The organism is Ferrimicrobium sp., assembly GCF_027364955.1.
Classification (GTDB): Bacteria; Actinomycetota; Acidimicrobiia; order Acidimicrobiales; family Acidimicrobiaceae; genus Ferrimicrobium.
This window is the reverse complement of sequence record NZ_DAHXOI010000018.1, coordinates 1-47387: the sequence shown is the minus strand read 5'-3', so window position 1 is coordinate 47387 and position 47387 is coordinate 1. Positions and strand designations below refer to the sequence as shown.

Annotated in this window: 45 protein-coding genes, 1 tRNA gene and 1 pseudogene; 13 read left to right on the top strand and 34 right to left on the bottom strand. The window is 58.8% G+C overall.

Annotated elements, in window-relative coordinates; translation table 11 throughout:
* Positions 1-96 precede the first annotated feature (96 nt).
* The 4 genes from M7Q83_RS10825 to M7Q83_RS10810 all read right to left on the bottom strand — a co-directional run bounded on the left by M7Q83_RS10825 (position 97) and on the right by M7Q83_RS10810 (position 6011).
* Entirely contained in the window at positions 97-1662 is a 1566-nt protein-coding gene (locus M7Q83_RS10825) for a phage tail sheath subtilisin-like domain-containing protein (RefSeq protein WP_298338436.1), read from the bottom strand.
* Positions 1663-2322: 660 nt separating this feature from the next.
* Positions 2323-3111, bottom strand: a complete 789-nt coding sequence (locus M7Q83_RS10820) for a GGDEF domain-containing protein (protein WP_298338433.1) — start codon at positions 3109-3111, stop codon at positions 2323-2325.
* 42 nt (positions 3112-3153) lie between these two features.
* Positions 3154-5139: a methylmalonyl-CoA mutase family protein gene (locus M7Q83_RS10815; protein ID WP_298338430.1), complete on the bottom strand. Its 1986-nt coding sequence runs from the start codon at positions 5137-5139 to the stop codon at positions 3154-3156.
* A gap of 11 nt (positions 5140-5150) precedes the next feature.
* The gene (locus M7Q83_RS10810) at positions 5151-6011 is read right to left on the bottom strand and encodes a 3-hydroxybutyryl-CoA dehydrogenase (protein WP_298338427.1); all 861 of its coding nucleotides are present in this window, start codon (positions 6009-6011) and stop codon (positions 5151-5153) included.
* 79 nt (positions 6012-6090) lie between these two features.
* Between M7Q83_RS10810 and M7Q83_RS10805 the strand changes: the two genes are divergently transcribed.
* Positions 6091-6798, top strand: coding sequence for a Type 1 glutamine amidotransferase-like domain-containing protein (locus M7Q83_RS10805; protein ID WP_298338425.1), 708 nt, complete (start codon positions 6091-6093; stop codon positions 6796-6798).
* Here the strand turns inward: M7Q83_RS10805 and M7Q83_RS10800 are convergent.
* From M7Q83_RS10800 to M7Q83_RS10760, 9 genes are all read right to left on the bottom strand, one after another.
* Positions 6769-8802, bottom strand: coding sequence for a glycosyltransferase family 2 protein (locus M7Q83_RS10800; RefSeq protein ID WP_298338422.1), 2034 nt, complete (start codon positions 8800-8802; stop codon positions 6769-6771). The two genes, M7Q83_RS10805 and M7Q83_RS10800, sit on opposite strands and share 30 nt — an antisense overlap.
* Before the next feature lie 111 nt (positions 8803-8913).
* Positions 8914-9444, bottom strand: a complete 531-nt coding sequence (locus M7Q83_RS10795) for a hypothetical protein (protein ID WP_298338420.1) — start codon at positions 9442-9444, stop codon at positions 8914-8916.
* Positions 9441-9905, bottom strand: coding sequence for a chemotaxis protein CheX (locus M7Q83_RS10790; RefSeq protein WP_298338438.1), 465 nt, complete (start codon positions 9903-9905; stop codon positions 9441-9443). The genes M7Q83_RS10795 and M7Q83_RS10790 overlap by 4 nt, the downstream gene beginning before the upstream one ends.
* A 2-nt stretch (positions 9906-9907) precedes the next feature.
* Positions 9908-10273 (bottom strand): response regulator, encoded by a 366-nt coding sequence (locus M7Q83_RS10785; protein WP_298338418.1) that lies wholly within the window; start codon positions 10271-10273, stop codon positions 9908-9910.
* 57 nt (positions 10274-10330) lie between these two features.
* Positions 10331-11083 (bottom strand): GntR family transcriptional regulator, encoded by a 753-nt coding sequence (locus M7Q83_RS10780; protein ID WP_298338415.1) that lies wholly within the window; start codon positions 11081-11083, stop codon positions 10331-10333.
* A gap of 117 nt (positions 11084-11200) precedes the next feature.
* On the bottom strand, positions 11201-12016 hold the full coding sequence (locus M7Q83_RS10775) for a CheR family methyltransferase (RefSeq protein WP_298338412.1): 816 nt from the start codon (positions 12014-12016) through the stop codon (positions 11201-11203).
* On the bottom strand, positions 12016-13068 hold the full coding sequence (gene cheB, locus M7Q83_RS10770) for a chemotaxis-specific protein-glutamate methyltransferase CheB (RefSeq protein ID WP_298338409.1): 1053 nt from the start codon (positions 13066-13068) through the stop codon (positions 12016-12018). The genes M7Q83_RS10775 and cheB overlap by 1 nt, the downstream gene beginning before the upstream one ends.
* On the bottom strand, positions 13068-13505 hold the full coding sequence (locus tag M7Q83_RS10765; RefSeq protein WP_298338407.1) for a chemotaxis protein CheW: 438 nt from the start codon (positions 13503-13505) through the stop codon (positions 13068-13070). The genes cheB and M7Q83_RS10765 overlap by 1 nt, the downstream gene beginning before the upstream one ends.
* Positions 13498-15651 carry a chemotaxis protein CheA gene (locus M7Q83_RS10760; protein WP_298338405.1) on the bottom strand — a complete coding sequence of 718 codons (2154 nt, stop codon included), beginning with the start codon at positions 15649-15651 and terminating at the stop codon, positions 13498-13500. The genes M7Q83_RS10765 and M7Q83_RS10760 overlap by 8 nt, the downstream gene beginning before the upstream one ends.
* A 272-nt stretch (positions 15652-15923) precedes the next feature.
* Between M7Q83_RS10760 and csrA the strand changes: the two genes are divergently transcribed.
* Entirely contained in the window at positions 15924-16142 is a 219-nt protein-coding gene (gene csrA, locus M7Q83_RS10755) for a carbon storage regulator CsrA (RefSeq protein WP_298338403.1), read from the top strand.
* Positions 16143-16165: 23 nt separating this feature from the next.
* On the opposite strand, the gene M7Q83_RS10750 is transcribed toward csrA, so the two are convergent.
* From M7Q83_RS10750 to M7Q83_RS10710, 9 genes are all read right to left on the bottom strand, one after another.
* Positions 16166-16639 (bottom strand): flagellar assembly protein FliW, encoded by a 474-nt coding sequence (locus M7Q83_RS10750; RefSeq protein ID WP_298338400.1) that lies wholly within the window; start codon positions 16637-16639, stop codon positions 16166-16168.
* A 111-nt stretch (positions 16640-16750) separates the two neighbouring features.
* Positions 16751-17650 (bottom strand): hypothetical protein, encoded by a 900-nt coding sequence (locus M7Q83_RS10745; protein WP_298338397.1) that lies wholly within the window; start codon positions 17648-17650, stop codon positions 16751-16753.
* 21 nt (positions 17651-17671) lie between these two features.
* Positions 17672-19075: a flagellar hook-associated protein FlgK gene (flgK, locus tag M7Q83_RS10740; protein WP_298338394.1), complete on the bottom strand. Its 1404-nt coding sequence runs from the start codon at positions 19073-19075 to the stop codon at positions 17672-17674.
* Entirely contained in the window at positions 19072-19440 is a 369-nt protein-coding gene (locus M7Q83_RS10735; protein ID WP_298338393.1) for a hypothetical protein, read from the bottom strand. Before M7Q83_RS10735 ends, flgK begins: the two co-directional genes overlap by 4 nt.
* A gap of 30 nt (positions 19441-19470) precedes the next feature.
* Positions 19471-20718 (bottom strand): type IV secretory system conjugative DNA transfer family protein, encoded by a 1248-nt coding sequence (locus tag M7Q83_RS10730; protein ID WP_298338392.1) that lies wholly within the window; start codon positions 20716-20718, stop codon positions 19471-19473.
* A 1-nt stretch (position 20719) separates the two neighbouring features.
* Positions 20720-21874: a DUF87 domain-containing protein gene (locus M7Q83_RS10725; protein WP_298338391.1), complete on the bottom strand. Its 1155-nt coding sequence runs from the start codon at positions 21872-21874 to the stop codon at positions 20720-20722.
* Complete coding sequence (locus M7Q83_RS10720) at positions 21865-23112, bottom strand: SCO6880 family protein (protein ID WP_298338390.1); 1248 nt, start codon at positions 23110-23112, stop codon at positions 21865-21867. Before M7Q83_RS10720 ends, M7Q83_RS10725 begins: the two co-directional genes overlap by 10 nt.
* Positions 23109-24182: a hypothetical protein gene (locus M7Q83_RS10715; RefSeq protein ID WP_298338389.1), complete on the bottom strand. Its 1074-nt coding sequence runs from the start codon at positions 24180-24182 to the stop codon at positions 23109-23111. The genes M7Q83_RS10720 and M7Q83_RS10715 overlap by 4 nt, the downstream gene beginning before the upstream one ends.
* Before the next feature lie 2 nt (positions 24183-24184).
* Positions 24185-24472, bottom strand: a complete 288-nt coding sequence (locus M7Q83_RS10710) for a DUF6112 family protein (RefSeq protein WP_298338388.1) — start codon at positions 24470-24472, stop codon at positions 24185-24187.
* A gap of 156 nt (positions 24473-24628) precedes the next feature.
* Here M7Q83_RS10710 and M7Q83_RS10705 point away from each other — a divergent pair, with 156 nt between their 5' ends.
* From M7Q83_RS10705 to M7Q83_RS10695, 3 genes and pseudogenes are all read left to right on the top strand, one after another.
* Positions 24629-25651 (top strand): ATP-binding protein, encoded by a 1023-nt coding sequence (locus M7Q83_RS10705; protein WP_298338387.1) that lies wholly within the window; start codon positions 24629-24631, stop codon positions 25649-25651.
* Positions 25648-26358 (top strand): response regulator transcription factor, encoded by a 711-nt coding sequence (locus M7Q83_RS10700; RefSeq protein ID WP_298338386.1) that lies wholly within the window; start codon positions 25648-25650, stop codon positions 26356-26358. Before M7Q83_RS10705 ends, M7Q83_RS10700 begins: the two co-directional genes overlap by 4 nt.
* Before the next feature lie 76 nt (positions 26359-26434).
* Positions 26435-26665 (top strand): annotated as a pseudogene (locus tag M7Q83_RS10695) (transcriptional repressor); the annotation flags it as partial.
* Positions 26666-26712: 47 nt separating this feature from the next.
* On the opposite strand, the gene M7Q83_RS10690 reads toward M7Q83_RS10695, so the two are convergent.
* On the bottom strand, positions 26713-28008 hold the full coding sequence (locus M7Q83_RS10690) for an FAD-dependent oxidoreductase (protein ID WP_298338385.1): 1296 nt from the start codon (positions 28006-28008) through the stop codon (positions 26713-26715).
* A gap of 105 nt (positions 28009-28113) precedes the next feature.
* Here M7Q83_RS10690 and M7Q83_RS10685 point away from each other — a divergent pair, with 105 nt between their 5' ends.
* Positions 28114-29070, top strand: a complete 957-nt coding sequence (locus M7Q83_RS10685) for a quinone oxidoreductase (RefSeq protein ID WP_298338384.1) — start codon at positions 28114-28116, stop codon at positions 29068-29070.
* A gap of 117 nt (positions 29071-29187) precedes the next feature.
* On the opposite strand, the gene M7Q83_RS10680 is transcribed toward M7Q83_RS10685, so the two are convergent.
* From M7Q83_RS10680 to M7Q83_RS10660, 5 genes are all read right to left on the bottom strand, one after another.
* Entirely contained in the window at positions 29188-29628 is a 441-nt protein-coding gene (locus M7Q83_RS10680) for a hypothetical protein (protein WP_298338383.1), read from the bottom strand.
* Positions 29625-29912 carry an ATP-dependent Clp protease adapter ClpS gene (clpS, locus tag M7Q83_RS10675; protein ID WP_298338382.1) on the bottom strand — a complete coding sequence of 96 codons (288 nt, stop codon included), beginning with the start codon at positions 29910-29912 and terminating at the stop codon, positions 29625-29627. The genes M7Q83_RS10680 and clpS overlap by 4 nt, the downstream gene beginning before the upstream one ends.
* Positions 29913-29950: 38 nt before the next feature.
* Positions 29951-30922, bottom strand: coding sequence for a COX15/CtaA family protein (locus tag M7Q83_RS10670; RefSeq protein WP_298338380.1), 972 nt, complete (start codon positions 30920-30922; stop codon positions 29951-29953).
* Between the two features lie 61 nt (positions 30923-30983).
* Positions 30984-31715: an ABC transporter permease gene (locus M7Q83_RS10665; RefSeq protein ID WP_298338378.1), complete on the bottom strand. Its 732-nt coding sequence runs from the start codon at positions 31713-31715 to the stop codon at positions 30984-30986.
* The gene (locus M7Q83_RS10660) at positions 31708-32727 is read right to left on the bottom strand and encodes an ABC transporter ATP-binding protein (RefSeq protein WP_298338376.1); all 1020 of its coding nucleotides are present in this window, start codon (positions 32725-32727) and stop codon (positions 31708-31710) included. Before M7Q83_RS10660 ends, M7Q83_RS10665 begins: the two co-directional genes overlap by 8 nt.
* A gap of 23 nt (positions 32728-32750) precedes the next feature.
* Between M7Q83_RS10660 and serS the strand changes: the two genes are divergently transcribed.
* From serS to M7Q83_RS10635, 5 genes are read left to right on the top strand one after another with little or no spacing between them, the layout of a single operon-like run.
* Entirely contained in the window at positions 32751-34094 is a 1344-nt protein-coding gene (serS, locus tag M7Q83_RS10655; RefSeq protein ID WP_298338374.1) for a serine--tRNA ligase, read from the top strand.
* A gap of 21 nt (positions 34095-34115) precedes the next feature.
* Positions 34116-34241, top strand: a complete 126-nt coding sequence (locus M7Q83_RS10650; RefSeq protein ID WP_298338372.1) for a hypothetical protein — start codon at positions 34116-34118, stop codon at positions 34239-34241.
* Complete coding sequence (sdhC, locus tag M7Q83_RS10645; RefSeq protein WP_298212195.1) at positions 34238-34612, top strand: succinate dehydrogenase, cytochrome b556 subunit; 375 nt, start codon at positions 34238-34240, stop codon at positions 34610-34612. Before M7Q83_RS10650 ends, sdhC begins: the two co-directional genes overlap by 4 nt.
* A complete protein-coding gene (sdhD, locus tag M7Q83_RS10640; RefSeq protein ID WP_298338370.1) occupies positions 34612-34998 on the top strand; it encodes a succinate dehydrogenase, hydrophobic membrane anchor protein in 387 nt (128 codons plus the stop codon). Before sdhC ends, sdhD begins: the two co-directional genes overlap by 1 nt.
* 7 nt (positions 34999-35005) lie before the next feature.
* Positions 35006-35506: a GNAT family N-acetyltransferase gene (locus M7Q83_RS10635; protein ID WP_298338368.1), complete on the top strand. Its 501-nt coding sequence runs from the start codon at positions 35006-35008 to the stop codon at positions 35504-35506.
* Here the strand turns inward: M7Q83_RS10635 and M7Q83_RS10630 are convergent.
* The 3 genes from M7Q83_RS10630 to M7Q83_RS10620 form a co-directional block, all read right to left on the bottom strand.
* Positions 35490-38117, bottom strand: a complete 2628-nt coding sequence (locus M7Q83_RS10630; RefSeq protein WP_298338366.1) for an AAA family ATPase — start codon at positions 38115-38117, stop codon at positions 35490-35492. The genes M7Q83_RS10635 and M7Q83_RS10630 overlap by 17 nt on opposite strands.
* On the bottom strand, positions 38118-39218 hold the full coding sequence (locus M7Q83_RS10625; RefSeq protein ID WP_298338363.1) for a DNA repair exonuclease: 1101 nt from the start codon (positions 39216-39218) through the stop codon (positions 38118-38120).
* A gap of 247 nt (positions 39219-39465) precedes the next feature.
* Complete coding sequence (locus M7Q83_RS10620) at positions 39466-39936, bottom strand: MarR family winged helix-turn-helix transcriptional regulator (protein WP_298338361.1); 471 nt, start codon at positions 39934-39936, stop codon at positions 39466-39468.
* A 45-nt stretch (positions 39937-39981) separates the two neighbouring features.
* Between M7Q83_RS10620 and M7Q83_RS10615 the strand changes: the two genes are divergently transcribed.
* Together M7Q83_RS10615 and M7Q83_RS10610 are read left to right on the top strand one after the other, a co-directional pair.
* The gene (locus M7Q83_RS10615; RefSeq protein WP_298338358.1) at positions 39982-42126 is read left to right on the top strand and encodes an MMPL family transporter; all 2145 of its coding nucleotides are present in this window, start codon (positions 39982-39984) and stop codon (positions 42124-42126) included.
* A 561-nt stretch (positions 42127-42687) separates the two neighbouring features.
* On the top strand, positions 42688-44553 hold the full coding sequence (locus tag M7Q83_RS10610; RefSeq protein ID WP_298338356.1) for a hypothetical protein: 1866 nt from the start codon (positions 42688-42690) through the stop codon (positions 44551-44553).
* A gap of 56 nt (positions 44554-44609) precedes the next feature.
* On the opposite strand, the gene M7Q83_RS10605 is transcribed toward M7Q83_RS10610, so the two are convergent.
* From M7Q83_RS10605 to M7Q83_RS10595, 3 genes are all read right to left on the bottom strand, one after another.
* Positions 44610-45707 carry a TIGR04053 family radical SAM/SPASM domain-containing protein gene (locus M7Q83_RS10605; protein ID WP_298338354.1) on the bottom strand — a complete coding sequence of 366 codons (1098 nt, stop codon included), beginning with the start codon at positions 45705-45707 and terminating at the stop codon, positions 44610-44612.
* 283 nt (positions 45708-45990) lie between these two features.
* A tRNA-Glu gene (locus M7Q83_RS10600) sits at positions 45991-46063 on the bottom strand.
* Between the two features lie 16 nt (positions 46064-46079).
* Positions 46080-47237, bottom strand: a complete 1158-nt coding sequence (locus M7Q83_RS10595; RefSeq protein WP_298338352.1) for a hypothetical protein — start codon at positions 47235-47237, stop codon at positions 46080-46082.
* Positions 47238-47387: the final 150 nt, after the last annotated feature.

Here is a 47387-nt window from a genome sequence, read left to right as displayed (position 1 = left end):
ACAAAGGCACTGTCGATCTCGATGTAGAAGTTGGTCGTCGTTAACGGGTCGTTCTTTAATAGGTTGAACTGTGCCATAGATCTGCTCCTCCTGGTTCTAGCTTGCTACTTGCTTCTGTTGACTGATACGGAAGATGACAAACTCTGCTGGCTTGACCGGGGCGATACCAACTTCAACGACAAGTCGGCCCTCATCGATCGAGGCAGGGGGGTTGGTCTCTGCATCACACTTGACATAGAAGGCCTCTTCAGGTGAGGCACCAAAGAGGGCTCCGTCCTGCCAGAGGCCGCCCAAGAAGGCGGTGAGGGTACGGGTGACACCCTCCCAGAGGCTGACATCGTTGGGTTCAAAGACCGCCCACTGGGTCCCGTCCAAGATGGTGGTCTCCACCATGTTAAAGAGACGGCGTACGTTGACATAGCGCCAATCGCTATCAGAGGAGAGGGTGCGTGCCCCCCAGATCCGGATGCCACGGGTACCAAAGGGACGGATACAGTTGATGCCGATCGGGTTGAGGAGGGATTGCTCGTTCTTGGTGATGGGGCGCTCGACATCGAGGCAACCACGGATGGTGTCATTGGCTGGTGCCTTCCAGACCCCCCGGGTATCGTCGGTGCGTGCCCATACCCCAGCGATATGGCCGCTCGGGGGGACAAAGACCTCACTCTGGCCGTTGGTACCAGCGGGGTTCTCTACTTTGATCCAGGGGTAGTAGAGCGCAGCAAAGGCCGAGTCATACATCGCAACGCCAGAGCGCCACTCCTTGATCTGTTGCACGGTCATGCCTGGAGGGGCATCAAGGATCGCCATGCGGTTGCCCTGGAGTTCGCAGTGACCAATGAGGGCGGTCTGGACCGCCTTCCACATGGCGAGATCGACGGTGCCATCAGCTCGGGTGGCAGCGGTGACGAGGTCGGGGACGATGACCATGGTGACCTCGTCAGCGACGGAGAGACCATTGATGCCAGTCCTTGCGGTCTCAGAGCCGGTGAACTTCTTGCCGGTCACGGGAACCGGGAGAGGAGGAGGAGCAATGAGTGGATAGGTGCCTGGCTTCATCACCTCGATCATGGTGGCAAGGTCGATCGCCTCGTCGAGGTCGAGTTGGACCTTGACCTTGGTTGAGGAGGCGTTCACGACGGTTGCGACGTTGCGATCTCCAGGGGAGAGGGTGAGGTTGGTAAAGGACTCGATGGTGGTGTTGTGCGAGAGGACATCAAGGTCAAAGGGAGAGGGGCCATCGGTGTCGGCCTCAACTGAACGGACAACGACCGTCAAGGGGTCTCCGGGCTCAAGGCTCTCGATCGTGAGCGGGGAACCCAAGACACGGTCAGCAGCGGGAAGGGAGACCCGAGAGGGTTCATCAGAGGACTCGGTATTGGGGATGCGTACGATGTAGGCGATAGAGCCACCGTTTTGGAAGTAGCCATACACCGCCAAGGGGAGCATGTAGCCGTTGACGAAGCCTCCGTAGAGCTCTTCGTACTGGGTCCAGCTCGTTACCAGACGGGGCTTTGCGCCCTCTGGGTCAGCGGGGTCATCCGTTGGGGCAAACTCGGTAAAGCCAACGAAGGCAGCGATCGCAGTTGCTGCAGCACTCAGGCTCTTTTGGGCAGAGGGGACCTCCTCGACATAGACCCCAGGAGCGGTATAGGTAGGCACGGTTGTACTCCTCTCATTGGCACACGGTTCTCATTGGACGGTTCTCAATCTCAGCGAGATCGCTCGGGGTGTCGTTCTAGGGGAATCGACTGATGGACCCCGCGGTTCTGATCGCCGTGCATTGGTGTCTCGTTGTTGCTTTGTCTCGTTCAGTCTTGGCACTGCACTCTTGGTCTCATTGTTCTCAGGGGTACCACCTAGGCGATACCGGTTATCTGGTACCTCATAAGAAGAGTGACCGTCTCCAGGTACGGAAGCATTACCCACTCTTCGTTCGGCGAGAACTTCGTCAAGAGCCCAATGCACTGAGTGGAAAGCGAGACCCCCCATGCGAGACCCCTACACAAACCCCCGGCCGCTACATGAGTGTAGCCGAGGAATGGGGAGGTGTCAAGTGTCTTTAGGGCGTTCGTTGCAGCATGGAACTGGAATGAACCACCCGTAGCGGTGAACGATTCTTTATGTCTGGCGGGTCCGCTTCAACGAGTAATGCAGACACGTCGTTCCAGCTCTCAAGCGACGCACCAACCATCCTCAGCGAGCGGTGAAAATACAGTCAAAACACATCGAACCAGCACGAGCCAACCCTTCACCACCTGAGTCCGCAGGCGACCAGGTAGGTGCGCTCGCCACAATGGGCGAGGGATCGCTACGTGTTGTTCAAAGCGGTCGTTGTGGCGCGACGATTACGCGACCCAGGCCTGGTAACTCAAGGTTATCTGCAGCCTGCTTCAAGGCGCTCTTAGCGGTGATGAGGATCTCGGCTGGCTCGATCCCATGACTCGGGTAACTTGCAACTCCGGCACAGACCTTCGCGATCGGAGAAGTCCCCTCACGAGCGTGCGCGATTTGAATCCGTTCTGCGACCCAGGCGGCGCCGTCCTCATCGGTGTCATCAAGGAGAAGGGCAAAACTGCGGCTACCCACGCGACAGGCTACATCGGCAGTTCGAATGGTCGCCGCGACCACCTCCGAGAAGGCGAGGATAGCAGCATCAGTAGCCTCCCCAGTGACATCAGGCTGCATAACCAACTGCAAGAGCACAATACTGAGCGGCCAGAGACGTCGGCGCGCGGTCGCTACTTTGGTGCTGAGGAGACCAGAGAAGAAGATCTCGTTCATCAGGCCGGTGAGTGGGTCGGTGATCGGGTCAGCTGTGCCCATCGCCGGACTCACCAACGACGCCTCCCCGGCTGTCTCCACACCCGTTGTTGACTGATCGTCCGCGATTGTAAGCTCAGGCTGCGAGACCGCCACCAGGCTCGTCTCTTCGGAGCCTTCAACAGGGGTGTCACGCCGGGACCTGGATCCCAGTCCGATGATCACCGCAACGAAAGCGATACCAGCACCGATCACACCATCCTCAGCACGACCCGAGCGCATACCGACGGCACTCACCGCCACGCCCCCCACACCCAGGATGATTGCCAAAAACCCACGCAGTCTCATGCGACATGCTTCGGCGCAAAACGACAGAAGCTGTACAAACTTTCAGGAATGATTTGCTTCCCGTCGCGTCGCCACGATATCGACCAACTGGGCCATGATCTGGGTGATCTGATAGTGCTTTGGAGTGAAGACTTCGCGGACTCCAAGCGCCATCAGTTGGCTGATATCGTCGTCAGGGATGATGCCACCCACAATCACTGGCACACTCACTGCGCGCGAGCTCAACTCCGCAAAGAGAGCACCGACGAGCTCAAGATGCGAACCCGACAGAATCGAAAGGCCGATCAGGTCCACGTCCTCATCACGAGCGACACTCGCAATCTCGGCAGGGGTCTGGCGAATCCCCTGGTAGATCACCTCGAATCCAGCATCGCGAGCCGCAACCGCGATCTGTTCAGCTCCGTTGGAGTGACCGTCGAGTCCGGGCTTTGCCACCAGGAGTCGTGCCGGACCTCCGGGCAGATGCCGCAAGCGATCGACCAGCGCATCCATCTGGCCTCTGCGCACGCCAGCACCACCTTGGATCCCGGTTGGCGCCCGAAACTCTCCGAACGCCTCGCGCATGGTATCGGCCCAATCCTGAGTGGTGCCACCGGCTTTGGCAAGGACCAGCGTTGCCGCAATCAAGTTCTCGTCCGTCCTCGCCACCCTCAAGAGATGATCCTTCGCAGCCTTCACGGCACGCTCGTCTCGGAGACGCTTGAAGGCCACAAACTCCTCGATGAGCCGCCCGACCTCTGCCCCATCGGCGCTCAAATGCATCTTGGTATCGACACCGGCGAGCATCGCCTCCTGCGACTCCTGGGCCCTGTCCTGATAGAGGTTGACGCCAACAACCCGTTGGACACCGGTCTCGATCGCAAGAGCGCGTTCGGTCTGAGCGCGGACCAATGCCGCCTTCATCTCGTCGATCTGGACAAAGACGCCGCCGGCATCGATAATGCGATTGAGTTCATCGCGAGCAGCGTCAACGATCTCAGCGGTCAACCCCTCCATCACCTTCGACCCCTCAAAGATGTCGGGATACTCGAGCAAGTCAGTCTCGTAGGCGAGGATCTGTTGCGCTCGCAGCGACCACTGCTGATCGATCGGACGTGGGAGACCAATCGCCTCATTCCACGCCGGAAGCTGGAGTGCCCTGGCTCGAGCATCCCGCGAAAGAGTAACCCCTAACGCCTCCAACATGATGCGGTAGACGTTATTCTCAGGTTGGGACTCCGTGAGTCCAAGGGAGTTCACCTGCACACCGTAACGAAAGCGGCGAAGCTTTGGATCCTCTACTCCATAGCGGGTGCGGGTGAGTTCGTCCCAAAGAGCGACAAAGGCTCGCATCTTCGCGATCTCCTCGATCAGCCGAATACCCGAGTTCACAAAGAACGACATCCTGCCCACCACTTTGGCGATACCACCCGCGCCCAGACGACCTCGATCACGAACGGCATCGAGAATACCAACGGCGGTCGCGAGCGCATATGCCACCTCTTGGACCGGAGTCGCCCCCGCCTCCTGCAGGTGATAACTGCAGATATTGATCGGGTTCCACTTGGGGACATGGACGACAGAGAACTCAATAAGGTCTACCGTCAGCCTCCTGGAGGCCTCCGGTGTAAAGATAAACGTACCGCGAGAGAGGTACTCCTTGATGATGTCGTTCTGGGTGGTGCCAGAGAGCAGGTGGTAGGGAATGTCCTGTTCATCCGCGAGGGCAAGATAGAGACTAAAGAGCCACATCGCTGTTGCGTTGATGGTCATCGACGTATTCATCTTGTCGAGCTCGATGCCGTCAAAGAGCTGGCGGAGATGGGCAAGATGGGCGATGGGGACCCCTACCTTGCCAACCTCACCGACACTACGAGGATCATCGGGGTCAAGTCCCAGCTGGGTTGGCAGATCGAAGGCCACGGACAGACCAGTCTGTCCGTTGGCGAGATTCGCACGAAAGAGTCGATTCGAGGCGGCGGCCGAGGAGTGTCCTGCATAGGTACGCATCACCCACGGTGCATCAGGTTGCTCCAGGTGTGGCTCCATCGATAATCTCCTTAGGCCTTCGATTGATAGTCGTAGAAGCCTCGACCGGCTTTGCGGCCCAACTGACCGGCCTCTCGCATCCTGCGCAGCGTGGGTGCCGCCAACATCGCAGGATCCCCAGTCTCCTCGTAGAGCCGTTCAAGGATCGCGACCGCCACATCGAGCCCGACGAGGTCGAGCAAGGCGAGCGGCCCCATCGGATAGTTACATCCCAACATCATCGCACGGTCGATATCCTCTTTTGCTGCGACCCCTCGTTCGAGCAGCCGCACAGCGGTGTTCAAGTACGGAAACAGGAGCGCATTGACGACAAAGCCAGCCTCATCGTTGACGATCACTGGCTCCTTGCCAAGCGTTTGCACAAAGTGTCGCCCCGCCTCAAGAACTTCGGGTGCGACCACGAGTGATCGAACGACCTCCACCAGGCGGAGACTGCCAACGGGATTAAAGAAGTGGAGACCGAGGACGAGTTCGGGCCGCTTGGTCGTAGCAGCCAAGGCCATGATAGGGAGCGTCGAAGTATTAGAAGCGATTATCGCCCCCTCGATGAGCACATGATCCAACTGAGCGAAGAGATGCTTCTTCACCTCAATGTCCTCGACCACTGATTCGATCACGAGATGTCGATCGTAGAGATCGTCGATCTCGGTCGTGTAGCGAACCATGGACATCGCTACCTCGTAACGCTCATCATCGATCTCGGTGCGCGCAATTCGCCGTCGGAGCTGTCGTTCAAGCGCCACCTTCACCGAGCGCGATGCCTCCTCAGATCGAGTGCGTACCACTACGTCATAGTCGGCCAGAATGCATGCCTCGACAATCCCGGAGGCCATCGTCCCTCCACCAACCACGCCAATCCGTGAAAGTTGCACACACCTAGCGTACCGGTTTTGCTCCGCATCGACGACGGCGACCAAGCGGGCTTGGGATAGTTACTAGGCTTGGCACACGATGAAGACTCCACTCTATGGCACCATTGCGCTCGTCGGCGGGGACGAGTTCGGGCCGCTCTGCACCTTTGATGAGGAGATCCTTGCACAAACCGGAGCTCAACGTGTCAGCATCCTCCCCACTGCGGCAGCCTACGAGCGACCAGACCGGGCCGTCGCCAATGGCACCCGCTACCTCCAGAACCTCGGAGTCACCGTCGACGTGATCGAGATCTATAATCGCTCCGATGCCGAGAACGAAGAACTCACGGCGCAGATCGATCGCGCTGAGGTACTGTACTGTATCGGCGGTTCACCGCTCCACCTTCGATCAGTGCTCGTCGGAACTCGGGCCCTGGAGGCACTTGGGAATGCATGGTCGCACGGAACCACGCTGGTCGCATCATCAGCCTCAGCGATGGTGCTCGGCGATCCGATGATCGACCCCCGTGGTGGGGCGCTCACCATTGGTCTCGGCTTAATCCCCCATCTTGCAATCTTGCCACATGCCGATCAACGGTCGCTCTCGATCCGCGATCGTACGATTCATCTCGTTCATGCTCCCACCATTATGGTCGAGATCGACGCCCAGACGGCGCTGATCTACCATCGATCGAGCGGCATCCAAGTGCGAGGAGCTGGCAGCGCGACCGTCTATCAGGACGGACAGCAAACCGAACTCTCGCTCGTTGGTGATCTACTAGACCAGCGTACGCTCCAGGTCGGCTAGTTCGTCGAGGACCGCGCCCATCTCCTTCAAGCCAAGCGCAACCGCCTCCTTGGCCGCCGCCAAGCGAACCTCCAGCGGGAGTTCGGCGTTGGTCGCCAGCCAAACCACGGGCGCTTGCTGACCGAGCCCGTGTTCGATCAACGCCTGAGACCAATGGGAGGCGCGCTCGAGCTCCAGGTGTCGACCGACCAAGGAGGCCGCCGCGAGAAGTGTGCGATCGTCTGGGCGTAATGCGATCAATTCGATGAGCAGACGATCGGCTAGTCGCGGATCCACTTGAAGGAGCTGGGCCGCCACTAACTGCTCTTTGTCATCAGGAAGCGCCGCCAATAGCTCAGCAACATCAACCTCGCCGCGCTCCATAAAACCCGCTAGTTCTACAAGATGGACATCCATGACACCTTGGGCAAGGCCAGCGATGATCACACGTGCTGCCTCGGCATCCCGACCAAGTGCACTTAGTGTGCGGGCCTTCAACCCCAACAGCGTGGTCGGGTTGACCGTGAGTCCATCGCGGTCAACGACAAAGCCGCCGATAGCATCGATCCACTCCAGGGTCTCCTCAAAATTTCCTTGCGCAAAAGCAAGGTGTGCACGATCATGGTATCCAAAGTATTCGTGAAAACCCTGCTCATCGAGTTGCTCAATCGCCCACTGGGCTTGTTCGAATCGGCCGAGCGTCCGATACCAGGATGAGAGTGCCAACATTCCCACCCGCTCCATGGAGGGTACCCCCGAACCGAGGACCCGTTCTTCTACCAACGTCACCGCCTCTTCAAGGCGCCCGCTCATCGTCATCGATCTCGCCTCATGGAGCGCAGCCTCGGCCTCGGAGGCGGCCGATCCGTTGGTTTCGGAGATGCGAAGGTTCCGTTCGGCCTTGGACTTGCGCGTCATCTCCGTGTCGAGATAACCGATATGGCGGAGATGGATATCTGGCTGTAGAACGGAGTAGGCACTGCGAAGGTCATCTCGATACCAGACCGTCTCGTGAATCGCTCCACGCCAATGACAGTCCTTACGACGAAAGAGCCGATTGGCAAAATGGTTGGTGAGCGAAAGTCCTCCGCCCGTTTCATTCTCTATCCGCACCGAGTACGACTCATAGGGGGCAAATGGATCCTCGAGCCGGAGCCGAAGCGCCGAACGGTCGCCGACAACGCGCTCATCCGCGTCGATCCAAAGAATCCATGTACCAGTCGCATACTTGAGGGTTTGATTGCGGGCCCAGGCAAAATCCTCGCGCCAGCTCCCCTCGATGACGTGGGCACCATGCTCCTTGGCGATGGCTACGGTAGCGTCCGTGGATCCAGTGTCGAAGACGATCACCTCATCGGCAAGATCACGAGCGGATATGAGAGCCTCGGCCAAGCAGCTCTCCTCATCCTTGACGATCATACAAAGGGAGAGGAGGGGTGTGGTCACTGGGGCACCAGGGATGAGTTGGGACTTGACCTGGGAAGAGAAGGCAATCGAACCCTGCGCAAGCACAAGCGAGCGGTCTCGGTAGAGTGCGGAAAACAGTGCAAAGCTCGTGGTCGATCCCGCCCGAAGGCTCTCGTGCACCCAAGCCCCTGGTGCGCAGGCGACAAGATCGCTACCAAAGGCAATAGGTTGCATCGTCCCCGCAAAGGTCCGACGCATATGGGATGCGTACTGGGTCTGTTGTGCAAGGTTGACGATGGGTTGGCCCTCCTCAAGAACCTGACGTTGCGGACCTTCGACGTTCGGAGAACCCGGGACGATGACCGCCTCAGGATAGTATTCCGAAGCGACGAGGAGCTCGTCGAGCCAACCTGGTGTGAGTGAAGCCGCCGAAGACACCACCAGCACCCGATGCGCCTGCGAAAGACGGTCGAGATCACGAGGGGCAAGCTGGCGTCCCTCCACCAACAGAATGACCGGATAACTCGCGGGCACAATCGTTGACAGATACCGCCGAGCATTGCGGTGTGAACGTTCATCGGCGAGCAATACCAGTACCGCCACTCGTGCTTTGGTCACTTTCCATCCTTTCTCGTCGGTCCATCTCTCAGACGTTTGCGTAGGTAGAGGTTCGATCGACCGTCAAGTTCTGCGATGATCGATTCGTACAATCTCGGCAAGCATCACCACTTAGGGCGGAGTCTCCGTGGGTAGCTTGGACAACAATCGCACGGAGATGACGCCCACCGGTTGGCGGTCACGCCAGGATATGGTCGCATCGATACCCTGCAACTGAGGATGGCCTAACAATGCTGTTGCCTCGGCAGGCAGCGCCGATGCCTCGACCAGCTCCACGAGACGCGCTCGGGGTGCGTGCGGCCGTTGTTCGTTAAAGAGCAGTCCAAAGATATTCAGGATCTCATGGATATTGTCCGTCATCGTATCGGTGAGGGTTCCTGCGGCCCTCGCCTCGTCGATCATCCCCTTGGGAATCATGGACAGGCCAGCGCCAAAGGTGAGCGCGAAGGAGAAATCTACGTGAATGATCGATCGGAGCACATCATCTTGATCGTGGTAGAGACCCGCAAGGTACAACGGCGGCAGCGGACTCCGTTGGGGATAGCGGTCAGCGTGGATTTCGGCATTCATGAGGTTCGCGAGCACCGACTCCATCTCGTCAAGGCTCGGCAGTAAGAGACGCGAGGATATCTCGGCGATCATCCTTCATCGCCACTGTCGCTGATCGAGACGAGATGCATCTCGCCCAGCTCGGTGGAGAGACGAAAAACCTCGCTGGTAGTCCCCGTCGGTACCCGAAGACGTCCAAAGAGAAACATTGGGAGTCCGGAACGCAGGCTAGGATCGGCCTCGATCACCAATCGCTTGGCGACGCCGCCGATGACGTTCACCACCTCGGCCACTGCGTCGGTGATCTCGACGTCACTCAGCTCCTCATGGCGTCCGATCATGTTGGCAGTCAGAAGCTCCAAGGTCACAAACTCGGCGACAAGACCTAGTTGCAACGACAGTCGGTCGCCCACGAGACCGACCCATGCACCCGGGAGGTTGGCTGGAATACCTTGTGTCTGCAGTTGGGGAGTGGCAACCAGCGGAGGTAAGATCCCACCCTCAAGTGCTCGCACGCCATCGAGGAGTGCGCTCGACCACTGGGTCATCTGCATGGTCACTGTACCCCCACCGCATCAAGTGCATCGCGAAAGTTGCCAGGTGTAAAGGGCTTTGAGATAAGAAATGACGCCCCCGACTCTCGAGCGAGTCGCACCATATCCGGGGTTCCCTCCGAGGTCACAAAGCCAAAAGGTATCCCCTCGTCTTGAGCTCGGAGTTCACGCAGGAACTCGAGCCCATTCATCTCAGGCATATTCCAATCAGAGAGCACCAGATCAATCTCATGTTCATTGAATCGTTGAAGTGCCTCTAGACCATCTTGTGCCTCGATATACTCGGCATCATCAAAACCAGCCTGTCGTAGCTGGCGAATCACGATCATGCGCATCGCACGCGAATCGTCAACCACCAAGATCCTCATTCCACTACCTCCACGATCGGCCCCCATTCGGCCATATCGGCAGCTACCCAAGGAGGCTTAAGGTTCTTGACGCGTTTCGCGCAGCCGACGCAGACTCATGCGCGACTTGGGACGTGGCACCACCAGGTGGCCAGAGGTCGTCGCGTTCTCCGCCTCGCGACCCTGCACCATGAGCTGGCTCAAGCGCTCAACGATACGCATCCGATGGCTCCTCGATAGGAGTGAGGCCGCCTGACTGTCGCCGAGCTCCATCGAGAGGATGAGGAGACGGTGTTCGTTGATGTGGTGGTCCTGTTCAGCGGCCGTTGGCGGTAGCATCAGTCTGGCGCGGTGCAGTTGATCGACGAGGAGCGAGTAGACCCCACCGCTCAACGGGTACTGGGCCGCCTCACCAAGGAGCACCCGGTGAAATCGATCATCGAGATGGATAAACTCATCCGGATCACCATGGTCGAGCACCGAAACCAGCTGTTCGTTGAGCTCTCTCAAGACCGAAAACACCACAGCGTTCGGCGCCTTGGCCAGCCGGGTGGCCGCCGCCGCCTCAAGGCTGGCGATCATCTCAGATACCTCGGGCAGCTCCCCAAAGTCGATCAGGCGCACCCGATATCCCTTACGCGGTACCGACTCGAGCCATCCCTCAACCTCAAGTCGCGCCAACGCCTCTCGCACCGGAGTCCTCGAGGCCCCGACAAGATCGGCGATATCGCGGTCCAGCAAGAAGCTACCCGGCTCGATCGCCAGCGAGACGATCGCCGAGCGGATGCTGAGATAGGCGCTGTGCGACAACGGCACGGTATTCGACTTCACCACGACTGCTAACTCATACCTCCCACCAACAGTATGGCTAACTTTGTCGGAAATTACCAATAGCAACCCAAGAGTTCTCCCGCTACAAGAGGGCCAACACGGAGCGATAGAGCACAGTTAGCCACGAAAGCGCACGACGTGCGGCTCACTCGCTGCCACCTTCTCAAAGCGCCCACCCGGGTCAGGCAACGACTCCGCTGCCGCCATCACGAGGACGCTACCAGGGGCAAGATGGGCAATGAGTTGGTCCGCGATGCCGGCCTTCACGGCGGGCGAGAAATAGATAAGGATGTTACGCAAAAAGATGATATCAAAGGTTCCGAGCATCTGCCAGGGTCGAGCTAGATTCATCTGGCGAGCACTGACCAACGCTGCAACCTCTGGTCGGACCTTGTAGCCGTTGCGCTCAGGGATGAGAAAGCGTCGTGCAAGTGAATGAGGAAGTCCACGTTCGATCTCAAGTTGCGAGTACCACCCCACGCGAGTCCGCTGGACCATTCGCATCGAGACATCGGTGGCGAGAATATTTGCCGTTCTCGCTAGCGCTGGAAATCGGTCGATCAGAAGCATCGCGATGGAATACGCCTCCTGGCCGGAGGAGGCCGCACCCGACCAGACGCGAAGCGCCCGGCCCTGACGTTCCTCAAAGAGATGGCCGATGACCCGCGTTCGCAGGAGATCAAAGGTCCCAGGCTCACGAAAGAAGGACGTCTCATTCGTCACCATCGCGTCGATCACGGCCTGGACCAGGGTCGATTCGCGCTCTCGGATGAGCGCATTGATAAGGCCATCGAGATTGTCAAAGCCAAACCTCACGAGCAACGGGCTGAGCCGGTGTTCCACGAGATAACCACGCGCCTCCCCCAGTTGGAGTGCAATCTCTGCCTGGAGAAAGTCCGCCAGTCGGTCATAGGTCGCAAGAGCGATGGGCACTAGGTTACCTCCACTCTTGTTGGTCGTCCTGTCGTCACCAGGCTTCGTACCCGAGCACCGATGTCCGAGGGAGAACCGACAGCGCGCACAAGACCTTGGCTCACCACCGCACCGGGCATCCCCCACACGGCGGAGCTCGCCTGATCCTGGGCAAAGACAAGGCCTCCGTGGGCGACGATGACACTCGCTCCGGTCGCACCATCAGTGCCCATGCCACTGAGTACCACACCAACCGTTCGATGGCCAAGTACCGCGGCAGAGCCGAAGAGAACGTCGGCCGATGGTTTGCAGGAGTTCACCGGTGCCGCATCTGAATAGGTGAGCACCAACCGTCCATCCCACTGTTGCAGCTCCAGATGGACGCGACTGGGGGCAAAGCGAATAGTCCCAGCCCGCAGGATCTCACCATCATTGGCGATCGCAACATCGGTACCAAGCAGTTCGCCGAGCTGATCGACCAGAAGCCTCAAAAAATGAGGAGCGATATGTTGGACCACGACAATCGGCAGATCAACACGACCCAATGCAGCGAGAAAGGTGCCCAGAGCCGCTGGTCCTCCCGTTGAGGCCGCCACCACGATCAGCTCCGGGGATGGTGACCCCGGGCGTTGCGGTGATGGCGTCACGGTCACCCTGGGTGCACGCTCGGCGCCAGCAAGACTTGGTCGTGCCAGTGCCCGGATGCGCGCAAGTAACGTCTGGCGAACCTCATCCTCAAACTGAAAAGAGAGTGGTTTTGGCACATAGTCGCTCGCGCCAGCCAACATGGAGGCGACGGTCATGCGACTTCCTGAGTCCGTCAGTGCCGAGAACATGATGATCGGCACATGTGGGTCGGTAGCGCGAATCTGGCCTAGGGTCGCCACACCATCGAGCCTAGGCATCTCGATATCGAGAACCACCACATCGGGGTGCAGCCTCCCAAAGAGCTCCAGTGCCTGTAGCCCATCCTCGGCCTGCCCAACGAGCTCGAGATCGTCTTCTGCCGCGATCCATGATGCAACCCGGGTGCGGATCACCCTCGAATCATCGGCGATCAGGATCCTCACCACTACGCCGTGGCTCCTGCCTGCGCAACGTGCTGGGCATCGAGAACCAGGGTGATGGTGTCTCCCTGTTGGATCACCGCCGCCGTCAACTTGCGAAAGGATAGGGGTATCGTCTCTGGAGTGGGCAAGAGTTCCTCGCTCACCGCCCGCACAACGTCCCCGATCGCATCGACGAGCAGAGCGAACAGCTGAGTGCCTCGCTCAAGTACCAACACCATGGGATCGCCGCCGGGCGGTCTTCCAACACCGAGCAGTGAGGCACGCAGATCCAAAACGGTCAGGATCTGTCCACGGAGATTGAGGAGGCCAGCGACGGTAGATGGGGCCGCGGGAACGGGGGTAAGGTGCTGTGGGGCAAGCACTTCGGTGATGTGGTCCATCGGCACCGCACAACGGTACTCGCCGATCAGAAAACTGCAGAACTGCTCAGACTCACCCATGGCCCGCTCCGGACCTCGTCACGAGCATCTCGGCGAGCGAGATGACCCGAACGATCTTGCCGCCGATGATCGTTGAACCGGTGACCCGGCCTCCTATCGTGGTGATATCAATGATTTCACGGATCGCCACGACCCGGTCTGTTGCCCCAAAGCTAGGGATGAGCATCCGTACTGATCCTGCCGCTGGGAGGTCATTCACCCCCCCAAGCAACGATCCGATCGTGACAATTTCTGCCACCATCTCCCGATACTGCATCACCGGCACCCCGCCGAGATATGCAATGGTACTCGCATCGACCTCCTCGATGCGCTCAATCTCAAAGACCGGCACCGCCACGAGCCCGACTGATCCCCCGTCGATGAGCAACACGGTCTCCTCCTCGGCGACCTCCTCGTTGGTCTCCTCGCGCTCGGGAATTGAGCTCTCATCGAGGACGAGCGCAGCGCGAGATGCAATGCCGGCGACGTCGAGGATCATGGCGACGTCGCCATCGCCAAGAATTGTCGCGCCTGAATAGAGACCGATCGACCCAATGAAGTCATCGAGTGGCTTGACAACGATCTCCTGGGTGTCCACTACCCGATCGACGATCAAGCCAAACTGCCGTCCACTGAGCTGCACCACGACGATGGTGAGCAACTGGAGCTGCGAGAGCACCCTGCTCGCTCTTAGCCCCAGCAACGCAGAGAGGTCAACCACCGGCAACAGCTGTGAGTCGCGGCGGAGGAAAAGACTCTCGCCGACGAAGGCGAGTTCGTCTGCCATCGATTCGCGCTCGAGCCGGAGCAGTTCAACGACGTTGAGCTGGGGTAGAGCAAAGCGTTGACCAGCTACCAACAACATGAGTGAAGGGATGATTGCCAGCGTCAGAGGAATGCGCAAGACGATGGTGGTACCCGCACCCTTCTGGGAGTTGATCTCAATCGTACCGCTCACCTGTTCGATGTTGGTACGCACGACGTCCATCCCAACGCCGCGACCCGAGACACTCGTCACCTCCTCAGAGGTGGAAAACCCAGGAAGAAAGATAAGATCCGAACGTTCACGGGCTGACAGAGAGCCAAGCGACTCGGCGGTGACAAGCCCAAGACGCAGCGCACGATCGGCGATGACAGAGGGATCGATTCCTGCCCCATCATCGGCGATGGTGATCATCACCGATCCACCCTCATGGCGAGCGAGGATCTCGATGTGACCAACGGGTTCCTTGCCTGCGTTCAGGCGATCCTCGGCCAACTCGATCCCGTGGTCGACGGCATTGCGGAGCAAGTGGACCAACGGGTCCCGGAGTGCCTCAAGAATGCCTCGATCGAGTTCAGTGTCACCCCCAGCGGTGGCAAGCACGACCTGCTTGCCAAGGGATCGAGCCAGATCTCGCACCAGGCGAGGTAGTTTGCTAAAGAGCGACTCCATCGGTTGCATACGGGTCTGCATGACTCGTTCTTGGAGTTGCGTCGTGATGAGATTCAGACGTTGTGCCAGGGCGTCAAAGCTTGGGTCCTGGATCACTCCATCGATTTGTAGGGTTCGGTTGCGCACGAGTACGAGTTCCCCGACAAGATTGACCAGATGATCCAGCAGTTCGACATCGACACGGATGGCCTGATCCAGCAGGTTCACATGGGCAGGAACGGGATCTTTTTCAGCAGGCGTCGCCTCGCCTGCCGGGGCAAAGACCACGATGTTCGGGGCAAGCTGCACCTCTGATACTCCCGAGTGTCGGGGAGTTGGTGGGACGCCATTGCCTGCCTCCAACGCTTGACGCATGAGCATCAACGCGTCACAGAGCTCAGCCTCAACACTGTTACCGTCATCCCCTTGGACCTCAATGATGGCAAAATAGCGACGAAGCCCATCGAGAAGGTCGAGCAACAGCTGGACGATGGCATCATTCATGGGGTGGCCGGCATCGCGCAGAACGCCAAGGAGACTCTCGCCCTCGTGTGCGAGTTGTGCCAGATGGTCAAAATCAAAGAAACCGCAGGCCCCTTTGATCGAATGAAGCGTTCGAAAGGTCGCCGCGACTACTTCAGTATGATCAGCACGTAGATCCAGCCCAACAAGGTCCTGCTCCGTACGGTCGAGGTTCTCATAGGACTCGATTAGAAACTCGCGAAGTTCATCACCTAGGTCGTCGCGAGCCATCAGATCATCCTTTCTCTCGCTCTACCTTCGGCGCACAATTGGCGTTGCTTGATATCAACGTTGGTTGGAGATCGAGAGCTCACCGGGAAAGTCCCCACGCAGAGGGTTGAGCCAACCACTCAAACGGTTCAACATTTGCTCAGTCTTTTTGCCGAGTTCTTCGTGGTAACGTGCAGTACCGTGATAAGATAACCACAACAGTGACGGAGTTGGGCACCTCTTCACCAAGAGGGCAGTTCCCAGGCAGACGCCTTCGGGCGCAAGGAGGCGCAGTGCTGGTATTGACCAGAAAGGCCAGTCAGAGTATCGTGATCGGAAACGACATCGTCATCACGATCCTAGATGTCCATCGCGACCAGGTGCGCGTGGGAATCGAGGCGCCTCGTGATGTTGATGTCCATCGTCAGGAGATATTCGATGCGCTTCAGGCATCGAACCGTGACGCAGCCCAGTCAGCTGAGAAGATCCAACCTTCCCGAGAGAAGGAGTAGTCGACCGTCTCAACCGGACCGATCTACTCGACAAGTTCATTGGCGTTGTGGATTCGTGATCGGTCCCGCAAGGGTACCTCCACCGCTTCGTGCATGCTGTATGCCTGATTGTTCTGGAGGACCTGTGCGCTACGCCAGTTCGTTACGTTGATGACCAAGGGTGCTTGGGTGTTCACCGTTGGGAGTCCACCTTCGGCATCAAGGGTCGCGATCAGCATGACAAGTACCTCGCCAGCGTCTTTGATCCCCAACAACGACTGGTGAAAGTCATCGATATCGACGGCCATCTCGATCCCCAACTCACTCGGCTGCGCGATCACGAAACTTGGTCCGTCCTCCTGCGTCGAGCGCAGACCGAGATACGGGCCATACTCCGGTCCGAGAGCGCCCAGCACAAAACTATGGTGCCCTTCAAAGCCAGGTAGCCCTATCGGAAAACTCAGCGGCAAACTCAGCACCCGCTCGGTACGGGTCGTCTCCTCGGTGACTTGACTCATTGATCCTCCTCGATGATAGGACTGACTACTTGGTGAAAAACTGCTCGGACAGAGCCCAGAACGACTCTGGTCTCAGGACATGGGTGGGTAGAGATTGGTTACGACACTGCATTAGAGATACTGGGCAAGGGTTGGCTGGTTTAACTGCGAGGTCGCATAGAGGGCGACCTGGTAGTTATTGAGTTCCTGCTGATACTGGGTCGTTAACTGTGCGGTGTCGATATTTTGAATCGCACCGACTTCGTTGGTCGCCTGGGTCACAGCTCCTGTCACCTGTTGGCTCATCACCTGGAACTGGTCGTAGTTCACGCCAGCCTCAGCTGCCTTATTCTCGAGTGCTGTTAGTGCCGTCTGAACTTGGCTAAGATCAGTACCGGCTGCGGCCGAGATGCTTCCTCCAGGGCTCAGATTACTGATGGCGCTGTTGATCGCCGCGAAGATGCCTTGACCACCGGTCTTGGTCGCGCCAAACGGATCCGTCAAGCTGGTCGGGAGTTCCACACCTGGAGCCGCCGCCACCTGAGGCGCTGACCCATTGCCCTGGTAGGTGACTGTCCCGCCCGAATCTGTGTAGGCTGTCGTGCTACCCGAGGTTCCAGCGAAGATCGGCTGACCCAGGTAGGTCGTGTTGGCGACGCCAAGCAGGGATTGCTCAAGTCCTTGCAACTGGCTCGCCAACCCCTGAGCGTTCGCAGTTGTCACCCCAGGACCACCCGCCTGCACCAACACACTTGAGATCTGTTGGACGATACTCACGGCTTGGGTCATGGACGCATTGGCCAACGAGGCGACGGTCTGCCCTTCCTTGATATTGGTCTGGTACTGGTTGTAGGCCGAAAGCGACGCGTTCACGTTGATCAGGTTGGCTACACCCGTTGGGCTATCAGAGGGCTGCGAAATATTCTCCCCCGTGGTGAGGGTCTGCTCTAGCGAACCGAGCTGGGTCTGATACTGATCAAGCGAGGTTGTCATCAACGCGCTAAGGCTCATCTGTGTTGGGATCATCGACATCTCTGTGTTCTCCTTCCTTGGCTAGACATCTTGTATGAGCGATTGCAGGGTCGTCGCTACCGTTGAGATCACCTTGGCCGCTGCCTGGTACTGTTGTTGATAGTTGACGAGGTTGACCAACTGGGAGTTGACCGAGACTCCAGAGACCGATTGCTCCGCACTGTAGGCTTGGTTATAGGTGTTGGTCGCATTGGTTGCGTTCGCGGTGGCGTTTTGGACATCGAGGCCAACCTGTGCAACTGAACTTGCCCACTGAGCCATCGAGCTCGGTTGCGTACCCGTACCGGACGGATTAGGGACAGAGGTAGCAGTCTGGAGATTTGCCGCTGCCTGAAAGGCAGGGCCATCGCTCGCAAGCTGTGACGCACTGAGAGTAGCGTAGGTGCTGGCAAACTGGGGGTTAGCCGAAAAGGTCTGTGCGTTGAGCTGGGGTGCTGTCGAAGAACCAGAGAAGGAGGAACCCACCAGAGTGCCGAACAACGGGTAGGTGGTACCGTTAGGGATCACCGCGTTGATCTGTGACACCAAAGAACTCGCCAAAGAGTTCAGGCGATCTCCATAACTGGGAAGGTTCGTGTTGAGTGCGGTCAACGTGGCACCAAGGGTACCCCCAGATACAGGAACCGTCGTCCCCGAAGACTGCAGGGTAACAGTAGCCAACTGAGAGAGCGAAGGGGGCTCTGTTTGCGTGCCCGGGCTGAAACTAATCGAGGATGCTTGCCCTCCCTGTACTAACGCCACACCTCCCACTAGTAAGGTGGTCTGCCCTGCGTTCCCAGGGAGCGAGGTGACGCCAAGCTCACTGGCGAGTTTGTCGATGACTTGGTTCTGTTGGTCAACCAAAGTATTGGAGGCACCCGGAGTCAGCGATGTGCTGGCCAGTTGGGTATTGATGGAGGCAACCTGCTGGAGCTGAGCGTTGATCGTGCCGACGAGTGTCGATGCCGAGCTTGCCGCCTGATTGTAGGTAGCAGTGAGGTTTGTCGCTGCCTGATTGATGGCGGTGGCCACGTTCTGTGCAGAAGCCTGTAACTGGAGATATGCGGCGGGCTGTGATGGAGTATCAGCAACATTGGAGAAGTCGTTGAACATCGTGTTCATCTGTTCAGCGATGCCGTTCGAACTCGGCTCGTTGAAGGAGGCTTGGGCACTCGTCAACAATGACTGCATCTGATTCGCATAGCTCTGAGCACCGTTAGCCGAGAGCTCGAGTTGTCGGTTGAAGCTATTGGACGATTGGAGGATGCCGGTGACCGTTACACCGTTGCCAATGGGATCCCCAGGGGTCTGCTGGTTCGCCAACGATGCTGTTTCTTGGAGATAGCCAGGGGTGTTGGCGTTGGAGATATTCTCGCTGACGGTGTCGAGGCCGGTCTGTGCGGCATCGAGGCCAGAGAGCGCGATAGAGAGAGAACCGCCACTCATGCGCGGTGACTCACCGACTCAGGCTTTAAGAGCTCGATATCGCCGTCGCCACGGTAAAGACCGATGTCAAGCCCCAAGTCACGCATCAGGTTGGCCACAACCATCGAACGCCAGAAACAGCCAACCATCACTACATTCGCTTTGGTTACTAACTGTTGGTACCGACTCCTAAAAGCGCCAGGCTCTAGTTCTCCTGACTGCACCTCCTCCACAAGGTAGCCAATGAGCTCATTGAGGCTCACCGCTCGCAGGGCGAGCTCCTCATCGGCGTTCTGTGTCATCAGGTCGCTCATCGCACTCAACTCATGATCGAGCTGATCGAGAAGCTCTTCGATGCGGCTCACATCCACTACGTGATCATTCATGGTGGGACCATCGGCATCGATACGCCCAACCTAAGTTCTCGTTTTCGAGTACGTGAAGAGCCGTGCCATCCGGTGTGGCCCCTCCATGAGGATCGGGTAACGTGAGGCCAACGCTGCCGGGGACAAATCACGCAGGTAACCGCGCGTAATGGGATCCGAGGTTGCGTTCATAAAGAGCTTGCTCGCGTGGTTGTTGATGATCGAATTGGCTGAACGTCCGTAACGGTGCTCAAGCTGGGCAAGGTCCTGCACGATCGAGATCAACCGTACCCCCTGCCCAATGCCGATGGCCGCCAGGCGATCCAGATTCGGGATCGGAGCAAGGTTGGCGAGTTCATCTAGACAGAGCAGCACTGGGTTCTCGCGCCCTCCCTCGAGTGCAAGAGCGACAATACGCGAGAGCAGCAACGCAAAGAGCAAGGAATGGAACTCCTGCTCGCCGGCACTGGCCACCAGAAACGTTGAGCTGGTTGCCCCATCGAAGAGATCAGAGACCCGAAGCGCAGGCAGATCCGTGTCTGCATGGGTGAGTGGCCCAACTAGCCCACGTGCGGTGAGGAGGACCGAGTCGCGTTGGCGATCCTCCAGAGCACACGTCGCCAACACCTGCTCGGCCAATCGACGCTCTCCATGTGAAATCAGACTTCGATAGAGCTCCCCTGGATCATCCAGCCAACCGAGCATCGGTGCACCCGTACACTGGGACGCTCGCAGCACACCAGCTACCACGGGCTCTGCCAGTTGATACCAGAAGTGGGTATCACCGCTCGTCGCAGTGTAGGAGGGTTGAGCGAGTACCAACGCATGCGCCATCGCGGCGGCTTCGCGCCCACCCGTTGCCTCGCAGATCGGATCCCAACGATGGGTCGCACGCTCGGGATCACCGATGATCATGAGACGCCCCTTCGCTTGACGACTGGCGAGTATCTCTGGGATGAGCAGATCCGCCTTCACCGACGTCGCGACCAGTGATCCCGGAAAAGACAAGAGATTGGGGAGCACGACCTTAGTCGTCTTCCCGCTCCTCGTTGGACCGACTACGAGCAAGGAGTGCTCGTCGGTGATTGACACCCGCCGATGTCGAGAGAGCTGGATCCGAAGGCGATTCGCCGGCATCGCAACAGGACTGCCGACGCGTAGCCTGAGGCTGGATTCTGGCCGTTGTGGCCGCCGATACCCACCCTGCAGTTGACGCGATGAAGGTGGGCGCCGCTCCCCCCTCTGAGAACCAAGAAGCCAGAGCGCGATGACCACCACAACCACGAGGAAAGCCCCCACACTAACCTCGCATCGCCTTATCGGTGTCGACAAGTACGCATTCCTCTTCAAGAAGTCGATGACTCACGAGAAACTGATGGTTCCCGATACTCCAGAGCGCCTCGCCTCTGGCGAGGCTAGCGAGTGTCTCGCCCACCATGGGGCTAAGCCCAAGGGCCACTGCGAGCTGGGTCACCTCTTCGCGGGCTTGACGAAAAATGACGCGGGTCTCGACATCTTTTACTAGTTCAGCGGCTTCGGAGTCCAAATCCGAGATCCGGTGCGTAACGGCGACCACCGACGCTCCATAGCTACGAGCGAGCTTAAACAGACCCCGCATCTCCCGTACTGCATCCGCATGTTGGAGCACCGACCAGGCCTCATCGACAACGACAAAACCTGGGGAGAGCTCTGACTTGGCGAACTGTGCGATACGTGCCCGGAGCAGACAGCTGATAGCAAAGGCCGTCAGCCGAGGATCCGCCAGCGATCGAAGGTCCACCACCACGCGTTCTGAAAGGGTGACACTTTGGCCATCCACCGCAAAGACACCGGCGAGATCGCCGTCGATGAGGCGGGTGAACTGGGCACGAAATTCGCGACGAAGTCGCCCCTCCTCTCGATCAGCGTGCGCCCCAACGGGCCCTCGGTCAACAAGGTCAACGAGGTGAGCCAGGGTGATTGCACCGGGCTCGACGATGAGCTGTGTGGTGACCTCTTGGAGCAACTGGTACTCCAGCGGTAACGGTGATCGGCCATAGAGTACGGCAAAGATACCCACCAATACCCCGGCGAGTACCCGCTGCGAAGTACCGACTCCTGCAAAGGGGTCCAACCCGGCACCGTCGGCTAGACCCAATCGCTTCGCGCCCAAACTTGTCGCTGCAGGCGCATACTCCCCTTTTGGATCGAGGATCAAGATCGAGGTTGTCGGCGCTGCCTCCCGAACCAACAGGGTCTTGACAAAGGCACTCTTACCACGACCGATCTCGCCAAGCACAAGCATGTTGGGACTCGTCAAATAGCCAGCTTGATACAGCTCGAATGGGTCAAAGCAAAAGACACCACCGAGACGGGAAACCCCCACGGGACGAAGGCGCGTGGGAGGCAACGGGCTTGAGGCCAGAAGCGGCAGTCGCCCCAGGGTTCGCGTGCTGTCTTGAAAGCTCAACTCCATCCAGTCACCCCCAAAATCGCCCGCTCGAAGAGGGTGCGCTGCTCCCCAAGGACAAGCTTGAGCCGAAGCTGCGCGCTGGCCGCTAACTCCTCTAGCCCAGCGCGGCTCGCCACCAATCGTTGTGCACTCGGAGCCAAGAGCACCACCAATACCTGGTAACGACAGAGCCGGTATCCCGCCAGGAGCTCCTCCTCTTGAGTGAGCGAGGTAGCCTCACGGTAGTCGTCTCTGGCTCGATCCAGATAACCTCGCTCTCGGCGGAGTCGACGATCGGCGACCATCTCCGTCCGGTGGCGCGCCACCTCCCGTTGCGCACGTCGAGTCTCGACTGGGCGTACAATCAGGGAGACCACACGGCTTGGGGGACCCGGAGCAAAAAGGCCGAGGAGCATCCCTGGGTCTACGCTCCGGCCTGGCCAACCTTCGACGCGATAGGTCGAGGCCACGAACTCGTCACCAACGAGCATCTCTACCCGTTCACTGGCTTGCGCGCCGGCAGTAGAGAAGGAGCTGCTAATGGCGCCACACGCCCTGTCGATCAATTCGCTCGGCACCTCCGGTGATGCCAAGGTGATGCCTTCGATGTGGTTCGTCCTACCAAGTCCCGTCATTGTTCTGACCAAGGCAGCACGGTGTCGACGCAAGGACCCAGGTGGCCCGGTCACGAGCAACGATGTCTGGACCCCATAGGTGGTGAGCGCCAACTCCCGATAACTCTTGGAACACTCCGACAGGTCCTCGAAGAGGGTCTGTGGCAGGATCGCGCTACGGAGCACCAGCCCGCCATGTGGTACCAACCGGTTTGACGCCTCGGTCAGGAGGTGCGCCCAGGCGTCGCCGTACTCCTGCTTGGCACGCAGGATCGCCGCTGGGGTCTCATCGGTGACCACGAAGCCTCCGATCAGCTGGCGCGAACCGCTACTCAACAGCAGTTGCGCGTCGGTAGAGACCCCTGGGGTGCGGCGCGTGACCCTTGCCCCCATGAACATCTTCATCGAGGCAAAAGGGTGCATCTTGAACCAGCGTATTGTTGCCAGGAGCGCAGCCCCTCCAACGATTCCTCCGATGACCAAGGCGAGGCGCATCATCGGGTTCGCCAGCCCAAGGACGCCAATGACGACCACCACAGCAAGGGCAAACCGCGCCACCACGGCGACGCGAAGACCCAACATCTGCGTCCCTGACGCTGGGGTACCAAAATAGACGAGATTATGTTGGTCGACATCATCGTTGCTCATCCTCGTCTCCCCTTTCGTTGGTGTCCGTAGAGAAACTCATCGACCCATGGGTCGGTCTTCGCCATTTCAGCGATCGCTGCCGGCACTGGGTGCCCCTCATACTGGGGCAGGGTCGACTTCGTCTGCTTGGACCAGGGCGCCGCTAAGACGATGCTTGCCATGTACCCTTGATCAGCGAGGGCACCGACACGAGAGAGCGCCATCGACCGTGCACTCGAGAAGGCTTCGAGCGCGACCGCCTCGCTGAATGCGACCGAACGCAGAATCGCGATCGGAGCAAAGCAGACGACCAGCAGCAAGGCCACCCCCGAGAAGGCGAGCGAAAGAAGGTTGCCAACGCCAGAACGACCCGTCGCTTCGACAAGGAGCGCAGCACCTAACCCGATCCCGATCGCGAGTACGAGTTTGGAGATGACGAGCCCAAAAAGGGAACGCAACGCCGTGGTAAACCAGTGACGCCCCATCGGAAGGACGATGCCAATGCATGCCAGCGGAAAGAGCCCGAGTACGAGGTAGATCCCGGCATCGCGCATCAGTAACTCCAAAAAGAGGGAAACAGCACCGAGCAGTGCGATCGCCGCTAGCACCCCTGCCACGATCGGCCCAACCCCAGGAACTGCACGCCCCCAGGAGAAGATGAGGGCAAGCCGAGGAAGTGCGGCGATATCAGCGAGTGGACCTTTTGACAGGGCATCTACCACGGATGCCAGATCGGCGGTCATGGTCGGTGCCAGCAGCACCGCGCACACCGCGATGGGTACGCGAGCGACCAACTCGACAAGAGACCCGATACTCTGGCGCCACAGTGCTGCGACCACCCCGATGAGGAGAGCGGGAACCAACACAATCGCTAAGAGTTCGACCTGCTGACGATAGACCGCCTGCACAGCGTGTGCCCCGATGTCGAGTCGATCCGCCGCGTTGAGCAGCGTGACGACCTCGTGGAGAAACCAGCTCAGCGCCCCAGTGAGGAGGTGGCCGGCAAAACCGGCGAGTGCAGTCGCAAGGTACCGAACGATCGCATGAGCGATGGCATCGACTGGGGCTGAAATGAGCGACCCGATCACCACCGTTAGACGCCAAGGCCCAGATGAAAGAAGAAGTTGATGATCGCTGGTGCTGCGCCAATGATGAGTGCGGCGGCCCCCGCCGCCAGTACCGCCCGACGACCAAAGTAGGACTGCTGGTAGTTCTGGCTATGCGCGCCCAATGCCCAGGTCGCCGCCCCGATAATCAGGCCAATCAGTGCCAATATGAGCGCCCAACCACCGATCCCATTGGCGAGCTGTTGAATCACCGTTCCGCCCGGCAACGCCGAGGGATCAGGGTTGAGCGCTACATTGAGAAGCATCCATGCCATCTGTTCCTCCTTCCGTGGAGATCTTAAGCATATCATCATTTTCTATTATATTTCATGTCATTCCTTAAAAAATATTCTGAGGTTGTCCGCCACACGATGACACCCACCCGAGGGGCGAGTCCCTCCTAGTATGGAGGGGTAAAGGAGTGCGCAACGGTGGAGGACAGAGCAAGTACCCGCGTCGAGGATGCCGAACTTTGGAGTCGCGCAGCGGCGAGTCTCTCGATCGGCGTGGTGCTCGTCGATGCTGACTACCATACCGTCTACTCCGACTACGCCGATAAGATTCCCACGGGTGGTTTTGCCGAGCGCATACTCCTCGAACGCGCCATCTCTGCCCTGAAACACGATGCTCGCCTCGAGCTCTACCGATCACAGACCCTTGAGGTCTTTGGCCCTCCAAAGAGTTACTTCCAGCTCGTCACCACGCCCCTCGGCAGCGATCCTCACCCCCCCTTCATCATCACCGTTGAGAACATCACCGAGCGCAAGCGACTTGAGGAGGTGCGCCGTGACTTCGTCGCCAATGTCTCCCATGAACTCAAAACCCCAGTCGGTGGTATCGTGCTCCTCGCCGATGCCCTCAGCCAGGAGTCCGATCCCGCCACTGTCCTCCGTCTCTCTCGTCGAATCCTCGACGAGGGGGATCGGCTCGCCCGCCTCGTCACCGATCTCCTCGATCTCTCAAAGCTTGAGGAGACCGAACTCCATCAGATCCATGATGTCAACCTCAATGAGATCGCCTCGGAGTGCGTGGATCGTTATCGCCTTGGAGCTGAGGCGCGTGGCATCAGACTTGAGGTGACGTTTGCACCCGACCCCCCGATCGTGAGTGGCGATCGTTGGCAGCTCAGCTCCGCCCTCTCCAACCTCGTCGACAACGCCATCAAGTACTCCGAACCAGGAACCGAGGTGCGGGTCACGATTGCTATCTCAGCCGAAAGCATCGAGGCCATCATTGCGGACCGAGGTATTGGTATTCCTGCCCGTGATCTCTCACGTATTTTCGAGCGCTTCTACCGAGTCGATGCAGATCGCTCGCGTGCAACGGGAGGGACTGGCCTTGGGCTCTCTATAGTGAGACATGTGATAGAAAATCATCAAGGCAAGATCGACGTCACCTCCACCGAAGGTGTCGGGACAACATTTACGATCTCACTCCCACGGATCCCCACATGAGCCCGGACAAAGAACGTATTCTCATCGCCGAGGACGAGGAGAGTTTCGTCGACGCGATGACCCTTGGCCTCAGCCGCGAAGGTTTCGAGCCGATCGTCGCCAGCGACGGCCAGCGGGCGCTCGACCTCTTCCACGAGACACACCCTGACTGCATCCTGCTCGATGTGATGCTGCCCAAAATCTCGGGACTCGACGTCTGTCGACAGATTCGCAAGGAGTCTAAGGTACCGATCATTATGGTGACCGCTCGGGCTAGCGAGCTCGACACCGTACTCGGCCTCGAACTCGGAGCCGATGATTACGTCGCCAAACCATTTCGGATGGCCGAATTGGTGGCGCGCATCCGCGCACTCTTACGGCGGACCACTGAGAGTGCAGAACGACCGCGCACCGATGAGGAGGTGCTGCGCTACCAAGGGCTTACCGCCTATGTCGATCGACATCAGGTAGTTGTGGGTGAGGACGAGATCAAACTTCCCCCCAAAGAGTTTGAGCTCCTCATCCTTTTCCTCCGCAATCCTGGCAAAGTACTGACACGTGATCTGCTTGTTGATCGAGTTTGGGGGCATGACTACTACGGAGATACCAAAACCCTCGACGTTCACATCAAACGGCTGAGAACCAAGATTGAACCTGACCCCAACAATCCCACGGTGTTGACCACCATTCGAGGAGTAGGATATCGGCTTGATCTCGCCCGAGAATGAGGATGAGAGGGTCGCGCACGTCCTCGAACGACTCGCCTCTTCTGGCCATCGCATCACCAGCCCAAGACGCCATATCGTGACCGCACTGGTAGCAGCCGGTGGACACCTGACGGCGGAGGAAGTCGCCACCGCCGTGCAAACACGGGATCCGTCGGTGCATCTCGCGACCGTCTACCGAACGCTCGAAGCACTGGAACGCTCAGGGGTGGTGATCCACATCCATCTCGGACATGGTCGTGCCATCTACCATCTCGCCGACAGCTCCCACTATCACCTCTATTGCCAGGAGTGCGGCGCGGTTCAAGAGATCCCCCAGGCCGAGCTGGATCATCTCTTTACCGCGATCGCCCACACCTATGACTTTGAACCAAGTCTTGGCCACTTCGCAATCATCGGCACCTGCGGTCGCTGCAGGGAGCGCAATGGATCGAAGGGGCGCAATTCCGGCGGCACCTCACCCGAGTCGATCGCCTGAGCCAGCAGTTGACCCGTGATCGGGCCCTGTGTCACTCCCCACATACCATGCCCAGCGGCAAGATAGACCCCTGGTTGTGTTGTGGGTCCAATCAACGGGAGCCCGTCAGCGCTCACCGGCCGAGGACCCACCCAACGATCGTGGGCATGATCGATATCGATCCCGGTCAACAGATCCCGTGTCGATCGCGTGATCGCCGCGAGCCGTTGCGGATCAAGTGGGTCATCGGGACGTCGAAACTCCATCGTCCCCGCCACCCGTAAGCCACCATCGATGGGCGTACAGGCCACCCGCGCCGTGGGAAGGTAGATCGGCGTCGTGGCTGGCTCTTGGGTATCACAGATCATCGAATACCCTCTTCCCGCTCGTACCGGGATATGAACGCCGAGGTCTCGAGCCAGCCGATTGACCCAGGCGCCGGTCGCAACGACCGCCACGTCGGAGCGGATCGGCTCCAAGCCCGAGCGCGTGCGAACCTGCACCTCACGCCCCGTACCTCTGATCTGGATCACCTCCTGCTCCATCATGAAGGTCGCACCCCTGGTGCGGAGCGTGTCCGCAAGTGCATGAGTATAGCGATTGGGATTCACATACCGCTGATCGTGGATATCGATCACGCAACCGATTGCCCGCGAGAAGAGGGGTGACCGATCCTCGGCAGCCTTACCTTCGAGGAGATCGTAGTGCAACTCCCCGCCCGCGTCTCGGATCAACGCAAACTCATCCAACAAGCCCTCGGCCTCACGTCGATCTCGAAATCCAGCGAGGATGGGGGCTGAGGTCGTTGGTTCTTCCACCGTCAAACTCAGTCGATCGAAGGCTTCCAACGCTCGGGCATTCAAGATGGCTAGCGTATCCATCATCTGGGCGAAGGCACCTCGCGTGCACTGACTGGCAAAAAGTACCAAGAACCTCCAGAGTTCCGGATCGAACCGTAAGGGAACATAGAGCGGCGAATCTGCGCGCAACAAGGAAAGAAGTCCACTCGTGACCAACGAGGGCTCATTCAAAGGAATCGCCAACGCTGGCGAGAGCCAACCGGCGTTACCCCAGCTCGAACCCGCAGCTACGTCAGCCCCACGGTCCATGACCGTTACTTCATAGCCCTGCTCCTGGAGATGCCATCCACACGCGAGGCCCACAATGCCCGCACCGATGACGATCGCTCGTTTCACCTTTTTACCCCCTTCCAAGACTAAGCTAACTGCCTAAAGAGACCAAACCGGCAAACCCCATGACGGACACAACCGCTGGGGACGCGAGAACTACTGGAGGCCAGCTTGAAGGCAGTCGTCGTCGAATCACATGGTGGACCCGAACAGCTTCTGGTCAAAGAGATCGCAGAGCCTGAACCAAAGGCCAACGAGATCAAAATCCGCCTTCGCGCCGCGGGAGTGAATTTCATCGACATCTACCACCGCGAGGGTGTCTATCCGCTGGCGCTCCCAACAGTACTCGGCAACGAGGGCGCAGGAGAGGTGATCGAAGTTGGCGAAGAGGTCACGGAGTTCAGTGTGGGCGATCGGGTCGCCTACACCGGAGTTCTTGGGAGCTTCGCCGAACATGCGGTTGTACCCGCCTTGCGAGCCGTGAAGATCCCCAACGAAGTCTCCTTCGGCCAGGCAGCCGCCGCCATGCTCCAGGGAATGACGGCCCAGTTTCTCGCCGATAGCTGCTTCCCACTCAAGGAGCATCAGAATGCCGTTATCCACGCCGCAGCAGGTGGGGTTGGTTCCCTCCTCACCCAACTCGCCAGTCACAAGCATCACGCAACCGTGGTCGCCACCACCTCCACCCCCGAAAAGGCAGCCCAAGCGACGCGAAATGGCGCCACGCATTCCATCGACTACGATCACTTTGCAGACCTCGTCCATGAGCTCGGAGGCGCTGATGTCGTCTACGATGGCGTCGGGCAGGCTACCTTTGATCGAAGCTTGGCCTCACTCAAACCCCGCGGCATGTTGGTCCTCTATGGAGCCGCAAGCGGGCAGGTACCGCCCTTTGATCTCCAACGCTTGAACCAGGCTGGTTCAGTCTATGTCACGCGACCATCGCTGGTTCACTATATTGCAACTCGCCAAGAGCTGCTCACGAGGGCGACCACCCTGTTCGCTGACATCGCCTCTGGAATGCTGCGCGTCGACATTGGCGGCCGTTACCCGCTCGACAGCGTCGGACAGGCCCAACTCGACCTCGCTAGTCGGAACACGACCGGCAAGCTCATCATCACCATCTAGCTCCCACTAGCCGGTGGACCCAGAGCCCTCCCCGAGGTCGTGAACTCGCCAATGGAACACGGTCACGCCATCAACAAATGACCCTCAAAGGGCCAACAGGCAACGCATCGAGCCCCATTATCCGAGATCGGCGGAGAGGGCCTCGAGTAGCGAGCTGAGTAGATAGCCAAGGAAGTTGTAGAGATCCTCAGCAAACTTAGGGGTGAGTTTGGCCTCGTTGATCGAGGTCTGCGCCTCCGAAAGAACAAGACGGCAGTAGTTCAATAGGGTAGCAAGTTCATCGGACTGCTGCAAGCTAAGTTGGGGGGCATCGAGCATACCTTCGCCCATGCGAAGGCGCGTGACGATATCACCGATACCGCTCTCACCACCCTTGACTGCCTCCTCCGCCTCAAGGAGCGGATCATCGTACATCGGCGGTGAAAGTCGCCACGCCTCCTGCCCACCTGAGGCGGCAATCTTGGCGACGAGCAGCATCGACTGCTTAGTGACGTCTCGTTGTTGGGCCGGCAAAGAGACAACAATCGCGTCCCCTTGGCGGACAAAGGGCTCCTTCACGCTCGGCCTACTGTCGCCCAAAGGCCATAACGATGAAGGCTCGCGACATTGTTCTCCATGTCTTCACGGGCGCCCGCCGCAACAATGGCCTTCCCATCACGGTGGACTTGCATGGTAAGCTCCGTTGCCTTCACCTTCGAGAAGGCAAAAAGCATCTGCAGTACGTAGATCACGTAGGGGATGAGGTTGACCGGGTCATCCCAGAGAATCGTGACCCAGCTCTCCTCTGCGAGTGTCTCTTGTTGTTGTTCCTCAGTCGGCGAGAGTAATGGTGCTGTAGGCAATCGAACGCAATCCTCCTCACCCCAATTCTAACGGGGTACTACGAGGCGTAGGATGGACCAGGCAGAGAACTCGCCTTCGACTCGACGGTACTTACCTCGCCGCGGGCCTCCCGAGAGACATGGAAGAGGGAGAGATAGTACCAGGTCATCGCGATCCACGTCAGCGTTGCTCCTGCAATATGGATACCGATGAGGACCGCTGGGAGCCCAGAGAAATAGGTGGTGTAACCAATAATCGCCTGAATAGCACCCATCCAGAGTAACAGGCGAGCCCGACGCTGTACCACCTCCGGTGCGCGTGCCTGATGAAGGAGGAACAGATTAGCGAGGATTAAGGCGACAAGAATAATGGCAAAGTCCGCATGAAGGTAGGCTACTTGGCGCAGGTTGAACGGGAGTCGCGATGAGATCGGAGAGCCCGAGTAGGGTCCAGTGCCGGCCACCGCAGTCCCCACCACAATGACCGCTCCGAGGTTTAAGAACATCAGCCGACCAAGCCAAACGGTCTCTTTGCCGACAACGGGTTTTGCCTTACCGCCGGCAGAGATTGCGTGCTTATAGAGTACCAGCGAGTTCCAGAGGACGATGATGGCGAGGACGAAGTGTGCCATCACAAAGGGAGGGGCTAGCTTTTCCAACACCGTGATGCCTCCGAGCACGCTTTCGGCTACCACCTCAACGAAAAGCCCCAACGACAGCCACATGATGTCCTTGCGAAACGGCTTGCGGAAGAAGGCAAAGACCGCATTCACACTCATACCAAGCGCGGCAAAGAAGGTAACCACGCGGTTGACAAACTCAATCATCGGGTGGTAATCGAAGGACGCCGTGAAGTGACCGGTCGTGCAATCGGGCCAAGTCGGGCAGCCGAGTCCTGACTGTGTAAGCCGAACAATGCCACCAGTGACAATGATGACGGCGCAAAACACCAGCGTCGCATAGGAGATGCGACGGAAGAGGGCAGGAGAGACATCCCAAACCTGCTGCAGGCGTTGTAGGCGTTGCTTCATTACTTCCCTATGCTACCGTGAGGCACGCGGTTTAGCGCAATCGAGGGTCATTGGCATCTCATCAACTCCATCGGAAGAATCGAACGGCCAGCACTGGAGCACCGATGCCCCAAACCACCAGGTTGATGATCGCCCATGCCGGCACCGGCCCAGCCATCGCTAGGCCATGCAAAATGAGCTCCGAGGCTCCTGCAGCAGGCAGGAACTTTGCAATCACCTCCAGGAACCCAGGCAGGCTGGTCAACGGCACCGCCATCGAACCCAAACCGAGCAGAACGAGCCAGAGCAGGGTGGAGAGCCCGAGCACCAGTTCCGCCTTCAGCGTCCCACCGATGAGGAGCCCAAGACCGGTAAAGGCAGCCGTGGCGAGTACCCAACCGAGGATGAAGTAGAGAGGATTCCCCTCCGGGTGATAGCCCATCAATGCGCCGATCACGACAAGGACCACCAGCTGAATCAACTCGAGGACGACGACCTGGGCCAACTTAGCCATGATGATGCCGCGGCGACCAAGCGGTGTGACCCCGAGACGCTTGAGCACCCCGTAGTTGCGGTCAAAGGCGACGGTGATCGACTGCGATACCATGCCCGAGGCCATGATACCAAAGGCGATGGCACCAGCGAGAATAAAGTTCACGCGGCTTGGAACCCCAGATGGCACCGGCAGGAACTTCACCGACCCAAACACCAGGAGCCCGAGCACGGGAATGACGAGTGTCAAGAGTGCCGCTTCACCCTGTTGAAGGGTCATTTTGACCTCTGATGAGGCTTGCGCCAGTATCGGCCTAGCCATGCGTCTCCTCCGTCGATGTTTGGATGTGATGGTCGGCAAGCGTTTGGGTTGGGGATAGAGAAGGCGGAGGTAATGTGCTCGATTCGTGGCTCGCTGGAGTGCCCGTCGATGCCACGGAGATCAGCGAGAGATAGATCTCCTCCAACGAAGGACTGACCGTGGCGACATCCTGGGCCGCAACACCTAGATCGGTGAGCGTCTGTACAAGGCGCCCCAACAACTCGGTCGTTGGCTCTGCCTCAACCCGATAACGATCCACCCGTACCGGGCGGACATTGGCGCCCAGTCGAGCCCCGAGCATCACACAATCGACGCCACCATGGGCCGTGAACTCGACGCCTTCACCACCATAGGCCTCGCGGAGCCCTGCAGGGCTGCCCATGGCCCGCTCCTTACCCTGATCGATGATGAGGACTCGATCGACCATCCGATCGATCTCTTCGAGTTCGTGTCCGGTCATAAGAATCGCAACCGAGGCTGCACGCAGCTCGGTGATCAGATCACGGATCGCCGCCTTGCCCTCGGGATCGACTCCGGCTGTTGGCTCATCGAGCAGCAGCACGCGCGGTTGCCCGATGAGAGCGAGGGCGAGCGAAAGTCGCTGTTTTTCGCCTCCCGAGAGTCGGCGGTAGGGTGTCTTGAGTACAGAAGCGAGGCTGAGTTGGGCGACGAGATCGGCAACCGGTCGGGGGTGGTCATAAAAACGCGAATACAGCTCCAAGGCGGCCTTGACGGTCATCCGCGCGGGAATCCCACCTTCTTGTAACATCACCCCCATCTGGCGGGAGAGTTGTGCCTGCTTGGCGGCTGGTTCGATTCCGAGCACTCGAACCGACCCTTCGGTCGGGCGTCGATAGCCCTCGATCGTCTCTAACGTGGTGGTCTTACCGGCTCCATTAGGGCCGAGCAGTCCAAGGACCTCACCAAAGCCCACCTTGAACGAGAGTGTCTCTACCGCAACGGTGGCACCGTAGGTGACGGTGAGTTCTTGAACCTCGATTGCATCGTTCATATGGGTACTAGCCTAGAGAGTCTATGATCGATCTGCGAATCCTGCGAGAAAACCCTGACCGAGTCACCAGGTTGCTCGGCACCCGAAACGTCCCCTCCGATGAGGTCGCCAAGCTCCTCGAACTCGATACCGAGCTGCGACGGACCTTGGCTGAGCGTGACGAGATTCGTGCCTCGATCAACCAGCTCTCCAAGAGCGTAGGCGAACTCCGTCGTGCCGGCCAGGTCGATGAGGCGACCCAAGCCCAAGAGCGCTCCCGTACCCTCGGTGAACAGGTCAAGGAGTTAGAGACGCGTGCCAGCGAACTCACTGAGGCTCGCGACGCGATCTGGCTGGTTACGCCGAACCTGCCCGCTAAGGAGGCACCGATCGGCGAGGACGAGCGTGACAACCGGGTGGTGCGCTACTGGTCCCCAGAGGATGGTCATCGCGGGGTAGAGGACTTCGAGCTGCCTACCTTCGCCGACCATCAGCGAGTCCCCCATTGGGAGACCGGCACTGAATTGGGCATTCTCGACTTCGAACGCGCCACCAAAATATCCGGATCGATGTTCTCCATGTATCGGGGCCCTGGGGCACGACTGTTGCGCTCGCTGACCAGCTTGGCCCTCGACATGCACGCCGAGGCCTTCGAGGAGATCCGTCCACCCACCCTGGTCAAGCGAGAGACCATGCAGGCAACCGGCCATCTCCCGAAGTTCGTCGATGAAGCCTATGCTATCGAACGCGACGATCTTTATCTGATTCCTACCGCCGAGGTACCGCTCACCTCGTTGGGGCGTAATGAGATCCTCGAGGAGGCCCAACTCCCTCTTCGCTTTGCCGCCTACACTCCCTGCTTCCGTCGTGAGGCCGGTGCTGCTGGTCGCGACACACGAGGCTTACTACGCCTACACGAATTCGACAAGGTGGAGCTCCTCTCCTACTGCACCCCCGATCAAGGCCATGACCTTTTTCTCGAAGTACTCCGACGAGCAGAACTCCTGTTGCAGGCGTTGGGGCTCACCTATCGCGTACTGGACCTGTGTACGGGCGATCTCGGCCAATCCTCGGCAAGAACCTTCGATCTTGAGGTCTTCTCTCCGGGAACGGACAAATGGCTCGAAGTGAGTTCGGTGAGCCTCTTCACCGATTACCAAGCACGGCGAGCCAATATCCGCTATCGCTCAAGCGACGGATCCGTGAACTACGTCTACACGGTCAACGGATCAGCCTTGGCCTGGGGAAGGGTCATTGCGGCCATGCTCGAGATCGGTCGCCAGCCAGACGGCAGCGTCCTCCTCGCCGAGGTGCTGGCTCCGTACTTCCGCGGAACCACCATCACGAAATCGGAGAAATCTCTTCCGCCGATTTCCAAAAACCGCTGATTCCTTGCTAGCGTAACTCATGTGAGTACTGCACAAGTTATCTTTGCTACGGCGTTGGGCATCATCGCCCTTGGTATTGTTGGGTTTGCGATCTATGTGTTCTCCACCACCATGTGGGGTAATCGCTGGGTGAGGAGGGTCCGGTGAGCAAAGGGGCTACGGTCTATAAGGGCAAGAGCGGCCAATGGGCCTTCGTTCTCCATCGAGTTACCGGATTCTTGGTGTTTCTCTTCCTGCTGCTCCATATCGTCGACGTTTCAACACTCAACGATCCGCACGTCTACAACCAGATCCACCAGCTCTATGGCAACATCTTTCTCCGCCTCTTCGAGGTCGGGCTGTTGTTCGCGCTGCTTTATCATGCGCTGAACGGTTTGCGCGTGATCATGATCGACTTCTGGCCCGGTGTCATCAAGAATGAAAAGGGCGTCTTTAACTTCATGCTGTCGCTTGCGATCGTGTTGACCATCATCGGTGGTTGGTTCATCGTCAAGCCATTCTTTCTAGGAGCACACTGATGGCAGCCGCACTGACCAGGAGTCAAGGAAGAGGGCAACGGAGTTCCCGTCAGAACTTTGAGACATGGGCGTGGTTTTTCATGCGTGTCTCCGGAATCATCCTCTTCTTCCTCGCACTCATCCACATGTACATCATGCACATCGAAAACGATGTCACCAACACCACCGTCAGCTTTGTGGCCCGACGATGGGCGAACCCATGGTGGAAGCTCTTTGACTGGTGGTTACTGGTCCTGGGACTGCTCCACGGCGGTAATGGCCTACGGACCATCATCGACGACTATGTGAAGAAGCCCTTAAAGCGCACACTGACAAAGGCGTTGCTCTACGTGGTTGGCAGTGGTCTGTTCCTGCTCGGCACCATCACTGTCTTGACCTTCAAGTAAGGCTTCATTGAACAACCACGCGACGGCAGACAACCACGCGACGGCAGAGCATGCCCTGGTCCACCTCACTCCCCTGGGTATCGCTACGTGCAAGGCGATCGCGAGGGGGGAGCGCCAGTCCAACTGGGCAAGCGATTACCCCTCGAACGGCGACCGCTTCATCGCCCTTGGTGCGCTCGAACGGCAAGAGGGGCCATTTCCGTGGTGCCACTACCAGGTACTCCTAGCAAGTGGTCTCCTCATCGGTGGAGCCGGGTTCCACGGCGCACCCGTCAATGAAACGGTCGAGATCGGTTACGGAATCGTCGGTTCCCAACGCGGGCGCGGATGCGCCACCCAAGCGGTTTCACTTCTCCTCCAGATTGCTGAGCAGGCGAGAGAGGTGGCGGTGGTACGAGCGACGACGCTACCGACCAACCTTGGCTCACAGCGGGTGTTGGAGCACCTGGGCTTCTCACGCATCCAGGATGCGGGCGAAGAGTTCGTCTATCTCAAGAGTGTGGAGTAGCTCCAAGCTCATAGCTTCGGGCTCCGACCAGATCAGAGAAGAGTTCTGGCCGGCAGGTGAACAGCAGTATCTGGTAACGCTGTTGGGCAGAACTGAGAATCGACTTTAACCGCATCAACCGCACGCCATCGGCGTTCAACATCGCGTCATCGAGCATCAAGAAGACCGGTACCCCACGTTCTGCCATCAGATCGGCGACGCCGAGTCGGGTGAGCAGCGCCATCTGCTCACGGGTCCCCCATGACAGCCGGTCGATCGACTCCCAGGTGCGCCCGCGGACTAGCTGCTGGGGCGCAAACGAGTCATCGAGCTCGACCGCCGCCTCTCCAAAGAGTTGCTGAGCGTAGCGGTTGATCCGACCCTGCATCGGGGCGTTGAGATCGTGCTGAACCTCGGCGACGATGTCTCTTGCGATTTCAATCAGCACCGTAAGTGCACTGCTGCGCTCCTCAAGCGAGGTGACCAGCAGTTTGGCCTGTTCCACCTTCACCTCGGCGGCAGCCAACTCTTCCTCGGAGAACGGATCTGCTCGCATCTGCCCGAGGACCTCCTGTCGCTGCTCGCGGCATTGTTGGACCTGCAGGCGGTGTTCTCCGAGGCGCTCCTCGTAGCTGGTGATGCGATCTTCCACCGTCGCAAGGTCTTCCGATCCAATCAATTGCCCTAGCACTTCCAGCTCCGCCACACGTTCGGCTCGCTGAGACACCAACTCCTCACGCTGCACCTGCAGCGCACTCATTCCCTGCTCGTCACCTTGGCGCTCCACCGAAGTCTGCAGCCAACTGATCGCCTCGCTCAGGCGGATTTGCTCGCGGCGGAGTGTCCCCAGTTCACCCTCAAGTCGGTCAATCTCTGCAGCGTGAAAGGTGTTCATCGTCGTGAGTTGATCGAGATCTTCCAAGGACTGATCTCCGTCATCGACATCACTGAGCTCGCCAAGTTCCGTCTCGATGTCTCTCAGTCGCGCAGTCTGGGCCTCACGGAGACGTTCGAGTCTCGCCAAACGCTCTGGGATGCTCTCCCCCTCCCCCTCCAGGCGCATCCGCTCTCGGGTGAGGTTCTGTAGTGAGAGCGTCAACTCGCGATATTCGCGCTCTCGCAGCCGTAGATCGGCAGCGCTCTCGACTCCAAGGGCCACCAGGCGTCGCTGGAGTTCGCTGTCTTTGCCGTTGAGCTCCTCTCGCAACACTGCCGCACTCTCTTGGGGAGTCAAGGAGATCTTGACGACACCGGGGATCGCAAGCGTCATCTCTTCTTCAAGCATGAGCACACGTGAACCCGACGCTAACTGTCCATCGATGTAGAGACGGTCAACCTCCTCGACCTCGATCGCCACCATCGTAGAGAGCGTCTGAAGTCGGGACCGCAACTGGGCCACGCTCGCCTCGAGCTGGGCGAGCACCTCGCTCCCTTCACCAAACTCCAAACCAGCCAAGCGATCCTGGATCTCGTTAATCTGTCCAACAATCTCCTCTACCTCTACCAGCGCTGATCGTAGCTGGCGATCCTGCTCATCGATCGAAGAGAGCTGATCTTGGCGCTCTTGACGGTCCCGCATGAGATCCCGAAACCTTCGCTTCGCCGCCATCGCTGCGGTCCTAGCCCCGAGGGTCGCGCGAGCCTCCTGATGAGAAGTGAGTGTCGTTTGGCACTCATTGATGGAACGCTCGACATCAGCGATGGCAAGCCTAGCCTCGGCGAGTTGTGCCTGTTCCTCGGCCAGTTGATGCAAACGTTCCTCGGTGTACCCAATCTGATCCCCGAGGCCTGCCAGTGCTGACGCCACACGGGCACGCTCCTCCAAGGCACGGGACAGCTCCTCCTTGCGCCGTTGATGCAGGCCAAGTTCCTCGATCAGCATCGCCTCCACACCCTGGGATACAAGCAAGCCAAGTCTGGCCTGTAGTTGCTCTAAGCGGTCGCGAAGACCCTCTGAATTCGACTTGCGTTGTTCTTGCTCGGCGAGGGCTGCCATGCTCGCCTCCAGCTCTCGCCTAGCCGCAGCAAGGGGTCCTCCTCTGCCCGTTGGGGTCACCACCTCACCTCGGACACGTTCCAGCCGGGCGATCAGCGCATCGGCTGCAGTCTCACGTGAGGACCCAATCTCCTCACCAATCTCACGGACGAAGAAGCTGCGCGCATGCTCCATGGCAGCCTGCGCACCAAGCGACCTGCCTTGAGGCACCCAAAACACACCGGGGAGCCCAAGCTGACTCTCGGTGATGACGCGAGCCTGAGGTGCCTCGAAACGAAAGAGTTCGACTAGGCGCGCAACGGCCTCATCTCCACTCAACACCGTCGAACCGCTACGCAACACACAGGTCCCACCTCGCCGATAGAACTCCTTTGACAGCTCATAGGTCACCCCCTCATGGAGGAAGGTCACCTGTACCAAGGGTCGGGCGTCAGGCATGTCGTTGGGGGCGAGATCCTGTTGCGGCGCCTGAGAGCTATAGCGTTCCGTGAAAACCGCTGCGATAGCAGCCTGAATGGTGCTCTTACCCACCTCATTTGGTCCGTGGATGAGGTTGATGCCTGCGCTCAGACCATGGAGTTCGAAGGGCTCCCGAAATTTCCTTACCCTCTCCAGATGGACCGAGAGAAGCTGCATCTAATGCACCTCGTCGAGCGCGAGGAGCTCAAGTACTGCGCGGCGAAAAACACGTGCATCGATCGCATCTCGACGCTCGAGCAGACGCGAAAGGACGAAACCATGCACACCCGCCAGTGCTAGCGAGGCGATTTCATCATCGGTGGGCGAAATCTCCACCTCAGAGACATCCCAATCAAGTGCTTGGACTCGCGCACGCATCACCTCCTCAAGCCTATTGAGGGCCTCGAGATCCTCCAAGTCGACGTAGCCACGAATCGACAGCTTCACGACATCAGTAGCATTGAATCTCTGGAGCTCCTGCTCGAGACGTGCGAGATCCGTCTGGCTCCCAAGCGTTACGGTCTGCTCGTGCCAATCAAAACGGGTCGTCCGGTGCAGCGATACTGCTGGGAGCGCTCCTTGGGCTGCGATCTCTACGACGGCAACTGAACCAGAGTCATTGTGGGTAAATCGATCCGTCTCCGGAGTACCGCTGTAATAGGTCCGCTCGTTGATACGATAGAACCCGTGCCAGTCGCCGAGCGCGAGATAATCGAGACTGGCCTGGCGCGCCCGATCAGAGGCTATCGGATTGTTGGCCTCGGCCATCTCCGGCAAGATGCCCTTCACCGCGCCATGAGCGACTCCAACCCGCACGTAGCCAGAAGGCGTCTCCATGCGGTCGAGGTCCTCGGTGAGGTCACGCCCGGCATAGCGTGCTTGCAGTGGAGCGGGAAGGACAGCCGTCGCGCAGCTATCGAGCAGGATCGGTGAGGGAGTCGTCATGAGGACAACACCAGGACCAAAGATTGACCCATCCGCAAGCTGATCCCAGATTCCGTGAGGAACCGCTGCATCGTGATTACCCGGGAGAAGAAGCCAGGGGCCTTCAAAGCGTTCCATCGCTCGTGCGAGCCGCTGCAAGGAGACTCGGTCCGGACGAGCAAACTCAAACACATCACCAGCGACGAGAACAAAATCAACCCTCTCATCGACGGCGAGCTGTGCAATACGCTCCACCGCCGCATGGCGCGCATCCTTGAGATAGAGCGATCGCTCGCCAAAGAAACGAAAGGTCTCGCCAATCTGCCAGTCCGCGGTGTGTATAAACTTCACCATCAAGGCCTCCTCATTGGCGCCAGCACAGCACTCGGGATTATCAGAGCACTCGGGGGTTACCAGCATGCTCGTGTTGATGATCCTACAGCCTGGATCGCAGAGCCCTCGATCATTCGTTGCACTGGTGCCCACCCATGTTACGTCGAGAGCATCCTCCAAGCTCCACTCTGGCCGGATTGCCCACCAGAGAGATGCTGCATGCGTGGACCACCGCTTCAGGGAACGAGTACCCCAAGACCACTACTGCTCATTGAGATTGCTCATGAGATTGCTCATTGAGATTTTGCAGAATCCGGGAGAGGGCCGCCAGCAGTTGCTGGCGCTCTACGGGTGAAAAGCCAGCAGTGACCGCCTCCTCGTGGCGCCAGGCGAGCACGGTTGCCCGGTCGACCACCTCACGCCCTTGCGTGGTCAAGCGCACCTGATGGGCACGCCGATCACCGGGGTGAGGGCTGCGCGCGATGAGGCCGTTAGCCTCCAGATCATCAAGCATGGCGACCAAGGTACTCGCTGGGACGTGCGCGCGCTCAGCGAGGCGATGCTGAGTGAGTGACCCGACCTCGGCGAGGACGCGAAGGACGCCAAAGCTTCGAGGCTCCAGGGAAAGAGAGGTCATCAACGAGCGAAAACTCTGCGTCTCCATGGCTCCGAGAAACGACAGCATGAAGGCAACACTCTCACCAAAGGGGCGCAGCTCTTCACGATCACGGTTGGTCACCCTAGGTACACTAGTTGGCCAACCCAGCAACTATATTGAACAACGATGAATAATTCAGTTCCGAATAATTTCTTTAGTAAGCTAGGTCGTAGCGTACTCGCTCATCGCCGTCTAGTGGTTATCGTCTGGGTTCTGCTTTTCCTCGCTGGTGGCGTTGCCGCCGGCAAGGTTGTCAGTCGACTGAGTTACAACTTTGCCACTCCCGGACAGCCTGGCTACGTTGCCTCACAGCAGATCTTGCGACACTTTGGCAATGGTGGCCAGAATCCACCAGCGATCGCCGTGATCGCTGGCGTGGACAACGCCACGACACCGACCGTCGCGAACGCCCTCACCTCAGTCGCCCAACAGTACCCAAGCATTCGTTTTGTCGACTCCTTCAACGCGCCCGGACTGGATCTGCTCCAGCATGGTGACGAGGTGGTCTACCTCTTCGGCGGACCTCCCACCTCACTCGCCCCCTCCACAGTGCCAAACCAGATCACCGCTAGGCTCAGCCACGACCTCCCCACACTGCACGTCGCACTCACCGGAGAGGCCCAACTCGCCTCTGCCGGTAAGAGTTCCGGATTCGGCGTCTTAGCCGAGACGATCATCGCTGGGGTAGGGGCACTGGCCATCCTCGCCTTTGTCTTTGCCTCGGTGTTGGCGATTATTCCGTTGGTGATCGCGGCTGTCTCTATCTTGGCTACCTTCCTCATCCTGCTTGGCCTTAGCTACCTCACTTCGGTAGCGTTTGTGGTCGAGTTTCTGGTCTCGCTCATCGGTCTCGGTATCGCCATCGACTACTCGCTGCTCATCGTCACGCGCTGGCGTGAAGAGCGAGGTAATGGCCTTGACAATCGAGACGCGATCTTGATGTCCATGGCGACCGCTGGCCGGTCCGTCGCACTCTCTGGCGTCACCGTCGCCGTCGGACTCCTTGCGTTGATCGTGCTACCGGTACCGCTGTTACGGTCCACTGGAATCGGAGGGGTGCTGATCCCGGTCATCTCGATCGCAGTCGTGCTCACATTATTGCCGGTCCTGCTCTCGCTCGTCGGTGAACGTCTCGACTGGCCCCATCGAAAGATCGCCCAAGGTGGCTCTCCTACGTGGCATCGCATTGGCACGTTCATCACGAGCCATGCCTGGCCATCGTTAATCTTCGCCGGTGTGCTTATCGTCATCTTTGCATTACCGATCTTTGGCATTCGACTCGGACAGGATCAGGCCGGAAGCCAATCAAGCTCAACTCCTGCCGCTCTTACCTATCACGCACTCTTGCGTGCAGGGTATATGCCCGGCATCCTGTCGCCGATGGAGGTCATAGAGCAACCGAGTCAGGCCGCGCATGTGACGTCCATGGTACGATCGACCCCAGGGATCGTCGGGGCCGCGCATCCAAATGGCCTATCAGGCACCCGAAGCGGACTCGCCGATGTTATTGCCATTCCGAACGTCGAAACCGTCAACTCCGCCAACTTCGCTCCCGTCAATGCACTGGACTCACTCGCCCAGCACCATCCCTCCATTATCGGCGTGGCCGGGCTCGGACCCAACGACCTCGACTCCACCAACGCCATCTATGGGCAAACGCCGCTGATGCTCGGCATCATCGCCATTTTGACGTTCCTCCTACTTTCGACAGCGCTCAGGAGTATCATCCTTGCCATCAAGGCAGTGATCGTCAACCTCTTCTCGCTTGCGGCCACCTTCGGCATTCTCACCTGGTTCTGGCAATCCGGTCATCTCTCCAAACTCATCTTTGGTATTCCCGCCACCGGTGCCATCACCTTTTGGATTCCGATCTCGACCTTTGCCTTCCTCTTCGGCCTTTCGATGGACTACGAGGTTTTTATTCTCACGCGCATCCGAGAAGAGTACGATGTGACCAAATCGACACAAACAGCGATCATCAACGGTCTCTCGAGGACAGGCAAACTGGTAACGAGCGCTGCGCTCATCCTGTTCCTCGCCTTCGCCTCGCTTGCTTCTGCGCCACTCACCGACATCCGGGTGCTGGCGACGGGTCTAGGGATCGGCATCCTCGTTGACGCCACCATCATCAGAGGGATCGCTGTCCCTGCCCTGATCCAGCTCTTTGGCCGCTTGAACTGGTGGGTGCCAACCTGGTGGCCCAACCGAGCGCCCAACGAGACGAGCGGCGCGTCGGCAGCGCCACCCATCAGCACGCCGGTAGCTCGTTAGGCGAGAGCAAACCCAGTCCAGTCGCCACCCGCTGGAGCGGCGACCGCTGGACCAAGTGATACCACTCATAACCCCGGCGAGCTACACCATACCATTTTGCACATCACTACAACTCGGTGGCGTCGGAGGTTTTGGTCGTTCGTGGTTCATCAGTGCAAGGGACAGCACCCGTGCACTTAGGCGGCTCGCAACCGCGCTCTTTCTCACCTCTCCTCCAGAGAATCACATGCTCTCGCCCATCACTGGGCGAATCAGCAGAGCAACTCAGGACGTGCAGCACTCCTCGCCGGTCGAGTATCGGCGACCGGAGTAGGACACCCCCCACCATCCCGACCCCAGCCAAGCCTCAGCCAATCACGGCCGATAGTTCGATAGCTGTCACCACTCGTAGTCCTACACGGCTTGTTGTTTGCCACTTATCAAAATACTCATCTGTTTTTATACGAATTTGGTCAAGTTACTGCGTCGTGCCTACCGATATCTCTCACTGTAAGCGTTTTCTCCCTAATTGGAGTCGCATTAAGACGCTTACAAGGAGGATGGATCGAAATGGCGCCAAAGATGGCAGTAAGACTGCTCGGAGCACTCGCGATGTCCGGAGGCTTGAGCCTCGTCGGGGTCGGAGCTACGAGTACGGTGATCTCGACGGCTGCGCACGTCGCGCAAGCATCGCCAACTAAGACAGTAAGGACTCGCGTCACTGCAGCCTGGCCCATCACAGCCATCGCCGCAAGTGCGAGTGGCAAGGGCTATCTCATGGCCGCCCAAGATGGAGGTATCTTCAACTTCGGCGATGCGGCCTTCGACGGCAACACCTATACCGACGGCCTCACCGGGCTCTCCGGAGCGCATCCCCTTGCTGCTCCGATCGTGGGGATGGCAGCGAACCCAACGGGAGCTGGGTATTGGCTTGTGGCCAAGGACGGAGGAGTCTTCAACTTCGGTTCGGCAAAGTTCTCCGGCTCCACCTACAGCTATGGCATCACCGGGCTCTCTGGAGCGCATGCGCTTGCTGCTCCGATTGTGGGGATGGCCGCGAACCCAACGGGAGCTGGGTATTGGCTTGTGGCGGCCGATGGTGGGGTCTTTGACTTTGGTGGTGCGCCCTTCAAAGGTTCCACCTACACCTATGGGCTCACTGGGCTCTCTGGAGCGCATGCGCTTGCTGCTCCGATTGTGGCGATCATACCCACGCCTGATGGTGGTGGCTATTGGCTCGTGGCGGCCGATGGTGGGGTCTTTGACTTTGGCAACGCAAAGTTCTTCGGATCAACCTATACGCAGGGCTTCACTGGCCTCGGCGGGAGTCACCCAATCAACGGTCGGATCGTTGGCGGTACAGCGGCGCCGAACGGGAATGGCTACTGGCTCGTCTCCTCAACAGGGGCGGTCTATAACTTTGGTAGTGCGCCCAACGAGGGTGATGCGATGACCCAAGGTTACACCGGCCTCGGAGGGACTCACCCGCTCCCAGCGCCCATCGTCTCGATTGCGGCCGACCCAGCTGGCACTGGTTATTGGCTAGCCGGAAGCGATGGGGCGGTCTATAACTTTGGTAGTGCGCCCAACGAGGGTGATGTGCCAAGCCTGCCAGCACCAGGGAACACCTCCTCGGGCAGTGGTGGACAGGGCGTCAACAATACCACAACGACGACCCAGGCGCCGAATGCAAGTACTCCCAACGTGAATACCTCACACCAGAGCCCACCGCCTGCGAGCGCGCTGGTGAATCCTACCGCCAACATCGCACCGAACCCGGACTACTACTCAAGCTGTACCAACGACGTCGATGCCGGACAGATCGCCAATAGCACCGCCTGTGAGGAGAGCGCTGTTACGGCCCTGAACAACGGTCGAGCCGATCAGGGACTTCCCGCCATGACGCTACCCAACAACTTCTATCAGCTCCCCGCCATTGATCAGCTCTTTGTGTTGGTGAACGAAGAACGGGTCTCGAGAGGCTTGGTACCGGTCTATGGTCTGGTGAACTCGCTCAACGCGCTAGCGGCGCAGGGTTCTGCAGCCAACACCGATCCTCCGATCTCCCAGGCGACCTTCTCTACCGGCCCGTGGGCGATCGGTCTCTACGCCAACTGGGCGGAGGATTTCTCCACCGCTGGCAGCATGTATGACTGGATGTACAACGACGGGTGGGGCGGTGCCGGCGACACGAGCAACTTGGCCTGCACCAGCCCGACATCGTCTGGATGTTGGGGACACAGAAGCAATATTCTCGTCCCTAACACCGGCAACTACACCCCGGTGATGGGAGCTGCTTCCATCAACGAATCGTCACTCGGCGGATGGGCTGGTTTTGAGTCAGATGCAACAGTCCTCACCGAGGTTGCAAACTCCCAGATCAACACCCTCTCCTACAGCTACACCTGGGCACAGGCAGTAGCCGCGGGCGCCAACCCCCAAACCTAAACCATGCGACTCCATAAGGGCCGCCGTCTCACGAGACGACGGCCCTTTGGTCGTTCCTAGTTGGCCATCAAACAGGCCGGATCTGAGGCGAGAGGATCTCCAAACGAGGCAAAGGCCCGTGAGCGTGAGCCACCGCAGAGGTCACGATAGTCACAACTACCACAGCTCCCATGGAACCGGGCTCCCCGGATGTCGCCCAATAGAGGGTTGTCCCGATAGATGGACACGAGCGATTGCTCACGGACCGAACCAAGGGTTACCGGGAGAAATCCCGACGGATAGACATCACCGTTGTGGGCGACAAAGATAATCCCTTTGCCGTCACGAGTGCTCGCCAGCGCCACACGGTTGGCATGTATCGGGGCCCCGATACGACGCCGCACCCCAGCGACGAGTTCATCGTAGAGAGGACCGGTGGTCCTCTTCCCCTCTTGGCGCTCGCGAACCACCCTTCTGAAGAAGGGAGCCTCGACGGTGCGCACCACGAGTCCATAACCACTCATGTCGTAGAGAAAGTTGGCGACATCTTCGTTCCCCTCGGGAGACAACGAGAGCATCGAGACGCCTCGACCCACCTCAATCACGAAGAAGACCTCCCAGATCTTGATGCCCTTGGAGACAAGGAAGGCGACGATTTTGGGCAATTCATGGACGGTATCCACCATCACCGTCGAGTTGATCTGTACCGTGAAGCCCAATCGCGCCAACACATCGATAGCCTGTGCCGTCTGTGCGAAATGACCATTGACCCCTCGAATCTGATCGTGGACATCACCGACCCCATCGAGCGAGATGGAAACCGACCGGACACCCAACCCTCGCAACTCTTCGGCCCGCTCCTCTGAGAGCAGGTGACTCACCGCAGGGGCGAGGGCCACACGCACGCCACGAGCCTTGGCGGCGACGATCAGTTCATCGAGGTCTGTCCGCATCAAGACATCGCCACCGGTCATGATCAGAATAGGACTCGGCTGGCCAAAACTCGCGATCTGATCGATAAGGTCGATACCCTCCTCGGTGGTGAGCTGATCGGGCAGGCCACAAGAGATCGCATCCGCCCGACAGTGTCGACAAGCCAACGGGCACGCCTTCGTGGTCTCCCAAAAGACCAGTTGCGGTGTTTGATCGTAACGAACATCTCGTGCAGTTTTCATCGTGGACAGCACCATCCACCTCCATCCCGTAGCGGTGATCTAACGGATTGGATCACCCAAGCCGGTGATCGAACCCCATAGGTTATGGTAAACCTGATTTCCAGAGCTTCAAGAGGATCAGTGCAGAAAATGGACCTTTGGCCCTGCGAGTTCGCATCCTTTGCCACAGGCTAGGCGGTGACGACAAGACCGTTTGGGTGCTCGCTCGCCAAATCGGTTAGGGACGTCCGAACAGCCTACGCTCACACATCGGTCGTTCGGCGCTTGCCTTGCAACAGCGAAGTACCCCCAACGGGATTTGAACCCGTGTCGCCGCCGTGAAAGGGCGGTGTCCTAGGCCGCTAGACGATGGGGGCTCGGGACCCAACTACTCTAGTCGGAGGTTGCGAATCTCCAGGTTGTGCCCTCGGCACTATCCTCAAGGAGAATGCCACACGCCGCCACTCCGTCACGAATCTTGTCAGAAGCTGCGAAATCCTTGGCCGCACGCGCGCTGGCCCGAAGCTCGATGACGAGTTGGACGAGCGGATCTAACAACTCTTTGCGATCGACAAACCCGTCCACCAGTGCCGCATCGAGTTCCCCAACCATCGACATCGCATCCTCGATGTGCTTGTCTGCAATCGTGGCCGCCAACTCAGCCATCGCTTGGTCAACACGATAGGCACCCAGTGCCTCTCGAAAGCGCTGCTGCGCCGAGTCTGTCTCTTGCACGACTGTCCGCTGGGATAACCGTGTTTCTTGGCGATGAGAGAGTCCAAGCGAGTCGACATCGAGCACCGATCCGGATGGATACTCCTGGGCTTGGCCATCACGGCGAAGCGTCAAGAGCCCCTTCCCCAATACCTCCACTCGGCCCGTCGCGTCGATCGTTACACAGGTGTGCTCATCGATACCAATGACGGGCACTCCATCAGGTAACGCTGCTTCGAGCATTCGCAGGCGGCGATCTCCGATATAGCAAAAACGCGTGTCGTGGGTCGCACCTTCATGGTTGTCAAAGTGGGGCACAACGGCTGCTTCGATCCCAAAGACGCTCAAAAGATCGAGCCCATCCTGCCAATAGGGATCGCTCCCGCCCTTGTAGATCTCATAGACCGGGATGGAATAACGTCCCGTCGTCACCGCCGCAGCGCTGGCGAAACAGAGCGTCACGTCACGAGCTAACTGCTCCTCCAAGATCTTTGCTGCACCGACCTGGTGCAGGTTGCCGAGGGCGTAGCTGGGACTGCCAGGTCCAGCAAAGATGTAGTTCGCCGACTCCAACTCCCGGCGAAAGCGCGTTATCTCCAGCGCGCTGGCATCCTTTGCACGTCGCAAGGAAGCAACTCCAAGGTCCGTGGTCAGACTCTCGGCGAAGAAGCTCTGTGCTTTCTTGGTTAGCTCATCGGCGTTCTCCTGGAACCCATAGGTGGTGTCGATCAGGACCGCGCGTGCTGGCGCCTCGAGCGAGTCAAGGAGGGCACGGTGAACCTTGACCATCGAAGGGGCGGTCTCTCCTGATCCCATCAGTGCAATACGGGCTGACAATGTTTCGTACTCTTTCTACACGGTGGCTTTGCCTCTACCCTAACGAATTTGGGCCCTGCCTCATTCCATCATGAACAGTTAGCGATTTCATGGTAGTCCATTCCATCGCCTCGCAAGACCACTAAGCGGCTTGCTCCGGGGCACCTGCAA

Coding starts and splice junctions, on each gene's coding strand:
- M7Q83_RS10820 (WP_298338433.1), bottom strand. CDS start 3,111: ATGAGACTGCGTGGGTTTTTGGCAATCATCCTGGGTGTGGGGGGCGTG.
- M7Q83_RS10815 (WP_298338430.1), bottom strand. CDS start 5,139: ATGGAGCCACACCTGGAGCAACCTGATGCACCGTGGGTGATGCGTACC.
- M7Q83_RS10805 (WP_298338425.1), top strand. CDS start 6,091: ATGAAGACTCCACTCTATGGCACCATTGCGCTCGTCGGCGGGGACGAG.
- M7Q83_RS10795 (WP_298338420.1), bottom strand. CDS start 9,444: ATGATCGCCGAGATATCCTCGCGTCTCTTACTGCCGAGCCTTGACGAG.
- M7Q83_RS10790 (WP_298338438.1), bottom strand. CDS start 9,905: ATGCAGATGACCCAGTGGTCGAGCGCACTCCTCGATGGCGTGCGAGCA.
- M7Q83_RS10785 (WP_298338418.1), bottom strand. CDS start 10,273: ATGAGGATCTTGGTGGTTGACGATTCGCGTGCGATGCGCATGATCGTG.
- M7Q83_RS10765 (WP_298338407.1), bottom strand. CDS start 13,505: ATGGGTGAGTCTGAGCAGTTCTGCAGTTTTCTGATCGGCGAGTACCGT.
- M7Q83_RS10760 (WP_298338405.1), bottom strand. CDS start 15,651: ATGGCTCGCGACGACCTAGGTGATGAACTTCGCGAGTTTCTAATCGAG.
- M7Q83_RS10750 (WP_298338400.1), bottom strand. CDS start 16,639: ATGAGTCAAGTCACCGAGGAGACGACCCGTACCGAGCGGGTGCTGAGT.
- M7Q83_RS10745 (WP_298338397.1), bottom strand. CDS start 17,650: ATGTCGATGATCCCAACACAGATGAGCCTTAGCGCGTTGATGACAACC.
- flgK (WP_298338394.1), bottom strand. CDS start 19,075: ATGAGTGGCGGTTCTCTCTCTATCGCGCTCTCTGGCCTCGATGCCGCA.
- M7Q83_RS10735 (WP_298338393.1), bottom strand. CDS start 19,440: ATGAATGATCACGTAGTGGATGTGAGCCGCATCGAAGAGCTTCTCGAT.
- M7Q83_RS10725 (WP_298338391.1), bottom strand. CDS start 21,874: ATGGAGTTGAGCTTTCAAGACAGCACGCGAACCCTGGGGCGACTGCCG.
- M7Q83_RS10720 (WP_298338390.1), bottom strand. CDS start 23,112: ATGAGCAACGATGATGTCGACCAACATAATCTCGTCTATTTTGGTACC.
- M7Q83_RS10710 (WP_298338388.1), bottom strand. CDS start 24,472: ATGGCATGGATGCTTCTCAATGTAGCGCTCAACCCTGATCCCTCGGCG.
- M7Q83_RS10700 (WP_298338386.1), top strand. CDS start 25,648: ATGAGCCCGGACAAAGAACGTATTCTCATCGCCGAGGACGAGGAGAGT.
- M7Q83_RS10670 (WP_298338380.1), bottom strand. CDS start 30,922: ATGAAGCAACGCCTACAACGCCTGCAGCAGGTTTGGGATGTCTCTCCT.
- M7Q83_RS10665 (WP_298338378.1), bottom strand. CDS start 31,715: ATGGCTAGGCCGATACTGGCGCAAGCCTCATCAGAGGTCAAAATGACC.
- M7Q83_RS10660 (WP_298338376.1), bottom strand. CDS start 32,727: ATGAACGATGCAATCGAGGTTCAAGAACTCACCGTCACCTACGGTGCC.
- serS (WP_298338374.1), top strand. CDS start 32,751: ATGATCGATCTGCGAATCCTGCGAGAAAACCCTGACCGAGTCACCAGG.
- sdhD (WP_298338370.1), top strand. CDS start 34,612: ATGGCAGCCGCACTGACCAGGAGTCAAGGAAGAGGGCAACGGAGTTCC.
- M7Q83_RS10630 (WP_298338366.1), bottom strand. CDS start 38,117: ATGCAGCTTCTCTCGGTCCATCTGGAGAGGGTAAGGAAATTTCGGGAG.
- M7Q83_RS10625 (WP_298338363.1), bottom strand. CDS start 39,218: ATGGTGAAGTTTATACACACCGCGGACTGGCAGATTGGCGAGACCTTT.
- M7Q83_RS10615 (WP_298338358.1), top strand. CDS start 39,982: ATGAATAATTCAGTTCCGAATAATTTCTTTAGTAAGCTAGGTCGTAGC.
- M7Q83_RS10610 (WP_298338356.1), top strand. CDS start 42,688: ATGGCAGTAAGACTGCTCGGAGCACTCGCGATGTCCGGAGGCTTGAGC.
- M7Q83_RS10605 (WP_298338354.1), bottom strand. CDS start 45,707: ATGAAAACTGCACGAGATGTTCGTTACGATCAAACACCGCAACTGGTC.